The organism is Nocardia sp. NPDC052316, assembly GCF_044547795.1.
Classification (GTDB): domain Bacteria; phylum Actinomycetota; class Actinomycetes; order Mycobacteriales; family Mycobacteriaceae; genus Nocardia.
In genome coordinates this window covers 683,637-741,307 of record NZ_JBIUBB010000005.1, presented here as the reverse complement: position 1 = coordinate 741,307, position 57,671 = coordinate 683,637, and the positions used below count along the sequence as shown (strand labels likewise).

Genomic DNA, 57,671 nt, shown 5'->3' with positions numbered 1-57,671 from the left:
ACGTGGTTCAGCTGCACCAGGTGCTCGGCGTGAAGCTGCCCGAGGACGGCGACTGGACGGTGCCGCTGCGCCCGTGGTGGCAGCCGTAGTTCTCGCCTACTGCCCGTCCTGATCCAGGAGTTCTGCCAGGAACAGGGCGGGCAGCTCTATGTCTCCGGTATGTGCTGCGGCCGAGGGCATCTCGGCGCGCAGCACGCGCAGGATGGAGACGACGCCGGGGCCCGCGTCGAGCAGTGGTCTGGTCCAACCAAGCCGGGCGCAGACCGCGGCCGACGGCAGCAGCAGGCCGGTGGCCTCGCCGACCCAGCCCGAGGCGGCAAGACACTCGGCGAGCAGCAACGAGGCGTCCAATTGTGCGCGGGGACGCCGCTGTTCCAGCATTCGGCCGTGCAGGGCGCGCGACCGGCGGACCGCCCGGTCGTCGGAGCCGAGCCTGCCGTGGGCCAGCAGTTCCCGGATCGCGGCGACCTCCTCGGCCTCCGCGGCCAGCACGGCGGCGCCGGTCATCCGATGCCCCGCGTGCAGCGGCGCCGACGGCGATTCGGGGCCGGCGAACTGATCGTCGGCCTCGTCCAGCGGCAGGCCGAGCCGCAGCCGTTCGGCGCGGATGTGCGCGGCGAGCCGGAACAGCCTGTTGTCGTGCGCGATCCGCGCGCCCTCGTCGAGCCGGGTCGCCGCCGTGAACAAGTCGCCGCGTACCGCCTTGACGCGCGCGCCGATGACGAACGTCGAGATCAGGAAATCCACCGGGCCCACCCTGGCGGCCAGTTGATGGCTCTCGTCGAGCAGCTGGTCGGCGGTGTCGAGATCGCCGCGGCGGTAGTTCAATTCGCCGAGCATCGCCGAGGCCACCCGCACGGCGTGCGAGCGCGGACCCGATCGTGACTTCGCGACCTCCCAGGCCTGCTGGAAACACGCTGTCGCGGTGGGAATGTCGAGCTGCTCATAGGCGGCGGCACCGCGGCCGCACAACCCGAAGACCTCGCCGAGCGGATCCTTGGACCTGGCATGGTATTCCGCAGCCCAGTCCTGGATCTCGCGGGCGCCGTCGAAGTCGAACTCGCACAGGCGCACGAACGAGGTCAAGTTCGCTGCGGTGGACACCGTCCAGGCCGGCAGCTCGTCCGGCTTCTGCAGGCAGTCCGCAATCCGATCGAGCACGCCCTCGGTGTGGTCACGCGCGATCTGGTCGGCCGCGCCGAGCACGGCAGCCTGGCAGCGCTGCTGATTGACGTCCTCGTCGGTGGACGAGCCGCGGGCCAGGATGTTGGACAGCCTGCCGAGCGCCGTGCGCGCCGCGCCGGACTGCTGCAGGTTCACGTTGGCCCTGGCCACGGCCATCAGCAGCTTGGACCGCGAAGCCACCTGCTGCATCGGCAGCTTCGAGACCGTGCCGAGTAGCGTCGCCAGCCGGGACCGGTCGATCAGGTCCATGCCGCCGGTCTCCAGCAGATCGAGGGCCATCTTGAAGTCGGTGGCCGCCAGCGCGTGATCGACCGACTTACGCAGCAGCTGATGCTCGGCGTACCAGCGGGAGGCCTTGCGGTGCAACGACTTCAACCGGCCCGGCTGGGCACGTTCGAGCCGGGCCCGCAGGTGCTCGGCGAACAGCGGCTGCATCCGGAACCACTCCGGGTCGTGCACGATCCGGCGCACGAACAGCTCGCGCTGCTCGGCCTGCTCCAGCAGCTGCTCGGCGTCGGCGTCCTCGGACAGCGCCGCGGCCAGCGAACCGCACACCCGCTCGGTCACCGAGATCGACATCAGGAAGTCGAGCATCCTGGGTTCCAGTGTGTCCAAGACGTTTTCGGCGAGATACTCGCGGATGCCGTGGTTGCCCTCCGACAGATTCGCGATCAGCTGGGCGGGATCGGCGTTGCCGCGCAACGACAGACTGACCAGCTGGATCGCGGCAGGCCAGCCGTCGGTCGCCGTGTGGATCTGCTCCACCTGGCTCTCGGTGAGCGGAAATCCGTGGTGGCGCACCAGGATCTCCTTGGTCTCCTCGGTGGTCAGGCGCAGCGCCGACGAGCCGATCTCGACCAGTTCGTCGTGCACCCGCATCCGGCTGGTCGGCAGGCCGGACTGCTCCCGGCTCGTCACCACGAAGCGCAGATGATGACACCCGTTGTCCAGCAACGACTCCATCGCGCGTTGCGCGCCGGGGTCGGTGACCCGATGCCAGTCGTCCACCACCACCACGATGGTGCTGCCGCTCGCGTGGATCTCATCGATGAGCGTGGAGATCACGAAGGCCGCCGCATCGGCCGGGCGTTCCTCCAGCGCCTGATCCAACCCGGTGCCCACATCCGGGCGCACCCGGCGGATCGCCTGGATGAGATGGGCGAGGAACCAGATCTCGTTGTCGTCGTCGTGGTCGACGCCGATCCAGGCGACGGGGATGCCGCGCTCGGTCAGGTCGGTCCGCCACTGGGCGGCCAGGGTGCTCTTGCCGAAACCGGCGGGGCCATGGATGACGGCGAGCCTGCGCCGCCCGCCCGCCCGCAGGATGTCCAGCAGGCGCGGGCGCGGGACCGGTTCCCTGGCCGGGGTCGGTGGCCGGAACTTGGTGGCCGCGGTGGGCGGCAACGTGGTCGCCGAGCCGCCGCCACCGGTGTGCTGGGAGACCGCGGGGCGCAGCGTCAGGGGCCAGCTACGCCGGGCCGTCACCGCGGGCCGGGACTGGGTCGGCGTCGCGGAGTCGCCGGAATGCTCCATCGGCTCCGGCGCGGCAATGGTCTCCAGCAGCGCCATCTCGTCGGGCATCTGGTCGTGGTCGCGTTGCACCGCGCGCAGCAGCTGACCGAAGTCGTAGGCCGAGGGCGGGCGATCGTCGGGGTCGGTGGCCATGGCCTGCTGGATCACGTCGGCCACATCCGGCGGAATGTCGTGCTCGCGCAGATCAGGCACCGGCTGGGTGGTGATCCGCAGGAACTGCGCGACCACCTTCTCCCCCGCCTGCCGCTCGAACGCGGCGTGCCCGGTGAGCAGTGCGAACAGCGTCGCGCCGAGGCCGTAGACGTCGGAAAGGACGGTCGGGTCGTCGCCCTTGAGCACCTCGGGCGCGGTGAAGGCGGGCGAACCGGTGATCAAGCTGCTCGAGGTCTGGAAGCCGCCGGGAATTCTGGCGATGCCGAAGTCGGTGAGCTGCGGCTCGCCGTAGCCGCTGAGCAGCACGTTCGCCGGTTTCACGTCGCGGTGCAGGATCTGGGCGCGGTGCGCGCTCTCGATCGCACCCGCCAGCTTGACCCCGGCGCGCAGCGAGTCGCTCCAGGTGAGCGGGCCCTGATCACGGATCACCTGCTCCAGCGAGCCACGGGTGCAGAAGGGCATCACGATGAACGGCAGACCGCTCATCGTGACGTCGACCTGCAAGATATCCACAATGTTCGGATGGCCGGACAGCCTGCCCATGGCCTGTTCCTCGCGCAGGAAACGTTCGCGGCTCTCCGCCTCGATCTCCGAGGAGAGCACCTTCACCGCCACCACCCGGTCCAACGTCCGCTGGACGCAGCGATAGACCACGCCGAAGCCACCCCGGCCGATCTCCTTCGCCTCGGACAGCCCCATCGCGTCCAGCTCATCGGCGATCCCGATGAGCGGGTGGCGCTGGGTGTCCGAGTCGGCCAGGGTCGATTCGGGACCGACCTTGCCCGAACGCGTCCGTGGATTCACGTGACCACCTCGAACTCACATCGAATCGGCGTCACCGGCAACCAACAAGCACGCTGACACGCGGACATCATCGAAATCCCCGCGCGATGTCCGATATGTCTGCGCATACTCCAACGTAGCGCGGGCGCGGCACCTGGTGGGAGAAGTTTCCAAAGAGGGTGAGTTCCACGTCGACATTCCCCCGATCATCCCTGCTCAGCGCTGCGCCGCCGACCTGGTCGCCGGTGCGACCAGGAGCGCGAATCGCTCCACTCCATTCTGACGCGTGGCGGGGAGGAAGGACGCAATTTTCCAGCGACCGGAGGTCGCGATCCGGCGCAGCGACCGGGACACGCGGCAGTCGACGAAAGCCGACGCGACGCATCGTCTCTCTCGGGCACATCGCCGGTGCGGTCGACGGGCGGTGGCTGTGCGACCTCCGGGGGCCTGTCCAACAATGGGTAGGCGCCGCCGAGAACAGCCGGTCGAGGTGGCGTCCTCGGCGTCTAATGGCGCACGGACGTGCCGGTGCCCGCCGATACCCGCTAGCGGACCGCGAGGGCGATGAACTGGGTGATCTGGTTGGCGGCGAAATTGTTGTCGCTCACCAAGATCAGCGTGCGTTCGCCGGACGGCAGGCGTGGACCCCAGGTCATGCCTTCGACATTGTCGATCTTCGCGAGGCCGACGTCATCCAGATCGACCAGCAGGCGTTTGGTAGCGGGCCGGGCGTTGCCGAGCGGGGCATCGAGCACGTTGGTGGCGCCGCTCAGGTCCGCCTGGTAGATCCTGATCTTGTTACCCACACCGACGACGAAAGAGCGTTCCAGCACAAGGACTTTCGTCGGGTCGACCGGGTCGGCGGCCAGGATCGATGCGATGCCGTTCCCGCCGAGACCGGGCTGCGGGCGCGACTCGGCGAACACCGGCTCCACCGGGTACGCGTACTGGGCGAACACCGGGCCAAACCGGGCCTGGACGGTGATCCGCGCGGTCGCACCGGCCGTCGTGGTCGCGACCGGGCCATCCTGCAGCAGTGGATCTTCCACCGAGGTCATGAACAACGAGCCACCGGCGGCGAACGTCGCGCCCTCCAGGGCCGCGTTCTGCCGCGGACCCGAATTCGGCTGCATCCGTTCGTTGTTCGGAATCGGCAGCTCACCGGCGAACGTGCCGTCGGGGCGGGTGACGCGGACCGAGGGGTCGGCGAGCACCGTCTCGGTGCGCTCACCCTCCTGCGTCCAGAAGTAGTTGCCCGACCACGGGTCGACCCGAATCTCCTCCGGGTCCACCGACTTCGGGCCGTACGCGGTGCCGCCGGCGGTCAGCAACGGCCGGGTTCCGGTGAAAGTCACCGGGCCTGCGCCGCTTTCGCCGACCGGGAAGCGCGCGGTGTAGAACCTCGCCGCGTTACGTTCCGAACGGTCGTCACTGATGAGTACGTAATCGCCGGTGCGGGAGTCGAAGTCGATCCCGGACAGGCCGCCGACCATGGTGCCCTGGAACTCCGTCGAGTGCGGCACGATCTGCTCGCCGAGCAGCCGGACCGCTCGGCCCGACTCCGGCGCCGCGGCGGCGGGTGCCACACCCAGCGCCACCGCGATGGTCGCGACCAACAGAGCCTGTCCACCGCGCGGGTATCCACGTCTCACAGGAACCACGTTATCCACAATGCGGTACCGGCGGGTGAACATCACCCGAATCACACATGCCGGAGACGGCGAAAGCCCGCCACCGCGAATCGCGGTGGCGGGCTTTACCGTTGGTGACTACTTACGCAGCGAGGCGGGCACCTCGAAGCGATCGCCGTAGGTCTTGGCGAGGTAGTCGGCGCGCTCGACGAACGCCGCCTGCCCACCCGGGTAACCGACGATGAACTGGTGCACACCACCGGTCCAGGCCGGGAAGCCGATGCCGAAGATCGAGCCGATGTTGGCGTCGGCGGTGGTCTCCAGCACACCCTCGTCGAAACACTTCTGGGTCTCGATCGCCTCCGCGAACAGCATGCGGTCGATCAGATCCTGCAGCGGCACCGTGAAATCCGCCGTGGTCTTGAAGTGCTCACGCAGGCCAGGCCACAGACCGGTGCGCTTGCCGTTCTCGTCGTACTCGTAGAAGCCCGCCTTCTCGAGGCGACCCGGACGACCCTCACCGACCATGTAGTCGATGACGTCCTGCGCCGGGTGGCGCTTCTTGCCCATCGTGGTGTCGCCCGCCTCAGCGGCCTCGATGGTCTCCTTGGCGATCTTCTGCATGAGCTTCATGTTCAGCTCGTCCGAGAGCTGCAGCGGCGCGGCCGGGTAACCCGCCTGCAGACCAGCCTGCTCGATGGTCGCGGGCTCGATACCCTCGGTGAGCATGGCGATCGCCTCGTTGACGAAGGTGCCGATCACCCGCGAGGTGAAGAAGCCACGGCTGTCGTTGACGACGATCGGGGTCTTCTTGATCGCGAGGGTGTAGTCGAACACCCGGGCCAGCGCCTCGGGCGAGGTCTTCTCACCCTTGATGATCTCCACAAGCGGCATCTTGTCGACCGGCGAGAAGAAGTGGATGCCGATGAAGTCTTCCTGGCGCTTCACCCCGGCGGCGAGGCCGGTGATCGGCAGGGTGGAGGTGTTCGAGCCGAGCAGCGCGTCCGGGGTGACGATGTCCTCGATCTCCTGGAACACCTTGTGCTTGAGCTCGGTGTTCTCGAAGACCGCCTCGATCACGAAGTCCACGCCGTCGAAATCCTTGGCGTCGGCCGACGGAGTGATCCGGTCCAGCAGCGCCTTGGACTTCTCCTCGGTGGTCTTGCCCCGAGACAGGGCCTTGGCCTCGATCTTCTCGGAGTAGTTCTTGCCACGCTCGGCCGCCTCGATGGTGACGTCCTTGAGCACGACCTGGTAGCCCGCCTTGGCGGAGACGTAGGCGATGCCCGCGCCCATCATGCCCGCGCCGAGCACGCCGATCTTCTTGATGTCCTTCTTCGGCACGTCCTTCGGCCGCGAGCCACCGTTGTTGATGGCCTGCAGGTCGAAGAAGAACGCCTGGATCATGTTCTTCGCGACCGGCCCGGTGAGCAGGTGCACGAAGTAGCGCGACTCGATCAGCGACGCGTTGTCGATGTCGACCTGCGAGCCCTCGACCGCGGCGGCCATGATCGCCCGCGGGGCAGGCATGTTGGTGCCCTTGAGCTGCTTACGCAGGTTGGCCGGGAACGCGGGCAGGTTAGCCGCGAAGGCCGGGGTGGACGGGGTGCCACCGGGGATCTTGTAGCCCTTCTTGTCCCACGGCTGCACGCCACCCTCGGGGTTGGCCTTGATCCACGCCTTGGCGGCGGGCACCAGCTCCTCGACCGAGCCGACGACCTCGTTGATCAGGCCGATCTCCTTGGCCTTGGCCGGGCGGTACTTGTTGCCCTGCAGCAGCACCTGCATGAGCGCGTTCTGCAGACCGAGCATGCGCACGGTGCGGGTGACACCGCCACCGGCGGGCAGCAGGCCGAGGCTCACCTCGGGCAGGCCGAGCTGCACGCCGGGCACGTCGGCGGCGATCCGGTAGTGGGTCGCCAGCGTGATCTCCAGGCCACCGCCGAGCGCGGCGCCGTTGATGGCGGAGACGACCGGCTTGCCCAGGGTCTCCAGGCGACGCAGCGCGTCCTTGATGGTGAAGAGCTCATCCATCACGCCCTGGCCGTCTTCCGGGCCGACCTTCATCATGTTCTTCAGGTCACCGCCGGCGAAGAAGGTCTTCTTCGCGGAGGTCAGCACCACGCCGGTGATGCTGTCCTTCTCGGCCTCGAGCCGCTCGACCGTCGCGGTCATCGACGACTTGTACAGCTCGTTCATCGTGTTGGCGCCCTGGTTCGGGTCGTCCATCGTCAGCGTGACGATGCCGTCCGAATCCTGCTCCCAACCGATCATGTTGGTTTCGCTCACAGCTCTGTGTCTCCTTGAATTCTCAGCTGCCGGTTGGGTTTAGACGCGCTCGATGATGGTCGCGACGCCCATGCCGCCGCCGATGCACAGGGTGATCAGCGCGTAGCGGCCGTTGCGGCGCTCCAGCTCGTCGACCATGGTGCCGGTGATCATCGCGCCGGTGGCACCCAGCGGGTGGCCCATCGCGATCGCGCCACCGTTGACGTTCAGCTTCTCGTCCGGGACGTTCATGTCCTTCTGGAACTTGAGCACCACCGAGGCGAACGCCTCGTTGATCTCGACGAGGTCCATGTCCTCGATGGACAGGCCCGCCTTGGCCAGCGCCTTCTTGGCGGCCGGGGTGGGGCCGGTCAGCATGATGGTCGAGTCGGCGCCGCTGGTTGCGGTCGCGACGACGCGCGCGCGGGGGGTCAGGCCGGAGGCCTTGCCCGCCTCTTCGGTGCCGACGAGCACCAGCGCGGCACCGTCGACGATGCCCGAGCTGTTGCCACCGTGGTGCACGTGGTTGATCTTCTCGACGAAGTAGTACTTCTGCAGCGCCACGGCGTCGAAGCCGCCCATCTCACCGATCACGGCGAAGGACGGGTTGAGCTTGGCCAGGTCCTCGGCGGTGGTGCCGGGACGCATGTGCTCGTCCTTGTCCAGCACGACGATGCCGTTCTGGTCCTTGACCGGGACGACCGACTTGGCGAAGTAGCCGCCGGTGGTGGCCTTGGCGGCCAGCTCCTGCGAACGCACCGCGTAGGCGTCGACGTCGTCGCGGCTGAAGCCCTCGATGGTGGCGATCAGGTCGGCCGAAACACCCTGCGGCACAAAGTAGGTGTCGTAGTTGGTCGCCGGGTCGAGCGCCCACGCGCCGCCGTCGGACCCCATCGCCACGCGCGACATGGACTCGACGCCGCCCGCGATGACCAGGTCGTCGAAGCCGGAGCGCACCTTCTGCGCGGCCAGATTGACGGCCTCGAGGCCGGAGGCACAGAACCGGTTGAGCTGGAAGCCGCCGACGGTGTCGGGCAGGCCGGCCACGGTCACCGCGGTGCGGGCGATGTCCATGCCCTGGTCGCCGACGGGGCTGACCACACCGAGGATCAGATCCGAGATCCGATCTTCGTCGAGGTTCGGGAAGCGGCCGCGCAGCTCCTGGATCAGACCAACAGTCAAGTCGATCGGCTTGACCGAATGCAGCGAGCCGTTCTTCTTGCCGCGGCCGCGCGGAGTGCGGATGGCCTCGTAAATGTAGGCCTCTGTGGTCATATCGGAGTGTTCCTTCCTTAAAGGTGCGGCGGCCGGACGTCGTCCGTCCGAGCGCTCTGTGCGGCTACTCCACGCGATGCGGAACAGCTGCGGGTAACCTCGCCGACCGGTCCCGCGACCGACCGTCCTGACGCTGTACAAAACGCGGCATGCGACGGCGGACGCAGGTTCCGATCGCCCGTACGCCTGGGCATACCATAGAACCTCGTCGTACCGGAGCTCACGGCCACCCGTTCATACTACCGTGGTGTGCGAACTCCGGTTAACTTAACGTCGTGACGGCGGTGGTTGTCAACCACTCAGCTGTGTGGCCCCCAGCTCACTCTTCAGCAATTCGAGGGCGACCTCGTCGGGGTCGCGCCGATCCTCCGGCGCCACCGGGACGGCCGCGGCGCGGATCATCTCCTCCTCGTCCTCCGCGGTGGACGGCGGCACCACCCCGTCGGCGGGCCTGCCACCGACGCCATTGACCTCGCTACCGACCGGGGGCTGCGCCGACTCGGGCGGCGCTGAATCAAAAGGGCCGGGATCATCCGGTAGATCGGGAAAATCGGGCGGCGGAATGTCGTCGTCGCCCCATGCCCGCGGCTTGTTCGCGGCGGAGGTGCCCGCAGCGGCGTTCTTGGCCTGGCTCGGCCGCGAGAACCGCGGCGGGGCAGGCGCATCCGTGCCACCCCCGGCCGCGTTGCCGGATTCACGCCCTGCGGGCTGCCCGACACCGCGCTGCGGCTTCGCCTGCGCACCGGCCCGCGCCGCCGCGGGACGCTGCGCTCCGCCGCCCGCCTCCCAGCGCACATCGTGCTCGCGCCCGAGCACGGCACGAACCGCCGAACGCACCGCATCCAGATTGCGCGGATCGGAGAGCCGCTGCGCCAACGGCGCGTGCTGATGGACGAACACGATCGTGTCGCCGTCGATCCGGGAGACCGAGGCACCGGCCAGCATCGCCTGCACAGCCGCGCCGAACTCCCGCACCTTGGCGCGGATATCCGCCCAGGACGCTTCGACCTCACGCAGCAGGCCTGCATTCGACCCGGCCTGAGCAGGCTCGGGTTGCGCGGATTCGGCGGACGGGGCGGATTCGGCGGGCACCGCGGTCGCGGCGTTCGGTGTTGCATCGACGGTTGACGCAGCCGCGCCAGCCGGTCCGGTTGCGGCAGTCGACACGGTCGCGGCAGTCGACCCGGTCGCGGCGTTCGGCGCGGTCGCGGCGTTCTGCGCGGTCGCACCAGTCGGCGCGGTTGCGGCGCCCGGCGCAGTCGGGGCGTTTGACGCAGCCGCGGCAGTCGGCGCAGCCGCGGCCGCGGCAGTCGGACCGTTTGCGGCGCTCGGCGCAGCCGCACCAGTCGGCGCGGTCGCAGCAGTCGACCCGGTCACGGCAGTCGACCCGGTCGCGGCAGTCGACCCGGTCGCGGCAGTCGACCCGGTCGCGGTGCTCGGCGCGGTTGCGCCGCTCGGCGCAGCTGGGGCGTTTGACGCAGCCGCGGCAGTCGGACCGTTCGCGGCGCTCGGCGCAGCCACACCAGTCGGCGCGGTCGCGGCGTTCGGCGCAACCGGCGCGTTTGACGCGGTCGCGGCAGTTGGTGCTGCTTCGGCGGCTGGTGCGGCCTCTGCGGTCGCCGTCGTAGGCCGCGACGGCGCTGGTTGCCCTGCGGCCGGTGCCTGCCCGGCAATCTGTCCGCCACCGGCTTCCGTCGGCGAGACCGCCTGTGCGTCTTGGTGTTGCGCTGTGGACGAGGGCCGCCCGTCCGAATCTGAGCCCGTCGCAGCGGACGTTGGCGCACCACCGCCACCGACGACCGCACCGCCTGCTGCACCGGCACCGGCAGCCGCACTTTCCACGGGCAGGTTCCCGCCGCTGTCCTGACTGCGGGCGGCGGCACTACCCGCAGAGCTGGCGAGCGCATCCGCATGTGTCTCCGGCGCACCACTCGAACGCACATCGTCCGCACCCGACGCGGCAGCACCGGCGGTTGCGGCCATGCGCGATCCCTGTGCAGCGTCGGGATTCACAGTGGTCTCGGCCGGAGCAGACACCGAACCAGGAGCAGCATCTCGGCCGGCACTCGCACTGTCCGGGGCCTGCGCACCCGCGCCCGCGGTTTCGCGGCGGATGGCGGCGAGCGCCTCGGCACCGCGCCGCCGGTTGGGCTCGGCAGGAGCGGCGCTGACCGGCGCGGGGCGCGAGGCGGGCGCCGAACTCGGTGCGGCGGAAGGCGCGGCGGGCACCGCGCCACCGGCGAATCCGCGTTCGAGGCGTTCCAATCGCTGCAGGGTCGCGGACTCCGCATCCGACACCGACGGCAGCAGCATGCGCGCGCAGACGACCTCGAGCAGCAGGCGCGGTGAGGTGGCGCCGCGCATCTCGCCGAGTGCCGCGTGCAGCAGCTCGGCGTAGCGGGCCAGGGTGGCCGGGCCGATGCGCCCGGCTTGCTCGCGCATCCGGTCGAGGACGTCGCCGGGGCCGGAGACCAGACCGCGATCGATGGCGTCGGGGACCGCGCGCATCAGGATCAGGTCGCGCAAGCGCTCGAGCAAATCGACGGCGAAACGGCGCGGATCGTGACCCGCCTCCATCACGCGGTCGACGGTGCCGAACAGGGCGGCACCGTCGTTGTCAGCCAGCGCGATGACGGCGTCATCGATCAACGCGACATCGGTGACCCCCAGCAGCGAGACCGCCCTGGAGTAGGTGACACCCTCGGGACCCGCACCGGCGAGCAGCTGGTCGAGCACGCTGAGGCTGTCGCGCGGCGAACCACCGCCCGCGCGAATCACCAAGGGGTACACCGCCTCTTCGACGGTCACCTGCTCCTGGTCGCAGATCTTGCCGAGCAGCCCGCGCATGGTGGCGGGCGGCAGCAGCCGGAACGGGTAGTGGTGGGTGCGCGAACGGATGGTCGGCAGCACCTTGTCCGGCTCGGTGGTGGCGAAGATGAAGATCAGGTGCGCGGGCGGCTCCTCGACGATCTTCAGCAGCGCGTTGAAGCCCGCCGTGGTGACCATGTGCGCCTCGTCGACGATGAACACCCGGTAGCGGGATTCGGCGGGGGCGTAGAAGGCGCGGTCGCGCAGTTCACGGGTGTCGTCGACGCCACCGTGACTCGCGGCGTCGAGCTCGATCACGTCGAGATTGCCCGGCCCGCCCGGCCCGAGCGCGATACAGGAGGGGCACACCCCACACGGCGTCGAGGTGGGCCCCTGCACGCAGTTCAGCGACCGCGCGAGGATGCGCGCCGAGGAGGTCTTGCCGCAGCCGCGCGGGCCGGAGAACAGGTAGGCATGACTGATCCGGCCGGTGTCCAGGGCGGTGCTCAGTGGGTCGGTGACGTGCTCCTGACCCACTACCTCAGCGAACGTTGCCGGTCGGTACTTCCGGTACAGAGCCACGGCCAGAGGTTACCGGCGCGCACCGACAAAGAACACTCGCGCTGACCGCCGGGCCAGGCGCGGCGCAACTCGGCCAGCGACCCTTTTCGATTGTGATCCAAATCACAGGATTCCACGGCCCTTCTTAACCCCCGCTGACCGATAACAACAGCGGCAACGCGTGAGCTATCGCTGACGAAGCACCGGTCGAACGCGGGAAAATACCGCCCAATTCCCCCTTGTAGACCGGAAAATATGTACTCACACCCCGATTTACCGCAGGTTTGTGGAGATAACGAAAGCGTCAACGCACGTGACACCGACGCAATCCGCTGGCTACCGTGGCAAACGGCAACTTCGGTAGCCAAACCTTCATCAGGTTGGTTGCCCCGGCCGGTCCCTCATCCCGACCGGGGCACAACCAAAGTTCCCGCACAATCAAAGTTCCAGCGCAGCCGAGTGCCACTCTCCATCGGAGGAACTTCTCACCGTGCCGTCGCCTGATGACATCGCCGCCGCGTTGCTTTCCAGCACCGACTTCGCCGGCGACCGCTCCGCGGTAGATCTGCTGAGCCGCGCGATCAGCCCCCAGGACTTCGCGATCAAACGCGACTCGCTCCCGGTGGCCGCCGCGGCCGACCCCGCCACCTCCGCCGCCATCCTCGAGCTGCTCGAGCGCGGCCAGGTGCCCACCATGGCCGCGATCCGCACCCTCACCGCGCAGAACGAGATGCGCCGCGAGGCCGAGCGCATCGAGCGCCTCGGCCGCCGCGCCCAGCGCAGCATCGACGACTTCGGCCGCGCGCTCGCCACCCTGGCCGACGCGCACTGGACCGCGCACGGCATCGGCCCGACCCGGCGCGACGTGCTGTCCTCCGACGAGGTCATGTCCCTGATCCGGACCCGCATCGGTGACATCGCCCCGTCCGCGGTGAAACACCTCTGGCTGATCGAACGCGCCCAGCGCGCGGGCTGGATCGCCTCCAACGCCAACGCCGGATCGCTGTGCGCCGGGCGGCGGTTCTACTCCGACCAGTACGGCAACCGCGTCTCGCTGCGTCCGGTCAACACCATCGGCACCGCGGTGGCCGCCTACCTCGCCGACTACCAGGCCGAGCACGGCCGCGCCCCGCGCTGGTCCACCGTCGCCCAGGAATTGCGCGACGATCGCGGCCGCCGGGTGTTCCACAACACCGCCGACGCCCGCGTCCAGGAACGGTGGCTGACCACCGCCGAATGGATCGCCATCCAGGACGATCTCCCGGTGCCCGGCAAGCGCGGTCAGCGCGCGATCGCCCGCAAATCCCGCGTCTGATCGCACCCGATTTCACGACGTCCGAGGGCAAACATCCCATGTCCGAAGTGACGCGCAACTCCTGGACCAGCGCAAATCCGGTAATGAGCATTCGGTAATTTCCTTGCAACGCACCCCGCGTGGAAGGAGTTACCTTGTCCACACCCCTGGATCCCGCGGCCACCGCCTGGCTGCTCATCAGCACAGCCCTGGTGCTGCTGATGACCCCGGCGCTCGCGCTGTTCTACGGCGGGATGGTGCGCTCGACCGGCGTGCTCAACATGCTGATGATGAACTTCATCGCGATCCCGCTGGTCACCGTCGCCTGGCTGCTGGTCGGCTACAGCCTGGCCTTCAGCGACGACGCGGGCGGCGGCCTGATCGGCAACCTCGACCACGTCGGCATGGCGGGCATCGATCCGACGACGCTGCGCGGCGCGGTACCGGAACTGCTGTTCGCCACCTTCCAACTGACCTTCGCGATCCTGACCGCGGCCTTGGTCAGCGGCGCCATCGCGGACCGCGCAAAATTCGCCGCGTGGATGATCTTCGTGCCGCTCTGGGCGCTGGCGGTCTACGCGCCGATCGCGCACTGGGTGTGGGGGCCGGACGGCTGGCTCGCCTCGTTCGGCGCGCTGGACTACGCGGGTGGCCTCGTCGTCGAGATCGCTTCCGGCGCTTCGGCACTCGCGCTCGCCCTGGTGCTCGGTCCGCGCATCGGGTTCAAGATCGACGCGATGCGCCCGCACAATCTGCCCTTCGTGCTGCTCGGGGCGGGCCTGCTGTGGTTCGGCTGGTTCGGCTTCAACGCCGGATCCGCGCTGTCCGCCAATGGTGTTGCGGCGGCGGTCTTTTTGAACACGCTGGTGGCGGGCTGCCTCGGCATGCTCGGGTGGCTCGCGGTCGAGCAGATCCGCGACGGCAGGCCGACCACCTTCGGTGCGGCGTCCGGCGTGGTCGCCGGTCTGGTCGCGATCACGCCGTCCTGCGGGTCGGTGAATACGCTCGGCGCGCTGATCGTCGGGCTCGCCGCCGGTGTGGTGTGTTCGTTCGCGGTGGGCTGGAAATTCAAAGCGGGCTATGACGACTCGCTCGACGTGGTCGGCGTGCACTTCGTCGGCGGCATCGTCGGCACGGTCTTGATCGGCCTGCTCGCCACCCAGGTGATGACCGGCGGCGTCGACGGGCTGTTCTTCGGCGGCGGGCTGGCGCAGCTCGGCAAGCAGGTGGTCGGCGTGCTCGTCGTCGCGGCGTACGCCTTCGCGGTGAGCTTCGCGCTCGGCAAGCTGATCGATCGCACCATCGGCTTCCGGGTGAGCCCGGAGGACGAGACGGCGGGCATCGACTTCGCGTTGCACGCCGAGACCGCCTACGCCGAGGGCGTGCACGGCCACTCCCCGCGCCGGTTCGGTGAAGGCCATTTCGGCCAGGGCAGCGTGGGTGATCGGGATCACTGAACGGGCGCGAGTTCGCTCTATCGGCGGGAGGTTAACGGCGTTACGCTAACGCCGTTAACCGACTGCGCCGAGCAAGGGAGCCGCGCATGCTGATTCGGATTGCTCAGCTCGTCACCCGGTATCCGCGGGCGATCCTGCTCGCCGCGGCCGCCCTGGCGATCCTGTGCGGGGTGTTCGGCGCGACGGCGGCATCGCACCTGAAGTCGGCGGGCTTCACCTCGCCCGACGCGGAGTCGTCCGAGGTCGCGCGGCTCCTCGCGGACAATTTCGAGGGTGCGTCACCGAACTACGTACTGCTGGTCAGCTCGGACGCGGGCGCCGACGCACCGGCCACCCGCGCGGCGGGCACCCACCTGGTGGACACACTGCGCGCCCGCGCCGACGTCAAGGGCGTGCAGTCGTATTGGACCGCACAGCCCGCGGTCGCCTCCGCGCTGCGCAGCACCAGCGGCAAAGACGCGCTGGTGCTGGCGTACCTGACCGGCGACGAGACCGACGCGCAACGGACGGCGGGCGAGCTCACCGAGCAGCTCACCGGAACCACCGACGGCGTCACCGTCCGGCAGAGCGGCATCGCCGCCGTCTACCACGATGTGAACGAACAGATCACCCACGACCTCGCCGTCGCGGAGGGCGTCGCGATACCGGTGTCCCTGATCGTGCTCGTGCTGGTGTTCGGCAGTCTGATCGCGGCCGCGCTGCCGCTGACGGTCGGCATCTTCGCCATCCTGGTCACACTGGCCATTCTGCGGATGTTCACGCTGGTCACCGACGTGTCCATCTACGCGCTGAACATGACCACCGCACTGGGCCTCGCGCTGGCGATCGACTACAGCCTGTTCATCGTCAGCCGGTACCGCGAGGAGCTCGCCAACGGCCTCGATCCGGTGCCCGCCACCATTCGCGCGGTGCAGACCGCGGGGCGCACGGTGCTGTATTCCGCACTGACCGTTGCGCTTTCGCTGGCCGTGCTGAGCATCTTCGACATCTACTTCCTGCGCTCGTTCGCCTACGCGGGGGTCGCGGTGGTCGCCACGGCCGCGGCGGCGGCGATCGTGATCCTGCCCGCCGCGCTGGCGCTGCTCGGGCACCGGGTGAACGCGCTCGACATCCGAGTTCCGTTGCGCCGCATGTTCGGCCGGTCCGCGCCCGATCCGATGACACCGCTGGTGCCGGAGCAAAGCCGGTGGTATCGCGTGGTGACCTGGGTGATGGGGCGCTCCATCCCGGTCGCGCTTGTGCTCGTCGTGCTGCTCCTCGCGCTCGGATCACCGTTCCTTTCGGTGAAATTCGGCTACCCCGACGACCGGGTGCTGCCGACGAGTGCCGCCAGCCGCCAGGTCGGTGACGTGCTGCGGGCCGAGTTCCCGGCGGCCAACTCGGGCAACAACACCACCGTCGTCCTCGACGGCTATCAAGGCGGGCCAGGGCCGATCGGCGAGTACGCCAAAGAACTGTCCCGCACCGACGGCGTGTCGGCGGTGCTGTCCAGCGCCGGTGTCTTCGTCAAGGGTTCGCGAGTGGCCGGTGGTCCGCCCGGAATGGCCAATGGCACCGGCGAATACCTCAATGTGGCCACCCGCGTCGACCCGTTCTCACCCGCGGGCGAGGCACAGTTGCGCGAGTTGCGGGCGGTGCCCGCACCATCGACCGCGCTGTTCGGCGGGGGCGCGGCGGTCAATGCCGATGCCCTCGACTCACTCGGCAAGCGCATGCCGCTGGCCATCGCGCTGATCGCGCTGGCCACCTTCGTGGTGTTGTTCCTGTTCACCGGCAGTCTGCTGTTGCCGCTCAAAGCCATTGTGCTCAACACTCTTTCGCTGACGGCGGCGTTCGGCGCGATGGTCTGGATCTTCCAGGACGGTCACCTGTCCGGACTGCTCGGCTTCACCGCGGTGGGCTATATGACGCCGACGATGCCGATTCTGATGTTCTGCCTCGCGTTCGGCATGTCGATGGACTACGAGGTATTCCTGCTCTCCCGGGTGCGCGAGGAATGGCTCGCCACCGGCCGGGTGGTGGACGGCGTCGTGGTGCGCACCGCGAAGGACAACGAGCACGCGCTGGCGGTCGGCGTCGCCAGAACCGGCCGGATCTTCACCGCCGCAGCCGTTCTCATGGCGATCGTGATCGGCGCGATGGTGACCTCCAAGGTGTCGTTCATTCAGCTGATGGGCCTCGGCCTCACGCTGACCGTGCTGGCCGACGCCACCCTCGTCCGCACCCTGCTCGCGCCCGCCCTGATGAAATTGATGGGCACCGCGAACTGGTGGGCGCCCGCGCCACTGGCCCGCCTGCATGCCCGCATCGGGTTGCGCGAGCACGCCGACGCCGTTCCCGCCGAGCGCGTGCAGGCCGGACGCGAATGATCCGTACCGGCCGGAACCGCTCGGCGCGCGGCAGCGGCGCCCAGCTGCGCACCGAAATCCTCGATGTGGCAAGGGAATTGCTGGCCAACACCGGCCATGCCGACGCGGTATCGATCCGGGAGATCGGCAAGCGGGTCGGGGTGAGCGCGCCATCGATCTATCGGCACTTCGCCGACAAGGACGAGCTCATCGAGGCGGTGGTGGTGCAGGTCTTCGAGGACCTGGACGCCGCGATAGCGGCCGAGACCGATCTGACGGTATCCCCGATCACCCGGCTGTATCAGCAGGGGCTGGCCTATGTCCGGTTCGCCAGGGCGCATCCCGAGCAGTATCGGCTGGCGACCCTGCCTGCCGCGGCGGGCAATGCGGTGGATCAGGTGCTCGGTAGTGGTGCGTTCCAGCGCTTCTCGCAGACGGTGCAGGAATGCATGAACGCGGGCGTGGTCACCCCGGGTGATCCGATGCCGGTGGTGCTCGACCTGTGGGCGGCGGCGCACGGCATCGCATCGCTGCTGATCGCCAAGCCGTTCATCCCGTGGGGCGATACCGAGGTGGCGGCGGGCCGGGTGTTGCGCGCGGCGTGTGTCGGCCATGTGGTGGTCGACATGATCGGTAGCGATGCGGCGCCGGACGAGGCCGCGCAACGGCTCGACGAGCTGCGCCGCAAACTCTGAACTTCGCGGTCGCGCATTGGAATCTGCCTGCGTTTTTCCCTCGTTCCGCTGGGCTTTCTCCTCGATGCTTTGCCTCGACAGCACCGTCTAACCGAGGGATCGCAGTACATGAGGATGAGCAAGCTCGCCGTGGTCGCGGCGCTGGTGACCATGGCGACCGGAGTCGCCGCAGGCACTGCTGTCGCCGCACCACCGACCACCGAGGGCCCGGTGAACTTCACCGCGCGCGCCACCGACAAGTCATCGGTCATCACCACCGATGCCGGGTCGCTTGTCGTCGAGGACGACGCCTTCAAGATCAAATCCGCCGACGGCACCGTGATCGCCGCGACGCCGTTGCGGCTGCGCATCGACGACTTCGAATTCCCGATCGCCGCCCAGATTTCCCAGCGCACCGCCACGCTCACCCCGCAGATCGATGAGCAGCACGCCACCTACAAGCCGGTCGCTTTGCCGTTCGAGGACAAGGCGCCGTGGAAGTCCGAGTACGACCGTGAGCAGGCCGCGTGGAGCCGGCTGACCAGCACGATCAGTGCGGGCGCGACCATCGGCACCCTGGTCGGCGGGCTCGGCGGCGCGGCCGTCGGCTGCGTGCTCGGCGGCATTCTCGGCGCCACCGCCGCCTCGGCCACCATCATCGGCCTGTTCGGCCCGTTCCTGCCCGCCGCCGCCATCGGCTGCCTCGGCGGCATCATCGCCGTCGGCGCCCTCGGCACGGTCGCAGGTCAGATCTTCATCACCGCCCCGGTCGCGATCGGTGCGGCGATCCAGTACTTCACCACGATCAACCAGCCGTTCACCCCGCCCAAGTAGCTCGCGGTCGCCACTGCCGCGACTAGGTCCCGCCCAGCATCCGCTCGCTGGGCGGGACCTTCCCTTTGTCCGTGACAGCCGCCTCAGCTCCCTCTCGACCTGCGAAAACGGTGTGTGCGATAACACAGCGGCGGATTGAGGCTTGGTGAGTCGTGGGCAGCGGTGTTAATTTCATCTACATGTCTGCCAATCGATCGAGCGCCCTGCGCGTCACCTATGTGACCGCTGCGCTGGGTCTGCGGCTGCCATTGACCCGCGAACTGTGTTGTCGCCCTTGCTGCAGCTGAGCTGCTTTTCCGGCTCGTTTGCTGCCTAGTCGCCCATGTAGGCACGTCCCGCCAGTCGCGGGACCTCGGCAAGGAATCTGCACTATGTCCCTCCCTACCCTCGATCGATCCGTCGCCAGGGTCAGCGGCGGCCGTGTTCGCGTCCAGCGCCCCGTGATCGCCCCGGAACTGCGCATCGCCGACAACCCGGCGGCCGCGGTGCTCCGCTCCGCCACCGGCGGCCCGATCTCGCGCGACAATGCCGCGCGCGCAACAGGTTTGAGTATCGCGACGGTCAACCGTCAGGTGTCCGCGCTGCTCGCCACCGGCCTGCTGCGCGAACGGCCCGACCTGACGGCCTCCGGTGCGGTCGGACGACCGCGGGTGCCCTTCGAGATCGACCACGAGGCGTACCTGACCCTCGGCATCCATATCGGCGCCGCGGTCACCAAGATCGTCGCGGCCGACCTGCGCGGCCGCATCCTCGGCGGCCTGGCCATCGCCACCCCCCAGACCGGCCAGGAATTCGCCACCACCACCGTCGCACGCAGCGCCAAGGCGTTCCTGCAGCGCTGGCATCGGCGCAAGCCGCTGTGGGCGGGCGTCGCCATCGGCGGCCGGGTCGATCCGCTCACCGGCGTGGTAGACCATCCTAAGCTCGACTGGCAGGGCGCGCAGATCGGTGCCGTGCTCGGCGAGGTGCTCGAGCTGCCCATCTCGGTGGCCCCGCACGTCGAGGCGATGGCGGCCTCGGAGTTGTTGCTGCCGACCATCGAAGCGCGCGACACCGCCAACGGACGCATCGCCGGCCCAGAGCGCGGCAGCAGCCTGTACTTCTACGTCCGCGAAACCGCCGGTGTCGCAGTGACTTTGGATGGCCGCGTGCATACGCCGAGCAACGGGCCCGGCTCGATCGCGCACTTGCCGACCGGCTCCGATGTCGAATGCCCCTGCGGCAGGCGGGGTTGCCTCGAGGTGACCGTCGGCGACCGTTCGCTGCATTCGCGGGCCGTCGGGCGCGGCATCATTCCGGCGTACCAGGGCAGCGCGGGCTCGACCATCGTCGACCTGTACCGCGCGGCCGAGTCCGGTTCGGAACCGGCCAGGGAACTGCTCGCCGAGCGCGCCACCATCCTCGGCAACACCGTGGCCATGGTCCGGGACATGCTCAACCCCGACCGGGTGATCCTCGGCGGTCAAGCCTTCACCGGCTATCGCCCCGCCGTCGCCCACGTGGCCCGCGCCTTCAACCAGGGCTCCACCCTCCCGCCCACCGACATCCGGATCAGCGGATTCGGCGGCAAGGTGCAGGAATTCGCCGCAGTGGTCACCTCACTGAGCGTGCTCTACGCGGACCCGCTCGCCGCCATCCGCCGGACGACCCTCGGCGACTGAACGATAAGCCCCAGGGTCGGCCTGAGTGGACACTTTTCAGGCCGACCCGGGCGAATTGGGTTCTCTTGCACCAATAGTGGGCGCGCAGGCCGCCTCGCATCACTAGCGGAGCACAACCCGAGTACGCCGCCATGCACCCGCTCCGGGTCGGACGAGTAGGCCCGTGGTCGGAGCGGGCACCATGCATCGCAACGGGGGCGCGACCATCCGCTACCGATGCGGGTCGCCCGCCGTCGCGAACAGTCCTTCCAATGCCGTGATGAAAAACGGGAAGTGGCCTGCGAAGCGCTGAAGGTTGCGGTCGCGGTCGAAGCTGCCGAACCAGTAGAGGCCGGGTTGAGAATCGGCGGAGGGGTTCAGGTCGCGGAAGGCGCGGATCCAGTTGTCGGCGCGGCCGCCGATCACCATGAAGGGCAGCGCACGGGAGAACACGGTCTCCTGGTCGAGGGGCGGAACCTGTTCGCGCCTGGTCGATTCCAGGCCGCGCTGGAGTGCGCGGATCTGTCTGGTCAAGGTGAGACCGTGCGCGGTCCGCACCGGCAGGTACTTCGGCAACAGCAAGGTGGCGACACCGGCGAGCGCGATCGCGACGCCGACCAGCGCGTGCCCCGAGGTCAACGCTAGCGCGATCGTCGCGCCGATACCGCCGACGAGCAACGCACCACCCAGCCAGGTCGCCGGACCGAGTCCACGGCGATTGCTGAAGGTGCCGCGGGTGACCGCGTCGGCGACGAGGGCGGCGCGCACCGGTCCGGACTGCACCCGGCCTGGCGCGCGCAGTTCGGTGATGGTGACCGCGTCGGTGCCGTCGGGCAGCAGCGCTGCGTAGACGGCCTTCTCATACGCGCGCAACTGGTCGTCGGGGGCGTTGACCCGGGTGATCCGCCAATCCGTCTCACCGAGCGGCGTGATCCAGATGTAGCGGCGCACCGCGAGATCCACCACCGTGGCGGCGATATCGACCGGGTCGACATGCTCGTCGAGCAGCAGCCCCGCCTCGCCGGGCAGTACACCGTCCGGCGAGGTGAACTGCACGCGTTCGCCGTCGCGTACCAGCGGGTCGAGCGTCTCCGAACCCGTTCCCGCAGCGGTGTTCTCGCGCCGCGCACGAAGTACGAAGGCGGCCATCCCGGCCAACGCCAGCAACAGCACGCCGAACGCGACGAGCACCGGCGTGGTGATCGCGAACGGTCCGGAGTCGCTGGTATCGCGCACGTCGGCGTTGCTCGGCACACTGCCCGGCGGCAGTTGCAGGGTGAGGTCGATCGCCTCGCCCTTCTTCAGATCGGTCTGCTCCAGATGGAGCACGCCGTCGACCTCGGTCTTCACGTCGGCGCACGGCCTGGTGTTGCCGGGCTGGCCGAGTTTGCAGTCCACGATGCCCATTTCGAAGCTCGGGCTGATCAAGGTGGCGCTGATCGAGGCGATATCGGTGCCCATCACGCCGAGCCAGTTGAACACCTGGCTGCCGGGCGCATCGCTGACGAGATTGTGTACCGAGTAGGTGAAGGTCGACTCACCCGGCTTCGCCTCGATGGTGAACTGATCGTTCGCCACCGTCGCGGTGCCCGCGCCCTTGGTGTCCACATCGGTGACCTTGAAATGACGCTCGACGTCGTCGCGCACCTGCACCCGCAACGGCAGCGACATCCGGAAGGTGCTGTCCTGCGGCACCGTCACCTGCTCGACCACCTCGAGCACACCCTCGCGGCTGAGCTTCAGATCGGCGATGATGGACACACCGGTCGGTGCGGGCTGGGTGTGGGCAATCGGGGCGGTCGCGAGTAATCCCGCGGTGGCGAGCAGCAGCGCGCCCAGGGCGCCCCACCGAAAAGTCAGCATGGCTGCCTACTTTAGACAGCTTGCTATTCTGCGTCATCGGCTGTCGGTGATCATGGAGACGAGGGGGTACGGGGGCGTGACACAACCACCGTACGGAAACGGACCGGTTCCGCCTGGTGGGCGAGCTGTTCCACCTTCGCCCGGATACGGACAGCCGGCCGGCCAGGGGTACGTACCCCCGCCAGGTCAGCCAACGGCGCACGGCCAGCAGGGTCACGGGCAGCAGCCAGCACAAGCTCAGCCGCTGGCGCACGGCCAGCAGGGTCACGGGGAGGCGGCACAAGGTCAGCCGCTGGCGCACGGCGCGCAGGCGCATGGTCAGCAGCCGGGTTACGGCCAACAACCCGGCTATGGCCAGCAACCAGGGCAAGGCCAGCCTGGTTACGGCCAGCCGCCCAATCATCAACCCGGATACGGCCAACAGCCGAGCCAACAACCGGGATACGGCCAACAGCCGAGCCAACAACCGGGATACGGCCAACAGCCCGGTTACGGTCAACAACCCGGATACGGCCAGCCTCCTGGCTACGGCCAACCGGGTTATCCCCAACCCTCCGGCTACGGCCAGCAACCGAATTACAGCCAACAGCCGGGATACGGTCCGCCACCTGGCTATTCGCCCGGCTACGGCCCTCCGCCCGGCCATCGCGCACCCCCGCCGATGCCGTACGGCCCACCCGGACGCCCCCCACACCAGCCACGCCGCAGGTCCGGTGGCGGCGGCTGGATCGCCGTCCTGGTCGTCGTCGTGTTCCTGGTCGCCGGCGGCCTGGTCCGCAACGCGATAACAACCGGTAATGGCGACGCCGACGCCACCGGCCCCGCGCCCAGCCTCACCTTCGCCCCCGACGGCAAGACGGGTCCCGCCGAGACCGGCGCCAACCCGCTCCTCGCCGACCCGAACGCAACGCTCATTCCCGCGCGCTGCGCGTACTCCCCGTGGGGTACTCAGGTGGATGCCGCACGGAAGTTCTTCGAGAGCGCCGCGGACTGCCTCGAGGCGGCTTGGAAACCGGTGCTGCAGAAGGCGAATCTGCCGTTCCAGAAGCCCGCGCTCAACATCAGCGCGACCACCACCGGCATCACCACCCCGTGCACCGGCTCCACCAGTAACTTCGCCGCCTTCTACTGCCCGGCGAACAAAACCATCTACATGCCGATCAGCCAGTTGCAGACCGACTTCTTCAAAGACAACTGGGTGGTGTACCTGTCCGTCTTCGCCCACGAGTACGGCCATCACATCCAGGCCATGTCCGGCATCCTGCGCAAGGCCAACAGCGACCGGGCCGACGCGGGCCCACGCAGCTCCCGCGGCCTCGAGCTGTCCCGCCGAGTCGAGTTGCAGGCCAACTGTTTCGACGGCATGTACCTCAACTCCGCCTCAGGCGGCGGCTCACTCTCCGACTCGCAACTCAACCTCGCCCGCAAGGACGCCTACGGTCGCGGCGACCAGGCGGGTGACATGCGCGACCACGGCACCTCCGAGAACGGCGGCCAGTGGTTCGAAATCGGCTTGGACAAGAACCGTGCCGCTCAGTGCAACACCTTCACGGCCCCATCCGGCGCCGTGAGCTAGGGTCTGTCGCACAGTCCGGCCGGGGGCGCCGGACGGAACTTCCCGACCGACCCCAGCCGCCTGCGCACGCTGTCGGTCCGTTGCACACACCGGCGCACAAGTCGTCGAATGTGTGCGGCGCCAGTCAATTCCGCGAGGTTCAACGGGGCGGGCGGCTTCACGCCCCGTCGGCAAAAGGGGAGGTTGCCCGGCGCGCGTAGGTGTTCTCCGGCGACACGGTGATCACATCGCACACCTGCACCAGCTCGTCCGGCACATCCCCGCCGAAATGCGCTGTGCTCGGCACTATCACGGCGTCCGTCTCGAGCCGCTGGGCCACGGTCGTCAGCCTGCCGATGACGTCCTCGGTCTCGGCGCCGAACACCACCGTCTTGGCTAGGTCGTACCCGAACCGCTGGGCCAAACTCCGGATCAGTACCTCATCCCACTGCTGCCGCGCCCCGGAAACATCTCGACGCAGATACCCGACTGCCGCTGGACGTCGCCTCATCAGACCACTCCCTTCCGAAACAACCATCCGGTAAGGAGCCGTCCGCAACAACGCCAACCCGCTGCCAGTCCCCCGCCACTTCGGCGGAGTCCGTCAGCTTTTCTTCGCCGCCGCCTTCGCCTGCTTCTTGAATTCCCGCACCTGCGCCAGCGATTCGGCGTCGGTCACGTCGGCGACGGAGCGGCGCGAGCCTTCGTCGCCGTAGGCGCCCGCGACCTCACGCCACCCCGCGGGTTGCACACCGCGCTGTTTACCGAGCAGCGACAGAAAGATCTTGGCTTTCTGTTCGCCGAAGCCGGGCAGGGCCTTCAATCGGCGCAGAACTTCTTTTCCATCGGGTTTGTCCTGCTTCCACAGGTTTTCGGTTTTGCCGTCGTAGTTCTCGATGATGTAGCGGGCGAGTTCCTGAGCGCGCCGGGCCATCGAGCGGCCGTAGCGGTGGATGGCGGGCGGGGTGGCGCAGAGGTCTTCGAATTCTTGCGGGTCCGCCTCGGCGATGCGGTGGATATCGAAGCCACCCATGCGGTCGGCGATCTTCTTCGGGCCGCGGAAGGCTTGCTCCATCGGGTACTGCTGGTCGAGCAGCATGCCGAGCAGGGTGGCGAAGTGGTCCTCGGTCAATAGCTCGTCCGCCTCGACGTCTTGCGCCAGGCAAAGCTTGCGACTCATCGCCATTCCTTCCCACCGTGACAAAACATGCTTGGACGGATTCGATCATCTCACTTGTCAACACGCCATGATGGCGTCCTGGTCATCGCATGTTCGGCCGCGTCGTGGCGGCACGGTGAGCTGTTCAAGCAGGTGCTGCGGCGGCTGGGCGTGGCGCGACGTCGCGTGGTTGGATGGCGGCATGCAAGGGGGGTATGCGGTCGGTCCCGCGGTCGATCGCGTCTTCGCCATGGCGACCGCCGAGGAGTCGCTGTCCCTCGACGGACTCCTGCAAGCGGTATCGCGCGATCGGGGCCGCCCGTTGACGGTGATCGAGGATCCGCACATGCCTGCCGGGGTGTTCGGGCATTGGATCCGCTTCGCCGACCGAGACGAGGTGTCCTACGCGTCCTGGACGCAGACCAGGGACCGGACCATCGCGCACGAGCTGGGCCACATCGTGCTCGGTCATCAGGGTCGACCGGTGCTGGAGGTGGCGCAGGCGGTGCTGCCGACGGACATGCACGACCTGGCGGCACTGATCCTGCGCCGGGACTGCGCGGACGCGGCCGCCGCCGCGGAGGAGCTGGCCGCGGAACAATTCGCCAGCCTGCTGCTGAATCGGCTGCGCAGCGGCGGCGGCCGGGAGCCGCGACTGCGGTCGCGCTGGGGTGAGGCGCTCGGATGATCGCGATGGTGCTGGCGCCGCTGATGTGGGTGGCGGTGCTGACCCGGGCGTGGCGCTGGTGGTGGTCGCGCGGCTGGGTGCTGGGTTGTATCACCGTGGCGCTGGGTGTTGTCGCCGTGCATCTGAGTCTGAATATCCCTGCGGCAGAACGTCTTCTGCAGGTCGTCGCGCCGATGCCGAACTTCTCGACCGGGCTGCGCATGGTGCTGTTCAACCTGATCGCGGCATCGACCGGCGCGCTCACCCTGGCCGTGACGATCGACCCGGCGCGGCTCGCCCGCGGCGTGCGCATCCTCGCCGCGATCGCGGTGGCCGGGTCGGTGGTCGCGTTGGCGATCTTCGTCGGCACGCCGCCGGTGCCGCAGGCGGCCGGCGGGTTCGAGTTCGACCAGTCCTACAGTCACCTGCCCGGCTATGCCGAGGCGGGGATAGCGGGTGCGTTGTTTCCAGCCCTGCTGTGCCCGGCGCTGATGGTGATGGCGGCCCGCCCCGCGGATCTGCGGACGGTGACGGGCTGGAGTCTCGCGCTGCTGTCGGCGGGTCTGGCGGCGGCGACCGTCTGGGCGTGGCTCCGGCTGGGGTATTTCGTGGCGGTGCGCTACGGCGGGGCCGCGCCGAGGCCCGCGGTGTTCGAGGTGACCCGTGCGGTCTCCGCAGCCGGGGTGCTGGTGATCTTCGTCGGCATGATGCTGTCGCCCGTCGTGTCCTGGGCGCGGGCACGGCGCGTACTGCGCGCGATCGGGCCGATGTACGACGAGCTGGTCGGGCGTTGGCCCGGTGTCCGTCGCCCGTCTCGCCGGGGCAGCAGCGCCGACGAGAAGGCCAGCGACCGGGTGACCGAGCTGCTCGACGCGCTGAGCCTGGAGATCGAGCAGACCGGCGGGATCGGACGGCCCGGTCACCGAGCAGCGGGAAGTGGCTGCGGCGGTGGCGGATTGGTTGATCGGCGGCCACCGCTCGGCGGCGCTGAACGGGGAGAGCGTCCGATCGGCGGCGCTGGCGGCGGGCCTGGACCGCCGCTGGGCCGTCATGTTGGCGCAGGCATATCGGAAAAGGCAACGAGAGGTTGTGGCGTGACGGAGACAGCTGTGGCGCAGGCGCGGGCCGCGCGGGTGATCACCGAGCTCGGGGCACCGTGGATGATCAATATCGGCACGTCGGTGCTCGCCGGATTCTTGGTGGACGCGCCCGGCTGGGGACTGTTCGTCGCGACGATCTCGGGGGTGATTCCGATGATGGTCATTCTGCTGGGAGTACGGCGCGGTATCGCCAGCGACCATCACGTGACCGAGATCGGTGACCGCCACTGGGTGATTCCGGCGATTCTGGCGATCGTGTGCGTCGGGCTCATCGTCGAGATCGTGCGGGGCGCGCCGCGTGAGCTGATCGCCTGGACGGTCGCCGCGCTGGTCGTGCTGATCGGGATCGGCATCGTCACCATGCTCGGTGGTTGGAAGGTCAGCGTGCACACGGCCGTCGGCGCGGGCACCACGGTGCTGCTGGCGATCATCGCTTCCCCGTGGTTCCTGCTCGCGCTGCCGCTGACCGGTGTGATCGGCTGGTCGCGCGTCTGGCTCGGCGATCACACCCGCGGTCAGGTGGTCGTCGGTGCGCTGCTCGGCGCGGCACTGGCCGCTACCGCTTACACGCTCGCCTCCTGACCTGCCGCCCACCGCGGTGACCGGCCTCACAGACCTGACGTGCGTGGCTATGACGCCGCGCGTAGGCTCCTGCGCATGCCTCAGCAGACGGCAGTACCTACATCGGCACCCCACGAGGTGGCCACGGCTAGGGATGGACACGGGCCCATGGACACCTACACTTTGCGCCCCGATCGGTTCGATCGAGCAGGTCAGGATCAACTCGTCGACGTGCGCGACTTACAGGCCGCGCTGCCCGGTATCCGCAGGTTGCGGGACTGGGCGCACGACGCGCTCGCGCTGCGCCCCGGCGAACGCGCGGTCGACATCGGCTCCGGCACCGGCACGGAGGTCATGGCCTTCGCCGAGGTCGTCGGACCCGACGGCGTGGCGGTCGGGGTCGAACCCGACCCGAACCTGCTCGCCTCCGCGGAACGCCGGGCCGCACAGTCCGGTTCGACGGCCAAGTTCCACTCCGGCGACGCCTACGGCCTGCCGTTCGGCGCGGGCAGTTTCGATGCCGCGCTGTGCGAGCGGGTCTTTCAGCATCTGACCGCGCCCGCCCGCGCCGCCAACGAGATCGCGCGCGTGCTGCGACCCGGCGGCCGGGTCGTGGTGGTGGACAGCGACTGGGGCACCGCGATCGTGCACCCCGGCGAGCGGCGGGTGGTCCGCGAGGTGGTCGACACCTTGATCTCCGCGACCACCAACCCGTTCTCCGGCCGCAAGCTGCCCGGCCAGCTGACCAAGGCGGGCTTGGTGATCGACGATATCGGCTCGCACGCGCTGGTGCAGGATCGCACCGTCGGCGTCGGCTCGCTGGTCACCCGCATCTCGGCGATGGCGGTGGCACGCGGGGTGATCACCGAGCAGGAGCGCGCGCAGCTGGTCGACGACCTCGAGGCAGGCGCGGCCAGCGGCGACATCCACCTGTCGGTGACGATGTTCGCCGTGCTGGCGCACAAGCCGAACTGACCCTTATCCAACACAGCGGGCGCGTACCTTCGGGTACGCGCCCGCTGTCGCGTTGTCAGGCGTTGAGCAGCTTCTCGGTGGCCGCGAGCAGCACGCAGGTGGCCAGGCCGTCCATCGCCTTCTCCAGCTCGGGCAGCTTCGGGAAGCTCGGTGCGATCCGGATGTTCTTGTCTTCCGGGTCATTCCGGTACGGGAAGGCCGAACCGGCCGCGGTGAGCGCGATGCCCGCGTCCTTGGCCAGCGCGATCACCCGGCCCGCGGTGCCCTCCAGAACGTCCAGGCTGATGAAGTAGCCGCCCTTCGGCTCCGTCCAGGACGCGACCTTCGACGCACCGAGCCGGTCCTCCAGAATCCGCAGCACCAGGGCGAATTTCGGCTCCAGGATGGCGCGGTGCTTCTGCATGTGCGCGCGCACGCCGTCGGCGTCTTTGAAGAAACGCAGGTGACGCAGCTGATTGATCTTGTCCGGGCCGATGCTCTTCTTCCCCGCGTGACCCAGGTACCAGTTCAGGTTCTCGGTGGAACCACCCAGGAAACTGACGCCCGAGCCGGCGAAGGTGATCTTCGAGGTGGAGGCGAACACCAAGGGGCGGTTGGGGTTTCCCGCCGCGGCGGCCATGCCCAGCACGTCGTACACCGGGGCGGCGGTGTCGGTCAGCGGGTGCACGGCGTAGGCGTTGTCCCAGATCAGGCGGTAGTCCTGCGCGGCCGTTGGCATCGAAACCAGTTCGCGCACAACCTCTTCGGAGAAGGTGACCCCGGACGGGTTCGAGTAGTTCGGCACCACCCACATGCCCTTGATCTGCGGGTCGTTCGCGACCAGCTCGGCGATGGCGTGGGTGTCCGGGCCGTCGTGATGCATCGGCACCGGGATCATCTCGAAGCCGAGCACCTCGGTGATCGAGAAGTGCCGGTCGTAGCCGGGGCTCGGACACAGGAACTTCAACTTCTCCTCGGCGGCCCACCGGCGCGCGGAGTCGTTGGTGCCGTACAGCATCGCGAAGGCGAGCACGTCGTGCATCAGCTCGAGGCTGGCGTTGTTGCCCGCGATCAGATTGTCCACCGGGATGCCGAGCAGCTCGCCGAAGATCGCGCGCAACTCCGGAAGTCCGTGCTGACCACCGTAATTGCGGCAGTCGGTGCCGGTGCCGTCGCGGTAGTCCCCGTCACCGGGCAGCGAGAGCAGGCCGAGGGACAGGTCGAGTTGTTCCGGCGAGGGTTTGCCTCGCGTCAGGTCCAGCGTGAGCTTCTCGGTCTTGAGCGTCGCATAGTTCGCGTGCTGAGTCTCGTGTTCGGACACGAGTTCCTCGTGGCTCATCAAACCGATCTGCGTTTGCCGGGGCATCCTGGGCAGCCTTTCGAAGCAGCGGGGACGTGGGTTGTGGCCAGACCGATGTGCGGCGGCCGGACGTTCAGCCCATCGAGCGCATCGGGCGTCGACGGACCATAGTTCACGTTACCCGTGTGTTGCTCGGATTTGGAGGCGTTATTCGACAGCCGGACTTCGGTCCGTGCGGGCCCCTCGAAAATTTAAGGGGACCCCGCGCACCCGGCAGAGCCCATTGACCCTTGCTGCCTTCCGGCCCTGGGGGAGTTCACAGGATGCGCGCCGCGCGGGATCCGTGGGCCAGTGTAGCCGCTCCCCCGCCGATCCCCCTCCCCCGGGTACCCGAACCAGACCCAGAACCGGGCCGAACAGGGACTTTCCTGCTCCGAACGGACCCGTTTGGCGTCCACCCTCCCCCACCCGGTATGCTGCTCCACGGAGGATTCGCCTAGTGGCCTATGGCGCTCGCCTGGAACGCGGGTTGGGTTAACGCCCTCAGGGGTTCAAATCCCCTATCCTCCGCCACGAAAAGGCCCTGATCTGTTGATCAGGGCCTTTTCTTGTGCGGGCAGTGTGGTCAGTGCAGCGCGACGAGGATGGGAATCAGGCCTCGTCCGGCCGGGCATTCCTGGAGCGCTTTGCCGATCACAGCACCGAATGACCGTTGCGGATCAACGGCTTTCATCGCGCAACCCGGCGTCGCGGAGGTGGTGAGGAGATCACCCACCTCGATGGGCGCGTGTTCGGCGTCGACCATGCAGAAGGTCTTGCCGTTGAGTGCGACAGTCACGCGCTCGCCCGCCGCGCCTGCCCGGTCGAGCACGATGCCGGGCCGCAGGCTGCCTGCTCCGGAGACGACACCGGCCACCCGCCGGTCGTAGGGCTGATCACTCTGTCGCAACCCGCCGGCTGGATCGATCACGAGCACGCTACCGGGCGCGAGATCCCCGGCCGCCGCATCGAAATCCTCGGCGCAGTCGCCGCCCGCCAGGATGAGATCGGTGGCGGTGACCGTTCCGGTGACGGTCACATCACCTTCGAAGTGCCCGGCCGGGGTGCCGCGGCCCCAGACCCCGGCTCCACGCTCGCTGTAACCCTCGACCGCAGTGGCGACGGTCGCGATGCCGACGACGCCGCGCCCGCGTGGGCCGCCGTGACCGAGGACGCCGATCCCCTGCGCTGTGGCACCCTCGATGGCAGTGTGGTCGTCGCTGGTGCCGACGACACCGCGCCCCTGCCTGCCGCCGTGGCCGAAGACGGCGTCGCCGCCCGCCGCGTGTTCGCCGAGCACAGCCGGCGTCGTGGGTTCGGTGGATTGTTCTCTGATCGCCATCGGATCGCCCTAGTCCTTAGTTCAACAATTCCCGGACACTGAGTCGTTCGCCGGGTGTCAACGAACGAAGCCCCGGTGCCGGAGCGAGGTTGTGGTCGCGCAGGAATTGGCGGACGCCGCGGCCTGCGGCACGATGCCTGGTGATCGACCAGGTCACGGTGTAATCGGAGTTGCTGCCGCATCCCGCGGGTGAGTCGGAGCCCGGGTAGCGGATCGTCTGGCGATAGGTGGTTCCGCCCGCCGTATCGATGGCCCTGTCCCACCCGGCTTTCGTCTTACCGACGCTGCCGATCGCGACGAACCCGTCGCAGTCCGGGAACAGGAACGACCCGAGGCGGACCAGCGGAATGTACTGCAACCAGGATCCGTCTTTCCATTCGATGCCCGCGCCGTTCAGGTCACCGCTGCTGTACTCGGGATAGCTGACTTCGCTGCCCGGCTGTGCGGACTGCCGGACGAAATCCAGCGCCCGCTCGCCGAGAATCTCGTTGGCCGCGGCCAGCCCGCCCGCAAGCTTGCCGGTGTTCCCGTTGTAGATCGTGTAGTTGAACACGAGCGGTGTCGCGCCGTCGGCGACGACCACGGAGGGGAAGGTCAGGTTGACTCCGTGGTCGCCGTCGTCGACGTCGCCCGCGTAATGCGACTGCGTAGGGTAGGACCGATTTCCAGCCCTGAGGCTGAAGGCCACCGTGTCGGTGTCGTCGTTGCGGGAGCGGGTGGTGTCGATATGGAATTGCTCCAAGGTGATGCTGTAGACGGCCACGATTACCTCGCTCGAAGTCGCAAACGGAGCCGACCGATCGCCCGGCCGCACCGCAGAGGCAACGATTACCCGGTGCCGCTCTTGCATTCACGATGCGGAGCGCAACCTCATCCCCTGCTGCCGACCAGCGTTGCAGAGCAACCTTACGTCTGGCACCTGCTCGTTTCGCTGAACGAACCGCAGATGCTGTGGGTCAGCGGGCTCGGCGCCCGACCGTGGGAAGCAGGATGCGACGTCGCGACCGGCCGACGACCCCCGCGGTCGGTATCACCGCGGCAGGATGGGGATCGGGCTCGGCTCGGCTACGGTCACCAGGACAACGACATCGGCGTAGGGTGCGTCCCCGTGGCCGAGGCGGTGAGCGAACCGCGCCACGGGGATTCGCCACTTGTACTTGGCGGCGATCTCCGACTCCACATAGGGCAGCAGGGTGCCCGCGGTCACCAACTGGGCCTGGCCTTGCCGCTGGTGGGAGCCGAGCGCGGGGGTGCCGCGCCGGTCACCGGGCTGGACGAGCACCCGCCCGTCGCGCGCCAGCTGTTCGGCCTCTTCGGACTGGGACGACACCCGGAAGGCGAGCTGAGTCTCGCCGATCGGGATCACCAGTCGCGGCACGGTCATCAACTGGCGCGGACCGGTAACCCTGGTCACCAGAACCGTTTTGGCGTCCCGCCACACCTTCGCGTTGTCCGAGCGGCCACCACTCCACCGCTGCGGACGGACAGCCGGGCGCGCAACCTGCCTGCTGTCGACCGTTAAGTCGACGAGGGTATCTGTCATCGCGTTCGATCCTTCCCCTGAGGAATCCACTGCTCGATCGGGCTCGGGCTCCGGCGAATCGGAAGGGCCCGCATTCAACGGCCGTACCCCGGCAGCCGTTGCCCAACCTTGTTCGATCACCTCCGATTGTCCGGGTGGCGGCGCAGCGCGCAACAATGGTCGAGCGCAGCCGACCGCTGGCTGGTGCGGCGAGATCTACTGCAGCGCAACGGCATCCGAACGCCCGCTCGCAGTGCGAACAGATTTGCGGCACTTGCTGAGTTCCAGATCACTTACCAGCCCATGCCGCGATCACATCACATCGACGCGGCGCCAGGACCAAGGGCGATCCGGCAACGCAAGCGTTCCCGCCGCTCCGAAAGGGCCCGATCTCCCGATTTCGGACATAGCGACAGTGCCAATCGGGGTGCGCAGCTAGCACATCCGTCCAGCAGCGGATCAGTCCGCAGGTCGTCGCGCGTAGTAGCCGGGCGCTACTCGGTGCGGGGAGCCCACGACGCAGTGCCGTCGTGGTGGCGGCGGACTGTGCCGAAAACGACGTCGGCGAAGTGGATGCCGACTGCCAGGTCCCCGGTGGCAGCGAGTTCGTCGACGAGCCGGCGACGCTGGGCGACGGCACCGGTCGGGTCCACATCGGCGGCGCAGACCCACTCGGGGTGCCGGATCTGCACGGGCGAATGCATAGCGTCGCCGAAGATGCGCATCGTGTGTCCGCGCGAGGTCAAGGTGTATCCGGTGTGGCCTGCGGTATGCCCGCCGGTGGCGACAGCGGTGACGCCTGGCGCGAGTTGCGCTCCGTCGGTGACGGTTTCCAGGCGCGTTCCCAGTGATTCGAGTAGCTGAGCGAGATCGATCCGGCCCTTCATCCACGGTGCCATGCGGTCGAGCAGTTCCTCGAACTCCGCTGCAGTCAGCGCACTCCACCATGCCCACTCCGCAGCGGGTATGTGCAGCGGAGTTCGCGCGAAAGCGGGGTGCAGGGCCCAGCCGAGGTGGTCGATGTGCATGTGGGTGATAGCGATAGAGTCGAGCTGCTCCGGTCGGATGCCGAGGCGGGCGAGGTTGTCCACCAGCACACCGCCGCGCATAGCGCCGGTCAACGGGTTGGCGGGATTCGCGGGCACCGAGACAGTGCCGAGGCCCGCATCGATAAGCACGCGGTGCTCACCGGTTTCGACCAGTAATCCACCGATGCCGGCGACCAAGCAGCCCTCGGAATCGAGGTAGTGGGCGTGCGTGGCCCAGTCGGAGTCGGTGGACTCCGGGAACCATCCGCGCGGTCGTAGACCCACTACACCGTCTGGTACGTAAGTGACGCGCATGTCGCCTAGATGCAGCGAACGCATGGTAGGTGGGCGGCGCAGCCGATTGCTGCGGTCCTGCACCACGGATGAGAAGTTCATCGGAACCGACTCCTGTCCTTTCGCATGCGACAGTCAGGAAAACCTGTGCCGCCACATGCTTTTCATTCAGTTCGACGACGGGTCGCGCCGACATCCTCATGATCAGTCGGAGTGGTTGAGGTTGCTTGGATAAACCCGCTACGAATCGACAGTCCACCCAAGGCGCTGCGCGGATTGTCCGCGAGGGTCGCTAGCGCTGTGGAGGTAGCAGGCACGGGTGCGCCCGTCGACGAAGGGTGCCTCGACGGTGTCGGAAGTCGCGCGAGCGATCATCCCTTCAATGTGCGGACCATGTCGACCAGCACTTGCGCGCCCGCTTGCCCATCTCGCGCCGTACGGTCTTCGGTTGCTCTGAAGTGAAGTTCGCCGTCCCAGCCGTCGACTGTGGTGGCGAGGTCGACGCTCAAGAGTGTGGTGGCAGGGTCCGCCCCCTTGGGCAATGGCTCGGTGATCACCTTTACGCTCACGCCATCAACGGCCAGATCCTTGGTTGGGTAGTTTTCGTTCGTCGACCGAGGTTTGGACAGCGTGCGATCCTCATCGATGACGCGAAATAGCAATGCCGAACCGATGTACCGCCGGTCCGCTCGTTCTGGTTCACGCATGAAGTACGAGCAGTCGTTGCCAGTGCCGATCTTGTCGGTCAGCGGCTTCTTCAGTCCGGGCTCTACTTCTAAAGCTGCGCCAGGGTATCGGGTAGCGAAGAACGCCCTAGGATGGTCACACAGTTGTTGGAGCGTATGATCGCTCGATCGAATCTTCTGCTCGTCGGTATCGCGCGGAGTCAGACCGCAGCTCGACAACATCAGCGTCATCATCGAGAGGACCGTGAGCCGCCGCATGTTCATGTCGCCTGCCATTCGGAGCCGGGAGAGTTGATGTTGAAATCATCCGAAGTGCTTCGTGGCCAATGATTGCGGTGGAGCCCCTTCTGGTGCTCTTTGGACTCCTCGATACCGTTGATGATTTCTCTTTGAGTAAGAAGCACATGTAAGAGCGTATCCATATATGAAACGGCGCTGGTGATTACTTTTCCCAGGACATCAATCGCGTCCGAAACACCGAACGGGGCAGCGACGAAAGTGGCGATCTTTCCGATAGCCGAGCCCAGTTTGACGAGGAGATCAGCGATATCCTTGACGATCATCGAGTAGAAGTCGTACGCGGCATCCGCCATCTTGGCGAGCGCGTCCTTCATCTTGTCGCAAGTCGATTTCGCCGAGTCCAAGGCGGTGTCCTGGAGTGTCCGCGCCGCCGTGTACTTGAGCGCCGCCGCTCCTGCCCAGTAGCCGGTCACACCCCCGTTCACGACCTCGTTGTTCTGCGCCTCACCGATCTTGGACTTCAGCGTCGACCACGCCTCGCTCGTCTGCAAGAACGCGATGGGAGCCTTCAACCCGTCGACCGCGCCCTGCAGTTTGTCCAACAGTTCCTGGATTTTCTTCTTGATCGCTTCCTTGTTGTCCTGCATGTAGCCGGTGAAGTCATCCTCGGTTATAGCGCCGTAGACGGCGCCGGCCACCGCACCGGCCACTCCGAAGAATGTCGCCCCCTCGACCTCGGCGGCAGCGATCGCAGCCTTCCGGAATGCCTCATCCACCTTGGCGGGCTGGTCTTTGATTTCCGCGATCTGGTCCGAGAACTTATCCAGTATGCGGTTGATCTCGTCCAGAGATTGGGTGGGGCTCATCAGTAATCATCTTCCAGCTCGATGAGGACATTCGCGAAGTTCTGGTCCTGTTCCTGATGAACCTTGGCGACATGGTCGAGAACCTTTGCAATGGAGTCGGTTTCATTCCTACCCTCGACCAGTATGTCGTACATATATCGTGCGACCACTTTCTGTGTGTCCCAGGCGTCCTGAAACAATCCCCAAGCGACATCCTGGTGGCTGAAATGAATACTCTGCGCCTGCGTCGCCGCGACGGTGAGGGCATCCGACGCGTGATCCCACGCCCTCGACGCCTTCACCAACTGGTTCAGATCCATAGCAAAATTGACCATTACGAGTTCCTCATCAGGTAGCGCTTGTATTCCGCGAGTTCGTGTTCGAGCTCATCGTCGGTGCGGTCGGCCCATGACCCGTCTTCGTGGAACCGTGGGCGCTGTTGCCGGATCTGATTCGCGCAGTCGATGATGTCGTGCGCGAGGTAGGACGCGTCGACCGTGGCCGCCCAGCGGGGATTTATCTCGATGTCGCTGATGCGAGAGATGCTCGCGGACACCGTGATCGAGGGTCCGCCGAAGTCGGTGATCGGTCCCTGCCCGATGAATTCATCACTCTGCCGCAACGACCGCTCGACCCTCTCGAACTCATCGAGAGACCGAGTGTCGAGGAGCGTGATGAGTTCGGCACGGCGCGAGGGAGATTCGGTCAATTCGGTCCATCTGCCCGATGCGATGACCGGTGCGTCATGCTGCCACAGCGCCACGTAATAGCCGGTCATCGCGGCGGCGGAGAGGTCTCGTGGGTCTATGCGGTCGGTGATATTCCGGCTCACATCGACATCTACCGGAAGGCGACCTTCGTCGAGATGCATTGTGAACAGGCCGATTCCGATCAAGCCAGTGGCCACTTCTCCCCTTCATCAGTTCCGACTGCAGTGGGATCGCTCTACCGAACGGCCACTGGCGAATCAAGCGACGACGGCCTGCAGTCTCCAAACGCGGACCGTCGTTCACCAACCCCCGCACGGCCATCCGTGGTGCACCACAATCCCGTGGTCATTCCCTCAGGCTATTGCCGGACAGACACTACCGTTCTGTCAGCGGCCCCGCCACACCTGCACACGGCCCGAACGAGAAAACGACGCCTTGCGGCTCGCGCATACCGGCGTTGCACCCAGCGCAGAACATCCCTGTTCAGAAGGTGTAAGCGTCGACCTCACCCAGGTAGCGAGCGCGAGTGTGCTCATCGATGAACGAGGCTTCGAAGGAGTTGCGGGCCAGGGTGCGCAGGTGGTCGGCGGTGAGGTTCAAGGCGTCTCGGATGCCGTCGAGGTTCTCCTGCACGTAGCCACCGAAATAGGCGGGGTCGTCGGAGTTGACGGTGGCGACCAGGCCGAGTTCGAGCATCTGGCGCAGGGGGTGGTCGGTGAGCTTGTCGATTACGCGCAGCCGCACGTTGGAGAACGGGCACACGGTCAACGGGATCCGTTCTCGCACCAAGCGTTGCACCAGCGCCGGATCGTCGAGCACCCGGATGCCGTGGTCGATGCGTTCGACGTGCAGTACATCGAGGGCCTCGGCGACATAGGCGGCCGGTCCCTCCTCACCGGCGTGCGCCACCGCGCGCAGCCCCAGCTCGCGAGCGCGCTGGTAGACGGCGGCGAACTTGGCAGGCGGGTGACCGATCTCTGCCGAATCGAGTCCGACCGCGACGATCCGGTCCAGGTACGGCTCGGCGGCGCTGAGGGTGTCGAGGGCGGACTCGACCGAGAGGTCGCGCAGGAAGCACAGAATCAGCTTGGTGGTGATGCCGTATCGCCGCTCGCTGTCGTGCAGCGCCTTCCACAGGCCGTCGATGACGGTGGCGAAGGGCACGCCGCGGGCGGTGTGCGCTTGCGGGTCGAAGAAGATTTCGGCGTGCCGGACGCCGGCCGCGCGGGCGCGGACGAGGTAGGCCTCGGCCAAATCGGTGAAGTCCTGCTCGACCCGCAGCACGTCGGTGAGCCGGTAGTACAGGTCGAGGAACGACTGCAGGTCCTCGAATCGGTAGGCGTGGTGCAGCTCGTCCACCGAGGCGAACGGCAGTTGGGCACCGTTGCGTTCGGCCAGCGCGAACGCCAGCTCGGGCTCCAGCGTGCCTTCGATATGCAGATGTAGTTCGGCTTTCGGTACGGGCATTCCGCGGATACTAGCCGCGGGGCGCTCGAGGCCTGCGTCACTGCCAGGGGGTGCGGGCGAAGATGTCCCGGAGGGTGGTCTGGTTGCGGGTGCACAGGTTGTCGGTGTCGGTAGGGGTGGCGGTGGCCGCGGTGGCGCGCAGCCGGAGCAGCACGGTGACGGCCCGATTGCCGCTGTAGCCGACGAAGGCCGCGCAGTCTTCCACGCCCGCCTCGACAGGATTCTTGCCGAAACTCAGGTGGGCTGGGTGACCGAGTTGTTCGGCCATCCACTTCGACGTGGCGTCCTGCCCCTGCTCGACGGTGCCCAGTTGGTCTCGGAGCTGGAACGACACGGCCAGCGGATCGAAGCCGTCGACCAGCCAGCTGCAGGTGTCGATCGTCGCGGCCGCCGACATGTCCGGGTGCATTCCACCGTTGCGGGTGGGCCGCGGGTCTGGTTTGCCGGAGAGGGCGGCGGCTTCGGCGGGCGTGGTGATCGAACAGGGGTCGAGGCCTTCGAAGGCGGCGGGTGGCTGGTAGCCGTCGGCGGCGTCGTGGTGGTGGTGTTGGTGGTGATCATGGTCGCCGGTGGGGGCCGCCGAGCCGTCGTCGCCCGCGCATCCGGTGGCGGCCAGCGCGACAACGGTGATCAGCATGCACCCGGTGGTGATAACTCGGTTCATGGCTAAATCCGATCCAGGAGTTGAGGTTTCGGTGGGGTCAGCTGATGGTGTAGATCCAGATTCCGGGGGTCGTCAGTTGGCCGTTGTCCGACCAGCGGTAGCTACGGGCCAGGCCGGGGCCCTCGTAGCCGCGCAGGTAGGTCAGCAGGTCGGCGCGGGTCCGGTGACCTGCGGCGATGCCGTTCAGCGCGATAGTGGTGAGATCGTAGGCTTCCACCGCGTTCCAGCCCGCCCCTTGGCCGTTCAGGGCGCGGAAGTCGAAGTAGAACTTTCCGGCGACCGGACCGCACGAGCAGGTCAGCATCGCGCCTTGCGCCGAAACACCCGACTGGGCAACGAAATCCACGCTGAGCGCGCCTTCGGTGGCGACGAAAGGGGCGGTGATGCCGCCCTCTTTCAATTGCCGGGTCAAAGCGGCCGCTTCGGCGCTGTACCCGGAGTAGAGCACCGCGTCCGGATCGGCAGCGGCGACCTTGCCAACCACTGCGGCGAAGTCACGCTCACCCTGCTTGACCGCCACCCGGCAAGCTGGGTCGGCCGCGGCACCGAGGATGGCGACGACATCGTGCGCCATGCCCTTGCCGAAGCCGCTGTCATCGCGGACGACGCAGATCTTGCGGAAGTGGGCCGTGTCGAGCAGGTACTTGGCCACCGCACGGCGATACACGTCGTCGGTGGCCACGCCGCGGAAGAAGCTGCGCCATGCGGTGCTGGTCGGGTCGACGGGGGTGACTCCCGGAAAAAGGAACGGTAACCCCGCATCGCTGAAAATCCCGCCGGTGGAACGGATTTCAGACGACAACGGCCCGACCAAGGCGACGATCGACGGATCGTCCACGATCTGCCGCGCGACATCGGTAGCGGTGTGCGGGAACCCTCCGGTATCGAACTCGCGCACGGTGACTCGGCAGCCGGGGTTCGCCCTGGTGAACTGGTCTACGGCCAGCTTCACCCCACCGAGCAGTCCGCGGGCGGTTCCGGCATTGGTACCGGTGAGCGGCGCGGTGGACGCGATGGTCACCGGCTCGCAGGTGGCCTTGCCGTCGCCGGCCGGACTGGCCGCGGCACTCGGCCGAACCACCTCCTTGCCTTCGGCATCGATCTGCATCAGCGCCCGGAAGGGGGCGGGGCCGGTGGTGGTTCCCGGCGCGACGGCACCGGACCAGTCGATCGGCTGCTGCGCGATAGGTCCGGTGCGGGCGGTGGTGGCGGTCTTGGTCGTGGCACGGTCGGCCTTCGCCCACAGGAAGCCGGCCACCAGCACGATCACCACCCCGACCACCAGCCCACCGATACGCAGCGATCGCTTCGTGGGAGCACGCACATCTCGCTGCTGTGACACCGACTGTGGCAGAACCGGAACCTGTGCGGCAGTCAACGCTTGCTGCGCCGCGACCGCGAATTCCGTACAGGAGGCGAATCTTTCGTCGGGCTGCTTGGCCAGCGCCTTCGCCAGCACGGCGTCCACTTCGGACGGCAGTGTCTCCCGCAGGCTGCGCACCGACGGCGGCGCGTGCTGCAGGTGGCCCGCGATGATCGCCGCGGGACTGCCCGCCGCGAACGGCGACGAGCCCGTCAACAGCCAGAACAGGCTGCAGGCCAATGAGTATTGATCGGACCGGTGGTCGACCGGGGTGAACGACAGTTGCTCCGGCGACGCGTACGCCAGCGTCGCGGCGAGCGCGCCGGTTTCGGTGATTTGCCGGGACTCGTCCCGCAGTCGGGCGATACCGAAGTCGGTCAGCAGCACCCGCGCACCCTGCCCGGCGGCGGTGCGGGCCAGCAGGATGTTGGCAGGCTTCACATCGCGGTGCAGTACACCCATGGCGTGGGCGTAGTCGAGCGCTTTCGCCGTTTCGACGATGATCTCCGCCGCCCGCTCCGGTGGCACCGTGCGTGGGTCGATGTCGGCGGCGTCGACGCCGTCGACGTACTGCATGGAGATCCACAGCAGGCCCTCGTCGAAGCCGCGGTCATAGACCTGCACGATGTTCGGGTGGTCCAACCGCGCCACCAGCGCCGCCTCGCGCTCGAATCGGGCCCGAATCTCGTTGTCGGCATACAACTCCGGGTCGAGCAGTTTCAACGCGGTCAGTCGCGGCAGTCGCGGATGCTGCGCCAGGTACACCGCGCCCATGCCGCCGCGACCCAGCCGGCGCTTGATCACATACCCGGCGAAAACCTCACCAGCGCGCAGCATCCAGTCCCCTCAGGCTTCGAGTCCGCCGAACCGCTCGACCGAGTTCGATGCCGACCGCGGGTCGCACCGACGAGCGGTCAGCCGACCGCCAGATCGGTGGCGTATGCGTCGTCGCCCGTCGCACCAATACTAGCTTCGAGATCATCCGCCGGACTGGGGAATCGACTGTGGCTCTGGTGTAAGGTATGCGTCCGACAAGTCCCGAAACAGCCTGAAGTGCAAGAGAACTCGCTGGACAGCGGCGCTCGGCCGCATGTTCGGGTCGCGGTCTTCCCCATCGATGAGGCCTCGATCATCGCAGGTATCCGGGACGTTTCGCGCAGCCCTGACCGCAGGGCTGGCGGATCCACGGGAGGGGATCGCATGCTGGTCGAGTTGGCCGTGGGGGACGCGTACGGCGCCGGGTTCGAGTACGCGGATCCGGAGCTCGTCACCGAATACAACACGCTGGCCGGGTACATCCAACACCCGACGCATCTCGGCGTGCGCCCCGGCGCGTACACCGATGACACCCAAATGACCTTGGCGGTAGCGGAACTGCTGGTGTCGGACGAACCGTGGGAGCCGGCACGGCTGGCCGAGCACTTCGTGCAGGCGTATCACCGCGATCCGCGCGACGGGTACGCCACCCGGTTCCAGCAGTTCCTCGACACCGTGCACACCGGCGCCGACCTGCTGCGCCGCATCGACCCGGCCAGCGACAAGAGCGGGTCCGCGATGCGGGCCGGGCCGATCGGACTGCTGCCGACCGTCCGCGAGGTGATGCAGTATGCGGACGTGCAGGCGCGCGTCACCCACGACACTCCGGCCGGCGTAGCGGCGGCCCAGGCTGCCGCGCTCGCCGTGCACTACTGCCACCGGCAACTCGGGCCGGTGGCCGAGGTAACCCGCTGGATCGGCGATCGGCTCGATCCGAGCTGGACCGAGCCGTGGCACGGCACAGTCGGCGCCAAAGGCTGGATGAGTGTGCGCGCCGCGCTCACCGCACTCACATCGAGTCGCAGCCTGAGCCAAATCCTGCGCACCGCAGTCGCTTTCACCGGAGACGTGGACACCGTCGCGACCATCGCCCTGGCCGCCGGATCTCGTTCGCCGCAGATCGACCAGGATCTACCGGAGGAATTGGTGATCGGCCTCGAGAACGGCCCCTTCGGCCGCGATTATCTGCGCACCCTGGACGCACAGTTGCTGGCTACCTTCTCCTGATCGGTGAAGGTGGGGTGTCGTCGGGCGACACCCCAACGACAGCGACCTACTTCGTCAAATACACCGGCAGCTGCCGGTGCCCGTTGGAGACGAAGCTGCCGACCGGCTGCAACTCCGCCGGATCCACTGCCAACCTGAGGTCCGGGAAGCGCTCGAACAGGGCGGGGAGCGCGATCGCCGCTTCGAGCCGGGCCAGTGGGGCGCCGATGCAGTGGTGCGCGCCGTGCCCGAAGGAGAGATGGTCCTTGTTGGTGCGGTGCACGTCGAACTGGTCAGCGGTCGGACCGTGCAGGTTCGGGTCCCGTCCGGCGCCCGCGTAGGAGGCAAGAATGGCCTCCCCCTTGGGGATTCGGATATCGCCGATCTCGATGTCGTCGACGGCGTAGCGCAACGGCAGGTGCGCGACCGGCGCCTCGTAGCGCAGCGTCTCCTCCACCACATCCGACCAGGGCACCCGGCCCGCAACCACATCGGCGCGCTGCTCGGGGTGGGTCAACAGGGCGAAGATCGCCTGGTCCAGCAGGTTCACCGTGGTCTCGTGGCCCGCGTTGATGACAAGCATCAACGTGTCGACGAGTTCCTTCTCGGCCAGCTGCGCGCCGTCCTCATCCCGGGTGGCGATCAGCACGCTGGCCACGTCGTCACCGGGCGTTTCGCTGCGGTAGGCGACGAGTTCGCTGATCAGCCGGTACATCTCGACGTAGTTCGCCTGCGCCTGCTCGGGCGTGAACGAGGTATCGAAGAATCCGTCTACACATTTGTGAATGGCGGCGCCCAGATGTTGCGGCACACCCATCATCTCGGTGATCACCTGAATCGGCACCGGGTACGCGAAACCCGCACGCAGGTCCACTGGTTCACCCGGCAGGGTGGCCGACAGCGCGTTCAGCAGATTCTCGGTGATCGCCTCGATCCGCGGCCGCAGCGCCGTGGTGCGACGGTGCGTGAACGCGGGCGAGACCAATTTGCGGAGTCGTCGATGATCGGCGCCGTAGGCGGTGAACATGTTGTCCACCGCGACCCAGGGCAGCAGCGGCCAGGCTTCGGTGATCTCACCGTTGATGAACGCCGACCAGTGTTGCCGTGGGTCTTTGGACACGCGCGGGTCGGCAAGGAGGCTCTTGAGCACGGCGGCATCGGTGGCCGACCACGCGGGCACGCCGCCGGGTAACTCCACCAGGGCGACGGGCCCGCGCGCACGGATGCGCGCGGACTCGCCTTGGATGTCGGCACCGGTCGTATCCAGCACAATCGGTTCATGCTCCATCGGACGCTCCTTACATCATGTTCAACGGAGGGGACTTGGGGAAGACGACCGGCAATGCCGCGACCGCGCGGTGGAACGGGCCTGGCCGCCAGGTCAATTCGTCCACATCCACGGCCAGCTCCATTTCGGGCAGCGCGTCGAGCAGCTGATCGATGGCGTCCTGCACGATCAGATAGGCGACGGACTTGGCCGGGCAGGCATGCGGCCCGGCGGCCCACGCCAGGTGCGAGCGGTTTCCGGTGCGATCCCCGCCGCGGATCTCCGGATCGTTGTTGCAGCCCGCGAGGCTGATCAGCACCGGCTGGTGCGCGGGCAGCCAGTTGTTGTCGATCAGGATCGGCTGACGCGGGTAGGAGGTGCAGAAGTTCGCCATCGGCGGGTCGTTGAACAGGACCTCGTCGAGTGCGTCGCGGGTGGACATGCTGCCGCCGAGGACGTCACCACCGAAGCGGTCGTCGGTAACCATCAGCAGCAGGGTGTTGATGATCAGGTTCTGCTGCGGTTCGATGCCCGCGCCGTAGAAACTGATCAGCTGGCAGAGCATTTCGGTGTCGTCCAGGCCGGCCGGGTGGTGCGCTAGTCGGGAGGTGACGTCGTCGCCGGGGTCCGCGCGCCGCAGGCCGATCAGTTCCAGCAGTGCCTCGCTGAGCATCTGCATGCCCTGGGCGGCGTTGACGGTGTCGAACAGCGCGGCCATACCGGTGGCGACCCGCTGCCCCAATTCGGCCGAGCAGCCGACCATTTGGTTCAGCACCTCGAAGACCAGGGGGAACGCGTACTGGGTCACCAGGTCGGCGGAGCCTTCCTCGCAGAAGGTGTTGATCAGCGGGACGGCGATCTGCTCGACGGTGGAATGCAGGGCGTGCAGGTCGATTCCGTCGATGGCGGCAGTGTAGGCCTGCCGATAGCGCGCGTGTGCGGCGCCGCTGTTGCGCAATGCGTTCGGGTACCACTCCATCATCGGCTTGATGGGTGAGTCGTCCGGGATTTGCTGCTGCCAGGTCCGCGGGTCCGCCGGAAAGTGCTCGGGGTCGTTGAGGATGCGCAATGCCGTCTGGTAGCCGACCACCAGGGTGGCGGGCACGCCGGGAGCCAGCTCGATCGGCACCAGCGAGCCGTACCGCCTGCGCATGTCGGCATAGGCGCGATGCGGGTCGGCGGCGAACTCCGCGGTGTGCAGGCGCACGCGGGGGCCATCGGTATCGATCGGCGCGCCGTGCTGGACGGGGCAGACCCCGGGTGCGGCGGTATCGGACACGGAGAAGGGTGGCGTGGTCAAAGACGAGACTCCAGACGGTGTGAGCGCGGGCACGTGCCTCGGTCACGTGCGTCACAAAAGGTCGGCGGTGTATCGGGCGTCAATCGACCATAGGTGACCACGGTGACGGGGTGCACGTCGAGGACCGGAACGCTGTGCGGCGACCGCAGATTCACCGTGCCCCCCTCACAGTCCCTGCAGGACACGTGATTTCGGCGAGCGAATCCTGGCTGTCCTGGCAGCCGTCCGGAACATGACGGCGCACCCACGGTAGCAGCATTGCGACAAAGTCTCTCTCGATGCAGCAACGGGTCAATCGACCTTGTAGAGCCAGGTATGGGGAGCGGCGAGTTCGCCGGTGGCGGACCAGCGGTAGGTGCGGGCGAGGCCGGTGCCGTCGTAACCGCGCAGGTAGTCGACCAGGTCGGCGCGGTTCGTGCGGCCGGCGGCGATGCCGGCCAAGACGATCGTCGTGAGGTCGTAGGCTTCGGCGGAGCTCGGACCTGGCGCGTGGCCGTTGCGAGCCTGGTAGTCACTGGCGAACTGGGCGACGACCGGGCCGCACGAGCAGGACAGGATAGCCGCGGCAGCCGAATCACCGGCCTGGGTTATGAAATCCGGGGTGACCGTGCTTTCCGCGGAGACGAAGGGAGCGGTCACCCCTGCTCGTCTCAGCTGCTGGAGCAGCACGGCCGCCTCCTCGTAGAAGCCGGCGTAGAAGATCGCGTCCGGCGCCGCGGCGACGACATCGGCTGCCAGCGTTGCGAAGTCACGGTCTCCCCGTGCGATGTCCCCCGCACAGTTCGGGTCGACCGCGGAACCCAGGCTGGAGACGGCGCTGCCTGCCAGGCTACTGCCGTAACCGGCCTTGTCCTTGATGACACAGATCTTGCGGAAGCGAGCCGTGTTGACCAGATACTTCGCCAGGGCGGTGCCTTGGGCGTCGTCGGCGGCCAAACCCCGGAAGAACGTGCGCCACCCGTTGGTGGCCAGGGCGAGATCGGTGGCCGACGGGGTCAGGAACGGTAGCCCCGCGCCGTCGAAAATCCCTCCAGCGGCCTGGGTTTCGGCGGAGAAGACCGGACCGATCAACGCGACGATCGACGGATCGTTCACGATTTGCGCGGCCACCCCCGCGGCCGCCTGCGCGCCACCCACCATATCGAATTCACGCAGTGCGACCGGACATTCGGGGTTCGCCTTCGTGAACTGATCGATGGCCAGCTTTACACCGCCATCGGCACTGCGACCTGCGCCCGCGTCCGGACCGGTGAAAACAGCCGTCGTAGCAATGGTTACGGGCGCACACCTCGCCCTACCATCACCTGCCGGAGCACTGGCGGCAGCAGGTTTACCCACTTCCTTACCGAGCGCGTCGATCTGAGTCAGCGGCTCGACGCCTCGCGGCGCACCAGCGATACCCGGGGCAACGGCACCCGACCAATCGATCGTCCGCGGCGCACCCAGCCCGGACGACGCCGGACTATTGGAAGACGATCCCGCATTCGACCAGAGGATCCCCGCCACAATCACGGCGACGGCAACGACCGCCACCCCCGCGAACCCGGCATTGCGCGCGGACCGACCGGGACGCCGTTCGACCGCAGTCTCCAACGCACTCTCGCTCGCTCCTGCCGGCTCATGCTGGTCCGCCGCCGGTGCGATGCGCTCGCTGAACTCCGATCCACGGACCGACTCGGCTCGCTCCTCCTGCCGCGTGCGTTCGCCGGATGCCAGGCGCTGTCTCGGATCGGCTGAATCCTCCTGCCGCGGCTGGTCGCCCGGCACCAGTTCCTGGGCACCCTCGCTCAGGTTCGCTTGCGGCCCACCCGGAGGTACCCACGGCTGCGGCACGGTAGGTGGTGCGTGGCCGGTCGACGGTTTGTTCTCCTGGCTGGGTTTCGAGCAGGCCACTCCCCCGGTTGCCCCGGTCAACGCTCGGCGCGCTGCGGCGGCGAGTTCCGAACAGGAGTCGAATCGTTCGGCGGGCCGCTTGGCCAGGGCCTTTGCCAGTACCGCGTCCATGGCGGGCGGCAGATCGGGGTTGCGTATCGGGGGTGGCGGCTGGTGGAGGTGACCTGCGATTATCGCCGCGGGATTATCGGCGGCGAAGGGCGCGGTGCCGGACAGCAGCCAGAAGAGGGTGCAGGCCAGGGCGTACTGATCGGCGCGGTGGTCGACGGTGCCGGCGGACAGCTGTTCCGGCGAGGCGTAGGCCAGGGTGGCGGCGAACATTCCGGTCCGGGTGAGCTGATGTGCGTCATCGCGCAGGCGGGCGATGCCGAAGTCGGTCAACAGGACTCGTTCGCCCTGGCCCGCGGTCGGGCGGGCCAGCAGGATGTTGGCCGGTTTCACGTCGCGGTGCAGAACGCCGACGGCGTGCGCGTAGTCGAGGGCTTTGGCCGTCTCGGCGACGATGTCCACTGCGCGTTGCGGCTCCAGCGTGCGCGGATCGAGGGCTCCGGCGTCGATGCCGTCGACGTATTGCATCGAGATCCACCGGACGCCGTCGTCGACGCCGCGGTCGTACACCGCGACGATGTTCGGGTGGTCCAATCGGGCGACCAGCTCCGCCTCCCGTTCGAACCGGGCTCGCATCTCGTCGTTGGTATGCAGCTCCGTGCTGAGCAGCTTCAACGCGATCCGCCGAGGTAAGCGCGGATGCCGCGCCAGATATACCGACCCCATCCCGCCTTGACCCAGCCGGCGCTCGATCACGTATCCGGCGAAAACCTCACCAGCGCGCAGCATCCCGCCCTCTCAGACGTCGACTCACCGACCACAGCCGCTCGATCAATGCGCTGCCGATTCCGAGCTGGATCGCGCACCTGCGCGGTCAGGTCGACCGCCCCGGTTCGACCGTACCGGTCGTTCGGCCATCGTAACCTGCGCATTTGCCATGAAGGGCGGCCGGAATGCGCTGGCTCCGACGCGCTGGAAGCAGGCCGTCATGCCACCCGGCACGGTGACTTCCTGCTACCACGGCGGAATTCCGTTGACCAGCGTGTGGCCGGTCGACCAGGCTCGATGCTGTGCACAGGAATACGGAGCCGGTTCGGCTGGAGCCGCTGACGGAAGCCAACCTCGGGTTGCTGCTCGACGCGGCCGTCGCCGATGCGGATCCGCTGGAAGTGATGCCGCCGGTGGACGGTGAGCCGGGCTGGAATGCGGCCAGCAGGCAGGCCTTTCTCGATTTTCATCGCGGGCGGGCGCTGCGGGCGGAAAGCCCCGTGGAGTACACGTATCTGATCGCGGTGGGTGATCGGATCGTGGGCGCCGCCCGGTTGGAGCCTGGCGATGATGGACTCGAGGCGGGGGTATGGATCGGCCGCTCGGATCGCGGGCATGGGGTGGGCCGCGCCGTTGCCGAACAGCTACGGGCCGTCGCCGCGGAGATCGGCGCACACCAAGTCGTGGCCACCACCACCGTCGACAACTCGGCGGCGCGCAAGCTGCTCGGGTCGGCGACATCGACGGTCGACGGCGGCACGGTCACGGCGAAGCTGGCGCTGGACTGATGCGCGGAAAGCCTATGGCAGAGTGGGATTGATGGCCGGACTCGATTGGGATCACAACAGCTTCTACCACCGGTTTCTCGTGCGACAGCTGCCGAAGCCGTGCGCGCGGGTGCTGGATGTCGGCTGTGGGGCAGGCGCTTTCGCGGCCGAACTGGCACGGCACGCCGATCAGGTCGATGCCCTCGATCGGTCGCCGGTGATGATCGACGCCGCGAAGCAGGCGACCCCCGACAACGTCACCTGCATCTTGGGCGACGTCCTCGAGCACCCGCTGCCCGCGAACTCCTACGACGCGATCGTGTCGATCAGCACGCTGCACCACATGCCGCTCGACGAGGCGTTGCCGGTGTTGGCCGCGGCGCTGCGGCCCGGCGGGGTACTCGCGGTCATCGCGCTGCCGCGCGCCGATCTCCTTCGGGAGCTCCCGGTCGAACTCTTGGCGGCGGTCGGTCAACGGGTATTCGCGCTCGGCTTCGCGGTGCTCCGCACACTCGGTCGCGGCGACTGGTACGCGAAGGGACCGAACCACGGTGACATGCCGGTGGTGCTGGATCCGCCGCTGACCACTCGTCAGGTGCGGGAGCAAGCGGCCGCGCTGCTGCCGGGAGCACGAGTTCGGCGGCTCCTCTACTGGCGCTACGCACTGGTGTGGCACAAGCCGGGCAGTTAGCACTGCTCGCGACCGAAGTGATCCACAGGGCGAATTATGCTGTGGTGCAATCACTTCAAGTTGAGCACTGTTTTCGACAATGCGGCGCGCAGCAGCTCGGCGTAAGCGTCGATATCCGGCAGGATGTCGGCATCGGCATGCAGCGAGATCGTGACGGTATCGCCGAGTCCGTGCACGCCGTGGGTGAGCCGCATGACCGCACCGACGGCCGGAAACCCACCGGTGAAACGGACCGGACCACCGCCGAAGGTGAGATCCGCCGGCCCGCGGTGGACACTGGAGACGACGGTGTGACCGGCGATGGAATCGGGCACCGTATCGAGGGGGTAGCGGGCGATGTCACGGCGGAGCAGCGGCGCGGGAACGACAGCGGTGACCCGATCCTGCGCCAGCAGCAGCGGATGCTGTGCCCGCCTGCGACGGTCGGCCAGCGTCGCGGCGATCTTGTCGGCCCGACGACGGAGCTCGGGCTCCTCGATGAACAGGTCGACGCTTAGGCTGCGATAGTTGTTGCGCGCGTGCGATATATCGGCATCGAGCGCCATCGGCACCTGCGCGCCGAGCCGCTCGATCGGTGCGCCGCGCCCTTCGAGATAGCGGGTGAGCGCGAGGGATACGGCGGTCAGGACGACCACCGTCACGGTCCGTCCCGGAACGCGCAATGCCGTTGCCTCGCAGACGAGCATCCGCACCTGATGGGCCGAGTCCGCCGCGGGTCCGGCCCGGTTGATCAGGCTTGCCGGGAAGTCGGGGCCGGGCGGTGGCAGTTCGCCCGCCGCGGTGAGCTCGGCGAGTTCCCGCTGCGCCCGAAAGGCTCGATACCCACGAATTACCGTCCTGATCAGCCGAATCGGCAGCTGCGGCAAGGCAAGCGCCACGGCAACCGGTGGCCGCTCGACGATCCTGTCCCCCACCGACCGGGCCCGCGTCACCGCTGTAGGGACGGAGGGCACCGGAGAATCCGCGAACAACGCTCGCGCTATCCGAGCAGCACCTCGACCATCGGCGAGTGCGTGCGACATCTGCAGCACCACGATCAGCGCGGGCCCCGACTGATTTCCAGGCGCGTCGGCGATGCCACGGAACACATGCAACCGCCACGGCCGCACCGCCGCATCAACGCCGGTTCCGACCACCGCACCGACCGCCGCCTGCACGTGCGCCCAATCCGGCTCCGCCAGTACATGTTCGACGAATTGATCGTCGGTGAACTCACACGGCACCCACGACGGATAGTCGAGATCTCCCGGCACGGCACGCGCCGTGAGCCGCAGATCGGGAATGCGCGCGCTCCGCTCGGCGACGAAGGCACGCAGTTCGGCGGACGGCCGCCCACTGTCGGCGAAGCAATACAGCAGGAACAAATCGTTGCGGGTGCGGCTCGACAGCCAGTACATCGTCGCGTCCTGCGCCGCCATCGAGCTCACCCTCCGACAGTATCGAACCTGGCAGCACCCCCGGTGCCCGGCGCCGGACGACGACCTGTCCCCACTCACCGCGAACCGTGAATGATCTTGATCTGCAAGTGAATCGGCGAAAATCTATCGATTACGACTCGGCTACCTGCTACCGTCTGTAGTAGAACGCATACCACTCTCCAGGGGCGGGGTGTCGACCATGGCAACTCAACTCGGTCGCAAGGTCAGCGCGCAGGCGAACTCCGCCGACGAGCGATATCAGGCCGCCAATTTCCTCAAGCGGTCGATCAACAAGGTCTTCCCGACGCACTGGTCGTTCCTGCTCGGTGAGATCGCGCTGTACAGCTTCGTCATCCTGTTGCTCTCCGGTGTGTACCTGACCCTGTTCTTCGACCCATCCATGGCCGAGGTCGTCTACAACGGCTCCTACCAGCCGTTACGCGGCGTGACCATGTCGCGCGCGTACGAGACGGCGCTGAACATCTCGTTCGAGGTGCGCGGCGGACTCTTCGTCCGGCAGGTCCACCACTGGGCCGCACTACTTTTCGCGGCGTCGATCATCGTGCACCTGTTCCGGGTGTTCTTCACCGGCGCGTTCCGCAAGCCGCGCGAGGCGAACTGGGTGATCGGCGCGCTGCTGCTGATCCTGGCCATGTTCGAGGGCTACTTCGGCTACTCGCTGCCCGACGATCTGCTGTCCGGCACCGGCCTGCGGGCGGCGTTCTCGTCCATCACCCTCGGCATGCCGATCATCGGCACCTGGCTGCACTGGCTGATGTTCGGCGGCGACTATCCGGGCACCATCATCATTCCGCGCCTGTTCATCGCGCACGTGCTGCTGTTCCCCGGCATCATGCTCGCGCTGATCGCGGCCCATATCGCGCTGGTCTGGTATCAGAAGCACACCCAGTTCCCCGGTCCGGGTCGTACCGAGAAGAACGTGGTCGGCGCGCGCATCGTGCCGGTGTTCTCGCTGGACCAGGGCGCGTTCTTCGCGTTCACCCTCGGCATCCTCGCGCTCATGGGCGGTCTGTTGCAGATCAACCCGATCTGGAACATGGGTCCCTACAACCCTTCTCAGGTGTCCGCGGGTTCGCAGCCGGACTTCTACATGATGTGGACCGACGGCATGATGCGCCTCATGCCGCCATGGGAGCTGTACCTTGGCCGCTATACCGTGCCCGGTCCGGTGTGGGGCGCGCTGATCATGGGCCTGGTGTTCACGGTGCTGATCGCCTATCCGTGGATCGAGAAGCGGCTCACCGGCGACGTCGCGCATCACAACCTGTTGCAGCGGCCACGGGACGTGCCGGTGCGCACCGCGATCGGCGCGATGTCGATCGCGTTCTATGTCGTGCTCACACTGTCCTGCGTGAACGACATCGTCGCCTACAAGTTCGATATTTCGCTCAACGCGACGACCTGGATGGGCCGGATCGGCATCCTGGTCGTGCCGCCGCTGGCCTACTTCGCGGCCTACCGGATCTGCCTGGGCCTGCAGCGCTCCGATCGGGAGGTGCTGGCACACGGCGTGGAGACCGGAGTGGTCCGGCGGCTACCGCACGGCGAGTACATCGAGATCCACCAGCCGCTCGGCCCCGTGGACGAGCACGGCCACCCGATCCCGCTGCCGTACCAGGGCGCGCCGGTGCCGAAGAAGATGAACCAGCTCGGTGCGGCGGGCAAGCCGGGCACCGGCAGCTTCTTCCGGCCCGATCCATGGCAGGAGTCCGAGCGCAATCACGAGGCCGACCACCAGGAGGAGCGTCGGCAGCTCGCGGTACTACGGAAATATCAGGAACGCAACAACGGCTCGCACCGTAACAGCCCGCCGCCTACGTCTGCCTAATCAGAAGACGGCGAGACTTGTTTTGCCTTCCAATGCGCTAGCTGTTCCTCGGTTGCAATGACGTCGGGATGATCCGGCCCTACCAACCGCAGCCGGTCGGCTAGCAACTCTGCGAAACCTACGACTGCTCCCGCCACATCTCCATTCAGTCCACGCCACGAGGCCAGGTTGTGGCGTGCACGGAGTGTGTCGGGATGGTCGGGTCCCTGAATCCGTAGCCGATCTGCAAGTAGTTCCTTATACCCAGATACAGCACCCGCCAGGTCGCCGCCTGCGCCGCGCCATGCGGCGAGATTGCCCCGGGCTGCGAGAGTATCGAGGTGGTCCGGTCCGATAAGACGCGGAAGATCACTCAGCAGCGACTCGAACTCACGCACAGCCTCCTCGAGATGTCCTTCGTGCGCACGCAAGTTCGCGAGGTTCTGACGGGTGTTCAGAGTGAGCGTCGCGTCAGCTCCAAGTACCCGAACGCAGTCGGCGAGCGCCAGTTCCAATCCCTGAATCGCTCCAGCCCGATCCCCGCTCGCCCCCCGCCAGTACGACAGATTGCGCCGAGTTGCCAGAGTATCCAGATCATCTGGCCCTAACACCCTCAAACTGTCCGCCAGCAATTGCTCATACTCGGCTACCGCCGCGATAGCGTCTCCGCTCTCGCCTCGCCAGTCCGCCAGGTCGTCACGGACATCGAGCGTATCCGGGTGGTCCGGTCCCAAGACCCGTACGCAATCAGCGAGAAGGCACTCGAATTCTCGAACCGCCCCGCGCGGATCGCCACTACTGCCACGCCAATGCGCCAAGCTGCCTCGGATGAGGAAGACCTCCACATCATCAGGACCGTTCACGCTTACGCAGTCGTGGAGCAGGCGCTCAAAACTGGTCACAGCTGCGTTCAGTTCGCCGGTTTCACCTAACCAATGAGCGAGATGGAACTGTGCTGTACGGCAATCCGGATGTACCGAGCCGAGGGTTTCCACGAAGAGCGGAAGCCAAGCGGCCCACAAGTCTCGGTTGTCTGCCGCCCGGACAGTCTCCGAAGCCGCAAGCAGTTGCACGGCCGCTGCAGAATCTCCATAGGCCAAATGGTGGCGCACACCAGCTGCCCGGGCGTATTCGGCCGTACGGTCTCCGTCCACACTCAAAATCGCGGTGGAGATCGCATGATGGGCTTCGACAACAGAAACCCCGATTCGGGTGGCTTCATCCTGCGTGGGGGACACAAAATCTTGGTGCGCCATCCCCAACATCTCTTGCCGAGTCCCTGAGTTGCCTCGGCTGATCAACGCCCCAAGCGCCACCACAACGTCGCGAACTTCCCTGATGGACAAGTGATGGCCAAGCACGACTACAGCGTCGCGCAACAGCTCGATGGGCATTATCGGACCGGACCCCGCGGCCGCCAAAACAGCTAGCGCTGCCGCCACAGAATCGATCGGCGCTGGGGCGGCTGTGCCGAACACGCACCGGATTCGCTCCTTGACCAATGCGTTCAGACCACCGTCGGCCGCAGCCTTACAGGCTCGGGCATCTGTTATCTCTGTCAGCAACCGGGCGAGCAGCCAACCTCCCGCTTCCGACTGTCGCAGCAACTGGCCGACACATTGCTCCCACTCTGAGTCGCTCGTTGGCCCGCGACTCGCGACTGCCCTGGCAAGCTCTCCAACGGTGGGCGGAGACAGCTCGATGCGATGCACCCCTGCAAATGCAGCGAGCTCATCGATACCTGTGCCTGAACGAATCCCAACGATGACTCTGACATGTGTCAGATCAGAACGACTCGCCAGGTCCACGACCGCACTTACGATCAGCTTCCTGACGCCGGACTCAGCTTGATCAATGCCGTCGACCACGAGATTGATCGGTTCCCATGTTGATTCGAGCCGTGCGAGCGGCGTGAGTACCAACAGATCGAACAGCTCAGCAGTGGAAACATCTCCACCGGCATCGGCGACGGCCGTAGCGATGGGCGCGAAGCCGTCCACCCGACGACACAGTTGATCGGACAACTCTCGCGCCAGCGATTCGATCGAGCTGGCTGATGAGACAAACGCCGCTGCGGCGATGTACTCGGACGTGAACCGTGCTCGCGCCAGGAGGTTAGGCCGGATCAGCAACGACATAAGCGTGGACTTGCCGGAGCCGGCCGGACCGACCACCACACGCAACCGGCTGGAATTGTCGTTCAAGACCTCTGCGAGCCGCTGTCGCAATGTTTCGGTGATCAATAAACTACTGGTGAGCTGGTCTACGAAACCCGCTGTGGGCCTACCCCACACGGCGTCGTCGCGTCGCGCCGCGTTGGGGACCAACCACAAGCCTGGATCGCCGCCATGAGCGATGCCCAGATGCCCGGGTACCTGACGCGTGCACTCGACTTCCAACGGATCGAGCAAATCTACAGGCATGAGATTCTCCCCTCGCAGCGGCAAGCCTTGATCGAAGACCGCCAACGTGGTCCGGGTGAAGCACCCCCCATACGCAGCATCACTACCAGTCGCTATCAGCAGTTCGATCCGCCGCGCTGCCAACTCGATTCGATCGGTCAAATGCCGGGCTGCACCGCTCAGACTCTCCTGCGTCTCACAGGCATCGATCAGCACGATCAACCCATCAAGGGCGTGCCTATCCAGCTGTTCGCTGATCACTTGGATGACGTGAAGGGCGGTATCCGACTCCGGGTGTTGAGGAGAGTCATGCGCAAGCAGAAAAAAGTTGCCGCTCCCCGTCGCCACGCCATGGCCGACAAAGCTGATTAGCAACGCGGCCTGCCGCCGGGCAGCAAGGGCGAACGCAGCTTTGACTTCCGCTACCAACTCCCGTGTCGTCGGGTTCAGGAGCGGCCCGTCATCTGGTCGAGCAGAGGTCCAGTCACCCAACGTAGTCAACCGCGAATGAAGATCGGTGGCCAACTGCAATGGAAAGCCCAACTCACCAAGCGCTTTACACTCGGACCCGACAACGAGCGCAAGCCTCCCACCCATACTGCGAAGATACCGGACGGGCACCCGACTGACTTCCGGATCGAACCGAATCAGTGTTCGAAACATGAACAACGCGGCTACCTCGAGCCGCAACCGACTCGAGGTATGTGCGGTCGGGTAGTTCAGATGTGCTTGAAGGTTCCTGCCAATATCTCGCCAAGGAACGCGTCCCACTCGTGTGACGTGAAGGCGAGCACCGGGCCACGTCTTTGCGCTTTGGTGTCCCGAACAGCCACATTGCCTTCGCTGAGGAAGGCTACTTCTACACAGGCTCCGTCGGGTCCGCTAAAGGTACTCTTACGCCAAACAGCGTCCGTCAGATCAACTTTCACGGCACTAGCTCCTTTGCATGCGTCGAGAACGAGAATTTGCCTGACATGATTCCGCTCGCACCGAGCACTCACAGGGGCCACCGCATGCGTTGCATATCAGTGTTAGCACGCGGTTCCACGGTGCGACATCATCACCCTGCACCACCAGGTGCAAACACCCACCTTTGAGGACTGCCCCCGCAACACAGACCTTAGCAGGTCTATTGAAAGTTTGCCCGGCTCTTAGCTATTAGGCCATCGCAAATGCCAAGGTTGCGAAGAAAAAATGTTGCGGAAATATTGCCCACCGGCACAGGCCATTCCTCTGATCGGTCGTCTGCAAACGTTAAGGCCTATGTGATTGCTCCGTGATCCGTCAACATTTCCACCTTCGGACACTGGCACATCGACGCCATCGCCGGGGCAGGGCATCATGGAAGTCATGGTTGACCGCGATCGCGACGACGCAGGTCGCGCCCTCAACTCACGTCCGCGTGACCGATTGGGCCGTCCGCTTCCCCCCGGCAGTGTCGGAGTTGCCCGAATTCCCGACGATCTGGACCTGCCGCCACAGCAAACCCTCACCTTCGCTCAGCAACTGCTGGACGATGGTTTGGCATTCAACGCGCACGAGGTATTAGAGGCAGCCTGGAAGAACGGCCCGTTCGCCGAACGGATGCTGTGGCAGGCGCTTGCCCAGCTCGCTGTCGGTATCACCCACATCCAGCGCGGTAATGCCAAGGGCGCGCGCACACTGCTCGCCCGCGCGATCACCCGGCTGACCGAGTTTCACCCGGCGGACGACGCGGAGGTGCCCTACGGCATCGACCGAGCGGGTCTGATCGCACACGCGCGAGCACTGCTCGACGCCTTGGACGCGGGCACCCCGATCGCACCGACGGAGCTGACGCCGCGCCTGCGTGGCTGATATCTACGATGGGGACCGTGTCCACGTCATCCTGTACCGGCCGGGCCCATGCCTGAGCCGGGTGCGGGCCGGTACGCGCCGAGCCCCTCCGGGGACCTGCACGTCGGAAATCTGCGCACGGCACTGCTCGCGTGGGCGTTCGCCCGCTCGACCGGGCGGCGCTTCCTGATCCGGGTCGAGGATCTCGATCGCGTCCGCCCCGGCGCCGAGCAGCGCCAGCTCGACGATCTGGCCGCGATCGGGGTCGACTGGGATGGCCCGGTGGTCCGGCAGTCCGAGCGGTTGCCGTATTACCAGGCCGCCATCGACCGGCTCACCGCCGCCGGGCTGACCTACGAATGCTTCTGCACGCGAAGGGAAATCCAACAGGCGGCCACGGCGCCGCACGGCCCGCTCGGCGCCTACCCCGGCACCTGCCGCACCCTGACCCAGCAGGCGCGCAGCAGGTTTCGCGACGAAGGTCGCCCGGCCGCGCTGCGCTTACGCGCGGCGGCAACCGAATTCGAGATCGTCGACGAGCTGCACGGCCGCTACCGCGCCCCGGTGGACGATGTGGTGCTGCGGCGCGGGGACGGCATTCCCGCCTACAACCTCGCGGTGGTGGTCGACGACGCGGCGCAGGGCATCGACCAGGTGGTGCGCGGCGACGACCTGTTGCCGTCCACGCCACGGCAGGCTTATCTCGCTACTCTGCTCGACTTGCCGGTGCCGCACTACGCCCACGTTCCGCTGGTACTCAACGCCGAAGGGCAACGCCTGGCCAAGCGCGACGGTGCGGTCACGCTGTCCGATCAACGCGAGCTCGGCAACACGCCCGACCAGGTAGTGGCCGCGCTGGCCCGATCACTGGGCTACGCGGCAACCTCGTCGGCGGAGCTCCTCGACAGTTTCGACCCGGCACATCTGCCACACGAACCGTGGATACTCGACGGGAATGGGTTGTTGCAACGCAGTCGATGTCCGTAACGTACGCATTCGTCCAACTACTGATCACTCGACGAGGACAAACAACTATGACAAGCGGTGGGTACGACCCCAACCAATATCCGCAGGGCGGGCAGCCGTATGGGCAGCCGTACCCGCAAGGCGGCCAGCAACATCCGCAGGGCGGCCAGCAGTATCCGCAGGGCGGCCAGCAGTTCCCCCAGGGCGGCCAGCAGTACGGCCAGCAGCCACAGTACGGTCAGCAGCCGCCGCAGTACGGGCAGCAGCCGCAGTACGGCCAGGCACCGCAGTACGGGCAGCCCCAGCCGGACGCCTACGGTCAGTACCCGCAGCAGCCGGGCGGCTTCAACAACTACGGTGGGCAGCCGGGCGACCTCGGCACCCGCATCGGTGCGCGCGTCATCGACGCGCTCATCCTGATGATTCCTTATTTCATCCTCTACATGCTGGTCAAGAACAGCATGGGCCTGACCATCGGTCTCGGCCTGGTCTGGACCCTGGTGCAGCTCGGCTACTTCGTCGGCATGGAGACCTCGCAGGGGACCACCCTCGGCAAGAAGGTGCTCGGCCTGAAGGTGCTCGCCCCCGGTGGCGCGGCCAAGATCGACCCGGTCACTTCGCTGAAGCGCAACCTGTTCGTCGCGGCGAACATCATTCCGTGCGTCGGCGGCCTGGTCTCGCTG

The 57,671-nt window shown here is 67.1% G+C and carries 43 protein-coding genes, 1 tRNA gene, 1 other RNA gene and 1 pseudogene (2 of these 46 cut by a window edge); 19 read left to right on the top strand and 27 right to left on the bottom strand.

Translation table 11 applies throughout. From position 1 onward, the window contains the following. A protein-coding gene (locus ACIHA7_RS26925; RefSeq protein WP_397293700.1) for a class I SAM-dependent methyltransferase crosses the window boundary here: on the top strand, nt 1-89 show its 3' portion. 1,228 nt of this gene lie to the left of the window's left edge; 89 of the gene's 1,317 nt are visible here — the last part of the coding sequence; its start codon lies beyond the left edge, outside the window; it ends in the stop codon at nt 87-89. A gap of 7 nt (nt 90-96) precedes the next feature. On the opposite strand, the gene ACIHA7_RS26920 is transcribed toward ACIHA7_RS26925, so the two are convergent. From ACIHA7_RS26920 to ACIHA7_RS26900, 5 genes and pseudogenes are all read right to left on the bottom strand, one after another. After that, nucleotides 97-3,675, bottom strand: a complete 3,579-nt coding sequence (locus tag ACIHA7_RS26920) for a protein kinase (protein ID WP_397293699.1) — start codon at nt 3,673-3,675, stop codon at nt 97-99. A gap of 524 nt (nt 3,676-4,199) precedes the next feature. Next, a complete protein-coding gene (locus ACIHA7_RS26915; protein WP_397293698.1) occupies nt 4,200-5,306 on the bottom strand; it encodes an esterase-like activity of phytase family protein in 1,107 nt (368 codons plus the stop codon). A gap of 117 nt (nt 5,307-5,423) precedes the next feature. Then, the gene (locus tag ACIHA7_RS26910; RefSeq protein ID WP_397293697.1) at nt 5,424-7,574 is read right to left on the bottom strand and encodes a 3-hydroxyacyl-CoA dehydrogenase NAD-binding domain-containing protein; all 2,151 of its coding nucleotides are present in this window, start codon (nt 7,572-7,574) and stop codon (nt 5,424-5,426) included. 39 nt (nt 7,575-7,613) lie between these two features. After that, entirely contained in the window at nt 7,614-8,828 is a 1,215-nt protein-coding gene (locus ACIHA7_RS26905) for an acetyl-CoA C-acetyltransferase (protein ID WP_397293696.1), read from the bottom strand. 1,920 nt (nt 8,829-10,748) lie between these two features. Continuing rightward, nucleotides 10,749-12,218: pseudogene (locus ACIHA7_RS26900) on the bottom strand (DNA polymerase III subunit gamma and tau); the annotation flags it as partial. A gap of 469 nt (nt 12,219-12,687) precedes the next feature. Here ACIHA7_RS26900 and ACIHA7_RS26895 point away from each other — a divergent pair. The 6 genes from ACIHA7_RS26895 (at nt 12,688) to ACIHA7_RS26870 (ending at nt 20,465) form a co-directional block, all read left to right on the top strand. Next, complete coding sequence (locus ACIHA7_RS26895; RefSeq protein ID WP_397293695.1) at nt 12,688-13,512, top strand: hypothetical protein; 825 nt, start codon at nt 12,688-12,690, stop codon at nt 13,510-13,512. Between the two features lie 134 nt (nt 13,513-13,646). Beyond that, entirely contained in the window at nt 13,647-14,948 is a 1,302-nt protein-coding gene (locus ACIHA7_RS26890) for an ammonium transporter (RefSeq protein WP_397293694.1), read from the top strand. Nucleotides 14,949-15,034: 86 nt separating this feature from the next. Further along, nucleotides 15,035-17,317, top strand: a complete 2,283-nt coding sequence (locus tag ACIHA7_RS26885) for an MMPL family transporter (RefSeq protein WP_397293693.1) — start codon at nt 15,035-15,037, stop codon at nt 17,315-17,317. Continuing rightward, entirely contained in the window at nt 17,314-17,991 is a 678-nt protein-coding gene (locus ACIHA7_RS26880) for a TetR/AcrR family transcriptional regulator (RefSeq protein WP_397293692.1), read from the top strand. The genes ACIHA7_RS26885 and ACIHA7_RS26880 overlap by 4 nt, the downstream gene beginning before the upstream one ends. Before the next feature lie 108 nt (nt 17,992-18,099). Next, complete coding sequence (locus ACIHA7_RS26875) at nt 18,100-18,804, top strand: hypothetical protein (RefSeq protein WP_397293691.1); 705 nt, start codon at nt 18,100-18,102, stop codon at nt 18,802-18,804. Between the two features lie 371 nt (nt 18,805-19,175). Continuing rightward, entirely contained in the window at nt 19,176-20,465 is a 1,290-nt protein-coding gene (locus ACIHA7_RS26870) for an ROK family protein (RefSeq protein WP_397293690.1), read from the top strand. A gap of 210 nt (nt 20,466-20,675) precedes the next feature. Here the strand turns inward: ACIHA7_RS26870 and ACIHA7_RS26865 are convergent, their stop codons facing one another. Then, entirely contained in the window at nt 20,676-22,307 is a 1,632-nt protein-coding gene (locus tag ACIHA7_RS26865; protein ID WP_397293689.1) for a DUF2207 family protein, read from the bottom strand. Between the two features lie 661 nt (nt 22,308-22,968). Between ACIHA7_RS26865 and ACIHA7_RS26860 the strand changes: the two genes are divergently transcribed. After that, complete coding sequence (locus ACIHA7_RS26860) at nt 22,969-23,883, top strand: neutral zinc metallopeptidase (RefSeq protein ID WP_397293688.1); 915 nt, start codon at nt 22,969-22,971, stop codon at nt 23,881-23,883. Between the two features lie 157 nt (nt 23,884-24,040). Here ACIHA7_RS26860 and ACIHA7_RS26855 read toward each other — a convergent pair whose 3' ends face one another. Both ACIHA7_RS26855 and ACIHA7_RS26850 read right to left on the bottom strand, forming a co-directional pair. Then, entirely contained in the window at nt 24,041-24,373 is a 333-nt protein-coding gene (locus ACIHA7_RS26855; RefSeq protein WP_397293687.1) for a hypothetical protein, read from the bottom strand. Nucleotides 24,374-24,466: 93 nt separating this feature from the next. Further along, nucleotides 24,467-25,042 (bottom strand): HhH-GPD-type base excision DNA repair protein, encoded by a 576-nt coding sequence (locus ACIHA7_RS26850; protein ID WP_397293686.1) that lies wholly within the window; start codon nt 25,040-25,042, stop codon nt 24,467-24,469. A gap of 181 nt (nt 25,043-25,223) precedes the next feature. Here ACIHA7_RS26850 and ACIHA7_RS26845 point away from each other — a divergent pair, with 181 nt between their 5' ends. From ACIHA7_RS26845 to ACIHA7_RS26835, 3 genes are all read left to right on the top strand, one after another. Then, nucleotides 25,224-25,709 carry a hypothetical protein gene (locus ACIHA7_RS26845; protein WP_397293685.1) on the top strand — a complete coding sequence of 162 codons (486 nt, stop codon included), beginning with the start codon at nt 25,224-25,226 and terminating at the stop codon, nt 25,707-25,709. Then, nucleotides 25,706-27,370 carry a phosphatase PAP2 family protein gene (locus tag ACIHA7_RS26840; protein WP_397293684.1) on the top strand — a complete coding sequence of 555 codons (1,665 nt, stop codon included), beginning with the start codon at nt 25,706-25,708 and terminating at the stop codon, nt 27,368-27,370. Before ACIHA7_RS26845 ends, ACIHA7_RS26840 begins: the two co-directional genes overlap by 4 nt. A gap of 147 nt (nt 27,371-27,517) precedes the next feature. After that, complete coding sequence (locus ACIHA7_RS26835) at nt 27,518-28,324, top strand: methyltransferase domain-containing protein (protein WP_397293683.1); 807 nt, start codon at nt 27,518-27,520, stop codon at nt 28,322-28,324. A 55-nt stretch (nt 28,325-28,379) separates the two neighbouring features. Here ACIHA7_RS26835 and ACIHA7_RS26830 read toward each other — a convergent pair whose 3' ends face one another. Together ACIHA7_RS26830 and ffs are read right to left on the bottom strand one after the other, a co-directional pair. Beyond that, nucleotides 28,380-29,669, bottom strand: coding sequence for an aminotransferase class I/II-fold pyridoxal phosphate-dependent enzyme (locus ACIHA7_RS26830; RefSeq protein ID WP_397293682.1), 1,290 nt, complete (start codon nt 29,667-29,669; stop codon nt 28,380-28,382). 185 nt (nt 29,670-29,854) lie between these two features. Then, nucleotides 29,855-29,949, bottom strand: an RNA gene (ffs, locus tag ACIHA7_RS26825) — signal recognition particle sRNA small type. A gap of 139 nt (nt 29,950-30,088) precedes the next feature. Here ffs and ACIHA7_RS26820 point away from each other — a divergent pair. Beyond that, nucleotides 30,089-30,176, top strand: a tRNA-Ser gene (locus ACIHA7_RS26820). Between the two features lie 52 nt (nt 30,177-30,228). Here ACIHA7_RS26820 and ACIHA7_RS26815 read toward each other — a convergent pair. The 11 genes from ACIHA7_RS26815 to ACIHA7_RS26765 all read right to left on the bottom strand — a co-directional run bounded on the left by ACIHA7_RS26815 (nt 30,229) and on the right by ACIHA7_RS26765 (nt 40,640). Beyond that, nucleotides 30,229-30,984, bottom strand: a complete 756-nt coding sequence (locus ACIHA7_RS26815; protein ID WP_397293681.1) for a hypothetical protein — start codon at nt 30,982-30,984, stop codon at nt 30,229-30,231. 16 nt (nt 30,985-31,000) lie between these two features. Next, nucleotides 31,001-31,747, bottom strand: coding sequence for a hypothetical protein (locus ACIHA7_RS26810; protein WP_397293680.1), 747 nt, complete (start codon nt 31,745-31,747; stop codon nt 31,001-31,003). A 267-nt stretch (nt 31,748-32,014) separates the two neighbouring features. After that, nucleotides 32,015-32,527, bottom strand: a complete 513-nt coding sequence (locus tag ACIHA7_RS26805) for a hypothetical protein (RefSeq protein WP_397293679.1) — start codon at nt 32,525-32,527, stop codon at nt 32,015-32,017. 473 nt (nt 32,528-33,000) lie between these two features. After that, complete coding sequence (locus ACIHA7_RS26800) at nt 33,001-33,930, bottom strand: MBL fold metallo-hydrolase (protein WP_397293678.1); 930 nt, start codon at nt 33,928-33,930, stop codon at nt 33,001-33,003. A 269-nt stretch (nt 33,931-34,199) separates the two neighbouring features. Next, nucleotides 34,200-34,748, bottom strand: a complete 549-nt coding sequence (locus tag ACIHA7_RS26795) for a hypothetical protein (RefSeq protein WP_397293677.1) — start codon at nt 34,746-34,748, stop codon at nt 34,200-34,202. Between the two features lie 26 nt (nt 34,749-34,774). Beyond that, nucleotides 34,775-35,620: a hypothetical protein gene (locus ACIHA7_RS26790; RefSeq protein ID WP_397293676.1), complete on the bottom strand. Its 846-nt coding sequence runs from the start codon at nt 35,618-35,620 to the stop codon at nt 34,775-34,777. Then, nucleotides 35,620-35,934: a hypothetical protein gene (locus ACIHA7_RS26785; protein WP_397293675.1), complete on the bottom strand. Its 315-nt coding sequence runs from the start codon at nt 35,932-35,934 to the stop codon at nt 35,620-35,622. The genes ACIHA7_RS26790 and ACIHA7_RS26785 overlap by 1 nt, the downstream gene beginning before the upstream one ends. Further along, complete coding sequence (locus ACIHA7_RS26780) at nt 35,934-36,431, bottom strand: hypothetical protein (protein WP_397293674.1); 498 nt, start codon at nt 36,429-36,431, stop codon at nt 35,934-35,936. The genes ACIHA7_RS26785 and ACIHA7_RS26780 overlap by 1 nt, the downstream gene beginning before the upstream one ends. A gap of 361 nt (nt 36,432-36,792) precedes the next feature. Then, nucleotides 36,793-37,776: an adenosine deaminase gene (locus ACIHA7_RS26775; RefSeq protein ID WP_397293673.1), complete on the bottom strand. Its 984-nt coding sequence runs from the start codon at nt 37,774-37,776 to the stop codon at nt 36,793-36,795. Nucleotides 37,777-37,813: 37 nt separating this feature from the next. After that, a complete protein-coding gene (locus ACIHA7_RS26770; RefSeq protein ID WP_397293672.1) occupies nt 37,814-38,440 on the bottom strand; it encodes a hypothetical protein in 627 nt (208 codons plus the stop codon). A gap of 37 nt (nt 38,441-38,477) precedes the next feature. Beyond that, nucleotides 38,478-40,640 (bottom strand): bifunctional serine/threonine-protein kinase/ABC transporter substrate-binding protein, encoded by a 2,163-nt coding sequence (locus tag ACIHA7_RS26765; RefSeq protein ID WP_397293671.1) that lies wholly within the window; start codon nt 40,638-40,640, stop codon nt 38,478-38,480. A gap of 363 nt (nt 40,641-41,003) precedes the next feature. Between ACIHA7_RS26765 and ACIHA7_RS26760 the strand changes: the two genes are divergently transcribed. Beyond that, complete coding sequence (locus ACIHA7_RS26760; protein WP_397293670.1) at nt 41,004-41,846, top strand: ADP-ribosylglycohydrolase family protein; 843 nt, start codon at nt 41,004-41,006, stop codon at nt 41,844-41,846. A 46-nt stretch (nt 41,847-41,892) separates the two neighbouring features. On the opposite strand, the gene ACIHA7_RS26755 is transcribed toward ACIHA7_RS26760, so the two are convergent. From ACIHA7_RS26755 to ACIHA7_RS26745, 3 genes are all read right to left on the bottom strand, one after another. Beyond that, on the bottom strand, nt 41,893-43,113 hold the full coding sequence (locus tag ACIHA7_RS26755; RefSeq protein WP_397293669.1) for a cytochrome P450: 1,221 nt from the start codon (nt 43,111-43,113) through the stop codon (nt 41,893-41,895). A 10-nt stretch (nt 43,114-43,123) separates the two neighbouring features. Then, nucleotides 43,124-44,392, bottom strand: coding sequence for a cytochrome P450 (locus ACIHA7_RS26750; RefSeq protein ID WP_397293668.1), 1,269 nt, complete (start codon nt 44,390-44,392; stop codon nt 43,124-43,126). Nucleotides 44,393-44,683: 291 nt separating this feature from the next. Next, nucleotides 44,684-47,122 (bottom strand): bifunctional serine/threonine-protein kinase/ABC transporter substrate-binding protein, encoded by a 2,439-nt coding sequence (locus tag ACIHA7_RS26745; RefSeq protein ID WP_397293667.1) that lies wholly within the window; start codon nt 47,120-47,122, stop codon nt 44,684-44,686. Nucleotides 47,123-47,403: 281 nt separating this feature from the next. On the opposite strand from ACIHA7_RS26745, the gene ACIHA7_RS26740 reads away from it, so the two are divergent. Both ACIHA7_RS26740 and ACIHA7_RS26735 read left to right on the top strand, forming a co-directional pair. Then, nucleotides 47,404-47,889 carry a GNAT family N-acetyltransferase gene (locus tag ACIHA7_RS26740; protein ID WP_397293666.1) on the top strand — a complete coding sequence of 162 codons (486 nt, stop codon included), beginning with the start codon at nt 47,404-47,406 and terminating at the stop codon, nt 47,887-47,889. Nucleotides 47,890-47,920: 31 nt separating this feature from the next. Next, the gene (locus tag ACIHA7_RS26735; protein WP_397293665.1) at nt 47,921-48,559 is read left to right on the top strand and encodes a class I SAM-dependent methyltransferase; all 639 of its coding nucleotides are present in this window, start codon (nt 47,921-47,923) and stop codon (nt 48,557-48,559) included. Between the two features lie 50 nt (nt 48,560-48,609). Here the strand turns inward: ACIHA7_RS26735 and ACIHA7_RS26730 are convergent, their stop codons facing one another. Next, the gene (locus tag ACIHA7_RS26730) at nt 48,610-49,977 is read right to left on the bottom strand and encodes a wax ester/triacylglycerol synthase domain-containing protein (RefSeq protein ID WP_397293871.1); all 1,368 of its coding nucleotides are present in this window, start codon (nt 49,975-49,977) and stop codon (nt 48,610-48,612) included. A gap of 199 nt (nt 49,978-50,176) precedes the next feature. On the opposite strand from ACIHA7_RS26730, the gene ACIHA7_RS26725 reads away from it, so the two are divergent. After that, on the top strand, nt 50,177-51,826 hold the full coding sequence (locus ACIHA7_RS26725; RefSeq protein ID WP_397293664.1) for a cytochrome bc complex cytochrome b subunit: 1,650 nt from the start codon (nt 50,177-50,179) through the stop codon (nt 51,824-51,826). Here ACIHA7_RS26725 and ACIHA7_RS26720 read toward each other — a convergent pair. Beyond that, nucleotides 51,823-54,804, bottom strand: coding sequence for a tetratricopeptide repeat protein (locus ACIHA7_RS26720; RefSeq protein WP_397293663.1), 2,982 nt, complete (start codon nt 54,802-54,804; stop codon nt 51,823-51,825). The two genes, ACIHA7_RS26725 and ACIHA7_RS26720, sit on opposite strands and share 4 nt — an antisense overlap. Nucleotides 54,805-54,926: 122 nt before the next feature. After that, nucleotides 54,927-55,136 carry a DUF397 domain-containing protein gene (locus ACIHA7_RS26715; RefSeq protein ID WP_397293662.1) on the bottom strand — a complete coding sequence of 70 codons (210 nt, stop codon included), beginning with the start codon at nt 55,134-55,136 and terminating at the stop codon, nt 54,927-54,929. A gap of 421 nt (nt 55,137-55,557) precedes the next feature. Here ACIHA7_RS26715 and ACIHA7_RS26710 point away from each other — a divergent pair, with 421 nt between their 5' ends. The 3 genes in view from ACIHA7_RS26710 to ACIHA7_RS26700 are tightly spaced (at most 48 nt apart) and all read left to right on the top strand, a layout consistent with a single transcriptional unit that may run on beyond the window. Then, on the top strand, nt 55,558-56,043 hold the full coding sequence (locus tag ACIHA7_RS26710; protein ID WP_397293661.1) for a DUF309 domain-containing protein: 486 nt from the start codon (nt 55,558-55,560) through the stop codon (nt 56,041-56,043). A 48-nt stretch (nt 56,044-56,091) separates the two neighbouring features. Beyond that, entirely contained in the window at nt 56,092-57,009 is a 918-nt protein-coding gene (gene gluQRS, locus ACIHA7_RS26705; protein ID WP_397293660.1) for a tRNA glutamyl-Q(34) synthetase GluQRS, read from the top strand. A gap of 47 nt (nt 57,010-57,056) precedes the next feature. Next, nucleotides 57,057-57,671: the 5' portion of an RDD family protein gene (locus tag ACIHA7_RS26700; protein ID WP_397293659.1), read on the top strand. It continues 99 nt past the right edge of the window; 615 of the gene's 714 nt are visible here — the first part of the coding sequence; its start codon is at nt 57,057-57,059; the stop codon falls past the right edge of the window.

What these genes read in the sequence shown, in the direction of transcription:
- ACIHA7_RS26905 (WP_397293696.1), bottom strand. Translation starts at nt 8,828, where the DNA reads ATGACCACAGAGGCCTACATTTACGAGGCCATCCGCACTCCGCGCGGC.
- ACIHA7_RS26885 (WP_397293693.1), top strand. Translation starts at nt 15,035, where the DNA reads ATGCTGATTCGGATTGCTCAGCTCGTCACCCGGTATCCGCGGGCGATC.
- ACIHA7_RS26880 (WP_397293692.1), top strand. Translation starts at nt 17,314, where the DNA reads ATGATCCGTACCGGCCGGAACCGCTCGGCGCGCGGCAGCGGCGCCCAG.
- ACIHA7_RS26875 (WP_397293691.1), top strand. Translation starts at nt 18,100, where the DNA reads ATGAGGATGAGCAAGCTCGCCGTGGTCGCGGCGCTGGTGACCATGGCG.
- ACIHA7_RS26870 (WP_397293690.1), top strand. Translation starts at nt 19,176, where the DNA reads ATGTCCCTCCCTACCCTCGATCGATCCGTCGCCAGGGTCAGCGGCGGC.
- ACIHA7_RS26865 (WP_397293689.1), bottom strand. Translation starts at nt 22,307, where the DNA reads ATGCTGACTTTTCGGTGGGGCGCCCTGGGCGCGCTGCTGCTCGCCACC.
- ACIHA7_RS26860 (WP_397293688.1), top strand. Translation starts at nt 22,969, where the DNA reads ATGCCGTACGGCCCACCCGGACGCCCCCCACACCAGCCACGCCGCAGG.
- ACIHA7_RS26855 (WP_397293687.1), bottom strand. Translation starts at nt 24,373, where the DNA reads ATGAGGCGACGTCCAGCGGCAGTCGGGTATCTGCGTCGAGATGTTTCC.
- ACIHA7_RS26850 (WP_397293686.1), bottom strand. Translation starts at nt 25,042, where the DNA reads ATGAGTCGCAAGCTTTGCCTGGCGCAAGACGTCGAGGCGGACGAGCTA.
- ACIHA7_RS26845 (WP_397293685.1), top strand. Translation starts at nt 25,224, where the DNA reads ATGCAAGGGGGGTATGCGGTCGGTCCCGCGGTCGATCGCGTCTTCGCC.
- ACIHA7_RS26840 (WP_397293684.1), top strand. Translation starts at nt 25,706, where the DNA reads ATGATCGCGATGGTGCTGGCGCCGCTGATGTGGGTGGCGGTGCTGACC.
- ACIHA7_RS26835 (WP_397293683.1), top strand. Translation starts at nt 27,518, where the DNA reads ATGGACACCTACACTTTGCGCCCCGATCGGTTCGATCGAGCAGGTCAG.
- ACIHA7_RS26830 (WP_397293682.1), bottom strand. Translation starts at nt 29,669, where the DNA reads ATGCCCCGGCAAACGCAGATCGGTTTGATGAGCCACGAGGAACTCGTG.
- ACIHA7_RS26815 (WP_397293681.1), bottom strand. Translation starts at nt 30,984, where the DNA reads ATGGCGATCAGAGAACAATCCACCGAACCCACGACGCCGGCTGTGCTC.
- ACIHA7_RS26805 (WP_397293679.1), bottom strand. Translation starts at nt 32,527, where the DNA reads ATGACAGATACCCTCGTCGACTTAACGGTCGACAGCAGGCAGGTTGCG.
- ACIHA7_RS26800 (WP_397293678.1), bottom strand. Translation starts at nt 33,930, where the DNA reads ATGAACTTCTCATCCGTGGTGCAGGACCGCAGCAATCGGCTGCGCCGC.
- ACIHA7_RS26795 (WP_397293677.1), bottom strand. Translation starts at nt 34,748, where the DNA reads ATGATGACGCTGATGTTGTCGAGCTGCGGTCTGACTCCGCGCGATACC.
- ACIHA7_RS26790 (WP_397293676.1), bottom strand. Translation starts at nt 35,620, where the DNA reads ATGAGCCCCACCCAATCTCTGGACGAGATCAACCGCATACTGGATAAG.
- ACIHA7_RS26785 (WP_397293675.1), bottom strand. Translation starts at nt 35,934, where the DNA reads ATGGTCAATTTTGCTATGGATCTGAACCAGTTGGTGAAGGCGTCGAGG.
- ACIHA7_RS26775 (WP_397293673.1), bottom strand. Translation starts at nt 37,776, where the DNA reads ATGCCCGTACCGAAAGCCGAACTACATCTGCATATCGAAGGCACGCTG.
- ACIHA7_RS26770 (WP_397293672.1), bottom strand. Translation starts at nt 38,440, where the DNA reads ATGAACCGAGTTATCACCACCGGGTGCATGCTGATCACCGTTGTCGCG.
- ACIHA7_RS26765 (WP_397293671.1), bottom strand. Translation starts at nt 40,640, where the DNA reads ATGCTGCGCGCTGGTGAGGTTTTCGCCGGGTATGTGATCAAGCGCCGG.
- ACIHA7_RS26760 (WP_397293670.1), top strand. Translation starts at nt 41,004, where the DNA reads ATGCTGGTCGAGTTGGCCGTGGGGGACGCGTACGGCGCCGGGTTCGAG.
- ACIHA7_RS26755 (WP_397293669.1), bottom strand. Translation starts at nt 43,113, where the DNA reads ATGGAGCATGAACCGATTGTGCTGGATACGACCGGTGCCGACATCCAA.
- ACIHA7_RS26745 (WP_397293667.1), bottom strand. Translation starts at nt 47,122, where the DNA reads ATGCTGCGCGCTGGTGAGGTTTTCGCCGGATACGTGATCGAGCGCCGG.
- ACIHA7_RS26735 (WP_397293665.1), top strand. Translation starts at nt 47,921, where the DNA reads ATGGCCGGACTCGATTGGGATCACAACAGCTTCTACCACCGGTTTCTC.
- ACIHA7_RS26730 (WP_397293871.1), bottom strand. Translation starts at nt 49,977, where the DNA reads ATGGCGGCGCAGGACGCGACGATGTACTGGCTGTCGAGCCGCACCCGC.
- ACIHA7_RS26725 (WP_397293664.1), top strand. Translation starts at nt 50,177, where the DNA reads ATGGCAACTCAACTCGGTCGCAAGGTCAGCGCGCAGGCGAACTCCGCC.
- ACIHA7_RS26720 (WP_397293663.1), bottom strand. Translation starts at nt 54,804, where the DNA reads ATGGGTGGGAGGCTTGCGCTCGTTGTCGGGTCCGAGTGTAAAGCGCTT.
- ACIHA7_RS26710 (WP_397293661.1), top strand. Translation starts at nt 55,558, where the DNA reads ATGGTTGACCGCGATCGCGACGACGCAGGTCGCGCCCTCAACTCACGT.
- gluQRS (WP_397293660.1), top strand. Translation starts at nt 56,092, where the DNA reads ATGCCTGAGCCGGGTGCGGGCCGGTACGCGCCGAGCCCCTCCGGGGAC.